Here is a 57014-nt window from a genome sequence, read left to right as displayed (position 1 = left end):
GTCTTGGCCTTCGACGACTCACTAGCAGCCAACGACGAAGCGTCTGCTAGCGCAGTCCTTTGCAGTCGTTCGCCTTCCAGTGCGGTCTTCCGTGCGGACGCCATACCTTCCAGAGTCTTGGCAAGTTCACTACCCTCTTGTTCGCGTGCCGATTTAAGGGCAGCGACGTCCGCTCGACAGGACCGGAATCGCGCTTCAGCCGCGCGATGGTCTCGGAGGTCGTCATCAAGCTCGGCGAAGCTAGGCGCCAGCTTGAACGCCTCAGTGCAGGCATCTCGATTGCGCAACCAGCGCTCAATGGGTGCTCTTCCCTGCTTGAAGGTTAGCTTGGCGCGCTCGGCGCCTTGGCCAAGGTCGTGTTGAACCAAACCAACGGCGACCTGAACAATGTCAGCAAAGTTGATGTGTTTCTTCACCATGGCCGCGACGATGCGGTCTAGGTTGTCCAACTGCTTTGGCCCGAACGACCACTCGACAGCGAAGCGTCGCAGCTTCTCCTTATCCTTCGAAGCCGCTGGCGTGCGCAAGATGACCGAGCGGTACTCCGACGTCGACAACTTGCTGGTCGTCTGGATACCGAGTTCGGTCGCCTTGAACTGCGTCTCGTCGTCACTCAGGAAGCGGCCTTCGTTGACGAAAAACTCCTTGCGGAACCTGCTTCGGTACAGGCGGTAGTACGGCACATCCGGGTCGTCCGTGCGCCGACGGATAACTGCCAAACGCATGTCGTCCTCTGCGTCTGAACCACGCTGGTACTCGAACGCGATGGCGCTGGCGTCGGTCGGAAGAACGAAGCGGATCATCGCCTCCTGCCCATGGCCCGCTGCGACAATTTGGCTGGGAAGATGGCCAAAAAACAGCGGGAGGATGCGCAGAGTGGTTGTCTTTCCGACCCCGTTGTCGCCCAAGACAGCCGCGCCCCCCCGCGGGTCAATCGCAGTGATTCGACCGCTCGGCACATGCATATTCGTGCCGGCATTTATGAGGACCATGCGGCATAGCTGGTATTTTGCAGTGTGCTCGTGCATATCGACCCTGGAGTGTTTTTTCATTTTAGTCGGCCCGAATGAACCGCCGGCCCCTTGGAAACCGAGGAACGGTGACAGTGCTCCGCACAGACGCAGTTCGTCCAAACCGGCCGTCGTCGTACTGAGCGGCCAGGATTGATGCTGAACTCTGGTCGGTCACGTTCACCGAAATACGCAGTCTGCCCTCTACGCTACGCCTGACCGTCGGCCGGGGCCTTCCTGAGGATCATTGCCAATCAGGAACGAGCTTGTAGTAATGGTCGTGACGGCCTCCGCTTTTGTACTGGTCTATGCGGGTTGACGACGTCGCAAGGCGGTCCAGGCATCGCGGCCGGTGGCCTGCGCCTATCCCGTGGGCGCAACCTGTTCGCCGATTGGTGGCCGCCAAGGTGAAACTGGCCACTCAGACTGACGCGAGTGCCTTGGCAACCCACGCACCGTCGTGCACCAAGACCGAACGATGAACATCGGCGCTATCGCGCGAGCGTCGGCAGACGAACAAGCCGTCCTGCACGACATCTTCAAGTTCGGCTGTGGAACCGACCTGCAACTTGCCAGCATCCTGCGGCACGACGCGCCCCACCTAGACGTCGCCCACCGTCTGAGGCTGTCATGGGCAATATGTGTGGCGGGCGTTCTTGAACCGTTTCCCGAACCATTCTTGTCAAACACCCCTCAATCTCATCATCAATCTCATCAAGAAGCCACTGATTGATGAGATTCTGATCTATTCTTGTCATCATGACGAGATTCCCTGCGCCATGATGTCCTCTAGCTTGCCGCCCCGTCACGAGGCGTTGCTCCGCCTGGTCCTGGCCGCCAGGGAGCCTGTACAGCCTGGCGCGCTGGAGCACGCCTTTCAGGCTTCTCGGCCCACCATCAACCGGGCCTTGCGAGACCTCCTGGTCTGCGGTTTCCTGGAAAAACTCGGAGCCGGTCGGTCCACTCGCTATGTGGCAACAGTTGCAGCCCAGACTGTCCTGGGCGCCGCGCCTTCAGCGACTCCTGCCTCAGCCGAAACCGGCCTGCTTCAGTGGTCGCCGGCCGCCCTGCCACTGGTGACTGCGCTTCGTGCGCCTTTGGGAACACGGACCCCAGTGGGCTACGAAAGCAGTTTTGTCGGCGACTACATTCCGAACCAGTCCAGCTTGCTGCCTCCGCAGCTGGCGACAGACTTGTTCACCGCGGGCCGCAGCCGCGACCAGCAACCCGCCGGAACCTATGCCCGCGAGGTCCTGGAGCAGCTGCTGATTGACCTGTCCTGGTCGTCATCGCGCCTGGAGGGTAACAACAAGAGCTTGCTGGACACCAAGGCGCTCTTCGAACTCGGGGAGCAAGCTGCCCCTGTCGATGAAGACACCCTGATGCTGCTCAACCACAAGAGTGCCATCGAGTTCATGGTCGAAGCCGTGCCGACGGAGGGCATCACGGTGCCAGTCATCGTCGACTTGCAGGCCAAGTTAATGAAGGACCTCTTGAAGGACTCGCGGGACATCGGGAGCATCCGCCGGCGAGTGGTGAACATCGACGGCTCCGTCTATTCCCCGAGCAACATCCCGATGCTCCTGGAAGAATCGTTGAAGTCCATCATCGACAAAGCCCGTCACATCCGAAACCCGGTGGAGGCGGCCTTCTTCCTTTGGGTCAACGTGGCGTATCTGCAGCCCTTTTCGGACGGCAACAAGCGCACGAGTCGCCTGAGCGCGAACATGCCGCTCATGCTTTACAACTGCGCACCCCTGTCCTTCCTGGATGTCAAGCGCTCGGACTATGCGACCGCCATGCTCGGCGTCTACGAACAGCGCAAGGTCGCTGCGGCAGTAGATCTGTTCGAGTTCATCTACCGTCGTTCGATTCAGAAGTACAGCGTGCTGCGAGCCGCCCTGGCGGTGCCCGACCCGATTCGAGTCCGCTACCGACAGTCCCTGAATGAACTCATGCAGTTCGTCGTCTTCTACGGCCGAACGCTGGAGAACGCCTGTTCGGAGGTGCCCGTCGACGCAGCGGATGTGGCGGCGTTGCGCGTCATCGCGAACATCGAGCTGGACCGCCTTGAACAATACAACTGCGCCCGCTACGACCTCGCACGGGGCATGACGCAACGATGGATTGACGCCGGGCGGCCTCGGTAACCTGTCTGTCGCTCGCAGTAGCTCGTTGCGCGCCGCCGCCCCAGGCCGTTTGGCCTTCCACGGCCGGGCGTTCTTGCGCATCGTCTTGTACTTCTGCTTGGCCGGCTTGCCAGCAGAATCGATCACGGGGATGGCATCAAACGTGCAGTCGGACACCGTCCTCTTGTCTAATACAGACTTCGGCTCCGGCTGCTTGGCTGCCTTCTTCGTAGTCACGGCCCTGGTGCTCCCATTGTTCCTGGCGAGGTTGCAGCGACGTTCAACGCTACGCCACCGCTACAAAAGCGCTGCAACCAGCACCCATTTGCAGCGGCCTCCTGCAACTCCTTGCAATGCTCATCAACGGTAAGCCCTTGTCAGATAAAGAAAAATCCCTAGAAAACAAGGACTTCGCCGGCCACACGCCGATGATGGCCCAGTACCTGGGCATCAAGGCCGACTTCCCCGACACCCTGGTCTTCTACCGGATGGGGGACTTCTACGAAGTCTTCTTCGACGACGCCCGCAAGGCGCACCGCCTGCTCGACATCACGCTCACCACCCGCGGCCAGAGCGCGGGCGAGCCGGTGGTGATGGCGGGTGTGCCGGTGCATGCGCTGGAGAGCTACCTCGCCAAGCTGATCCGGCTGGGCGAGGCGGTGGCGATCGCGGAGCAGGTCGGCGAAGTCGGGGCGACCAAGGGGCCGGTCGAGCGCAAGGTGGTGCGCGTGGTCACGCCGGGCACGATCACCGACACCGAACTGCTGAACGAGCGCGAGGACACCCGGCTGCTGGCGCTGGCCGTGCGCGGCAGTGGCGCGGCGCAGGTGTTCGGGTTGGCGTGGCTCGCGCTGGCCAGCGGGCAGCTCGGGCTGACCGAGTGCAGCGAGCGTGAACTCGGCGCGTGGCTGGCGCGGCTGGCGCCGGCGGAGGTGCTGGTGAGCGGCGAGCTGAACGCCGAGAAGCGCCCCGCCGCGCTGCGCCAGCTCACCGCGCCGGTGATCGGCCGGCCGCACTGGCAGTTCGACCCGGCACTCGGTGAGCGCAAGCTGCGCGAGCAGCTGAAGGTGGCGCATCTGGCCGGCTTCAATGCGCAGGATCTGCACGCCGCCCACGCCGCCGCCGCCGCGCTGCTGGGTTATGCCGAGCACACGCAGGGCCGCGCGCTGTCGCATGTCAACGCGCTGACGGTGGAGCGCGCCAGCGAGCTGCTGGAGCTGCCACCCGCCACGCACCGCAATCTGGAGCTGACGCAGACGCTTCGCGGCGAGCCGGCGCCGACGCTGCTGTCGCTGCTCGACACCTGCCGCACCGGCATGGGCAGCCGCGCGCTTCGGCAATGGCTGACGCACCCGATGCGCGACCGCGCCGTCGCCCGCAGCCGGCATGGCGCCATCACCTCGCTGATCGCCACGCGCGCTGCCGAGCCGCTGCGGGACGCGCTGCGCCACGTCAGCGACGTGCAGCGCATCACCGCCCGCACGGCGCTGCGGCAAGTGCGACCGCGTGAACTCGCCGGCCTGCGCGAGACGCTGGCCACCCTGCCCGACCTGCGACAGCGCGTGCCGGACGACGCGCCGCTGCTGCAGACGCTGCACGCCGCGCTGACGCCGGACGCCGCCATCGCCGCGCTGCTGAAGAGCGCGATCGCCGAGGAGCCGGCGGTGCTGCTGCGCGACGGCGGCGTGATCGCCAGCGGGTTCGATCCGCTGCTGGACGAGCTGCGCTCCATCGCCACCAACTGCGACACCTTCCTGCTCGACCTGGAAACCCGCGAGCGGGCGCGCACCGGCATCCACAACCTGCGCGTGCAGTACAACAAGGTCCACGGCTTCTACATCGAGGTCACCACCGGCCAGGTGGACAAGGTGCCGATGGACTACCAGCGCCGCCAGACGCTGAAGAACGCCGAGCGCTACATCACGCCCGAGCTGAAGGCCTTCGAGGACAAGGCACTGTCGGCACAGGAGCGCTCGCTGTCGCGCGAGAAGTGGCTGTACGAGCAGGTGCTGGATGCGCTGCAGCCGCACCTGAACCCGCTGTCCGAACTCGGCCGGGCGCTGGCCAGCCTCGACGCGCTCGCCGCGTTGGCCGAGCGCGCCGAGACGCTGAACTGGTGCGCGCCCGAGTTCGTCGCACACCCGTGTCTGGACATCGAACAAGGCCGCCACCCGGTCGTCGAAGCCCGCCTGGCCGAAACCGGCGGCGGCAACTTCATCGCCAACGACTGCCGGCTGGATTCGGCGCGGCGCATGGTCATCCTCACCGGCCCGAACATGGGCGGCAAGAGCACGTTCATGCGGCAGGTGGCGCTCACCGTGCTGCTGGCGGCGATCGGCTCGTATGTGCCGGCCGCGCGCTGCCGCCTCGGGCCGATCGACGCGATCCACACCCGCATCGGCGCGGCGGACGACCTGGCGAACGCGCAGTCCACCTTCATGCTGGAGATGACCGAAGGCGCCGCCATCCTGCACAGCGCGACCGAGCACTCGCTGGTGCTGATGGACGAGATCGGCCGCGGCACCTCGACCTTCGACGGCCTGGCGCTGGCCGGCTCGATCGCCACGCACCTGCACGACCGCAACCGCGCCTTCACGCTGTTCGCCACCCACTACTTCGAGCTGACCGAGTTCCCGGCGCGCCACCGCCACGCGGTGAACATGCACGTCTCGGCCGCGGAGTCGGGCGACGACATCGTCTTCCTGCACGCGATCGAGCCGGGGCCGGCCAGCCGCAGCTATGGCGTGCAGGTGGCGCGGCTGGCGGGGATGCCGTCGGCGGTGCTGCGGCAGGCCCGGCAGACGCTCGACACGCTCGAAGCGCAGCAGCACGCGGGGGAAGCACAGATCGACCTGTTCGCCCCGGCGCCGGAACCGGAGCCCGCCCCGCTGGCACCGCCGCCCGCTGTGGCGTCCGCGCCGACGGACCCGCTCGCCGACGAGGTGCTGCAAGCCTTGCGCGCACTCGACCCTGATACCCTCACCCCTCGCGCCGCGCTGGATGCGCTTTACCGGTTGAAGACGCTCGCGGTGGCCCCGAATTCCCCGAATCCCTCCCTCAGCTCCTGACCCTCCCCATGACTTACTGTGTCGGCATCCGGCTCAACGCCGGACTCGTGTTCCTCTCCGATTCACGCACCAATGCGGGGCTCGACGCGATCAGCACCTTCCGCAAGATGATGGTGTACGAGAAGGCCGGCGACCGCTGCATGGTGCTGCTGTCGGCCGGCAACCTGAGCATCTCGCAGTGCGTGCGCGAGATCCTGCAGACCGAGAAGATCCCCAACGGCGACGGCGAACCCATCACCATCTGGAACGCCAAGAGCATGTTCGACGCGACCCGCGTGCTCGGCTCGGCGGTGCGGCGCGTCTACGAGACCGATGGCAAGGCGCTCCAGAACGCCGGCATCGACTTCAACTGCTCGATGATCTTCGGCGGCCAGATCGGCGACGAGGCGATGCGGCTGTTCCTGGTCTACTCGGCCGGCAACTTCATCGAGGCCACGCGCGAGACCTGCTTCTTCCAGGTCGGCGAGTCCAAGTACGGCAAGCCCATCCTCGACCGCGTCCTCACGCCCGACACCCCGCTCGACGAGGCCGCCAAGTGCGCGCTGGTGTCGATGGACTCGACGCTGAAGTCCAACCTCTCGGTGGGGCTGCCGCTGGACCTGCTGGTCTACCGCAACGGCGAGCTGAAGGCCGAGCGCATCGTCTGCATCGACGACAAGAACCCCTACTTCAAGATGATCCACGACACCTGGGGCCAGCGCCTGCGCGAGGTGTTCGAGGGCATCGACGACCCGGCCTGGAACGGCGACGCGGCCGATTTCCCGCTGATGCAGGAGTCCGAGCGCTACGAATCGATGCGCAAGATCACCCACCCGGGCGAGCGCATCGTCTGACCCGGCCCATGACACCCGGCACCATCGTCTTCAGCCACGGCAACAGCTTCCCCGCAGGCACCTACGCGCAGCTCTTCGCGCACTGGCGCGCGGCGGGCTGGCGGGTCGAGGTGGTCGAGAAATACGGCCACGACCCGCGCTACCCGGTCACCAGCAACTGGCCGCGGCTGCGCGACCAGCTGATCGACTTCGTCGACGGGCTGGCGCTGGGCGAGCCGGTGGTGTTCGTCGGGCATTCGCTGGGCGGCTTCCTGAGCCTGAAGGCAGCGCTGAAGCGGCCGGATCTGGCGCGGGCGGTGGTGCTGCTGGACTCGCCCGTGCTGGCCGGCTGGAAGGCGCACAGCGTGCAGGTGGCCAAGGCGACGCGGCTGATCCAGCGCATCTCGCCCGGCAAGATCGCGGCGCGCCGGCGCCACCACTGGAACTCGGTGGACGAGGCGCGGGCGCATTTCGCGACCAAGCACGTCTTCGCCCGCTGGGACCCGCGCTGCCTGGAGGACTACCTGCTCGCCGGGCTGGAGCCGGCCCCGCAAGGCGGTGTGCAGCTCGCCTTCGACCGGCAGATCGAGGCGCACATCTACAACACGCTGGCGCACAACCTGGGCGATGTGCTGCACCGCCATCCGCCGCGGTTTCCGGTGGCGTTCATGGGTGGCACGCAGTCGCGCGAGGTGCGGCAAGTGGGCCTGGCCGCCACGCGGGCGCTGGTGCGCGAGCGCTTCGAGTGGATCGAAGGCACGCACCTGTTCGCGCTGGAACACCCGGCCGAGACGGCCGCGCGCGTGCTGGCGCTGATCGACGCTTGCCCGGCGCCATCCGGCGGCGGCTAGCTCCGCAGCCGTCGGCCCAGACCGCTCAGGACACGCGTTGCCAGGTCACGAAACGGTTGTTCGCGGGCATCGCCCGGTCCTCGACCAAGGCCAGCCCCGCGGCCCGCGCCAGCGCGTCGACCAGCTCGAACTCGCGCACGCCGCGCTGTGGATCGGAGGCGCGCAGCGAGGCATCGAAGGCGGCGTTGCTGGCGCTGGTGTCCAGACCCAGGTACTTGAACGGGCCGTAGACGATCACCAGACCACCGGGGTTCAGCACCGACACCACGCGCTCGAAGAAGGCCTGCACCTCCGGCCAGCCCATGATGTGCAGCGTGTTGGCGGTGTAGACGGCGTCGTATTGCGTCGTCGGCCAGACCCCGGCGACATCCAGCGCGATCGGTGCGGGCGTGTTCGGCAGCGCGGCGTCCGCCAGCCACAGGCAGATGCCGGGCAGGTGGGCGCGCACATCGGAGGTCTGCCAGCGCAGGTTCTGGAGCGTTGCAGCAAAATGCACGGCATGCTGTCCGGTGCCGCTGCCCACCTCCAGCACTGTGCGTCGATCGGCCAGCAGGGACCGCAACACCGCGAGGATGGGTTCGCGGTTGCGGTCGCAGGCGGGTGCAAAGGGCTTGTCGACGGTCATGGTGAGAACATCGGGCGATGGATGGTCAGTGAATGCCGTTCGGCACGGTCTTGAAGTATCACTGCTGCAGTGCAGCAATGCTGTCTAGAATGCCTCAGACCTCTGCAAAACGGGGGTCTGTACCTGAAAAAAATTCGCCTGGAGACCCAGATGAGCTCTCACGCACAGCCCACCTCGAACCCGAACAGCCGCAAACCCGCCACGCTGCACTCCCTGCGCGCCATGCACGCACGAGGGGAAAAGGTCACCATGCTGACCGCCTACGACGCCACCTTCGCCCGTCTGGCGGACGAAGCCGGCCTCGACACGCTGCTGGTCGGCGACTCGCTGGGCATGTTGCTGCAGGGCCACAGCAGTACCATTCCCGTTTCACTGGATGAAATGGCCTACCACACCCGCTGTGTGGCAAGGGGTCTGCAGGGCGGCGCCGCTTGGCTGGTGTCCGACCTGCCCTTCGGCAGCTACCAGCAGAGTCCGGCGCAGGCGATGGCCTCGGCCGCCGTGCTGATGCAGGCCGGCGCGCAGATGGTCAAGCTCGAAGGCGGCGGCTGGACGGCCGAGATAGTGCGCTTCCTGGTCGACCGCGGCGTGCCGGTGTGCGCCCACCTGGGCCTGACGCCGCAGAGCGTGCACGCGCTGGGCGGCTACCGCGTGCAGGGCCGCGACGCCGACAGCGCCGCGCTGCTGCGCCGCCATGCCAAGGAGCTGGCGGACGCCGGTGCCGCGATGATGGTGCTGGAGCTGATGCCCTCGTCGGTCGCGGCGGACGTGCAGGCCGACAACCCCGGCATGGTCACCATCGGCATCGGCGCCGGCCCGGACACCGCGGGACAGGTGCTGGTGATGCACGACATGCTCGGCGTCACCCGCGGCAAGCTGCCCCGGTTTGTCCGCAACTTCATGACCGAAGGCGGCAGCATCGAGGACGCGCTGCGCCGCTACGTCGCCGCCGTGAAGGACGGCAGCTTCCCCGACCCGGTCGCCCACGCCTACGCCGCGGCCTGAATCCCGGCCTGCGCCTGAACCACGGAACCCCTGCCCCATGCGTGTTCTCCACACCCTCGCCGAGCTGCGCGCTGCGCTGGCCGACACCGCCCGCCCGGCCTTCGTGCCGACGATGGGCAACCTCCACGACGGCCACCTGAGCCTGATCCGGCAGGCGCGCGCGCTGGTCGGACCCGGCGTGCCGGTCGTCGCCAGCATCTTCGTCAACCGGCTGCAGTTCGGCCCGAACGAGGACTTCGACCGCTACCCGCGCACGCTGGCGCGCGACTGCGAGCTGCTCGAAGGCTCCGGCTGCGACCTCGTGTTTGCACCGGACGAGCGCGAGCTGTATCCCGTGCCGCAGACCTTCAAGGTGGTGCCCGACCCGGCGCTGGCCGACCTGCTGGAAGGCCATTTCCGGCCCGGCTTCTTCACGGGCGTGTGCACCGTGGTGATGAAGCTGCTGCAGTGCGTGCAGCCGTCGGTGGCGGTGTTCGGCCGCAAGGACTACCAGCAGCTGATGGTGATCCGGCGCATGGTCGAGCAGTTCGCGATGCCGGTGCGCATCGTCGCAGGCGACACGGCGCGGGCGGACGATGGCCTGGCGCTGTCCTCGCGCAATGGCTACCTGAGCGAGGCGGAGCGCGCCGAGGCGGTGCAGCTCTCGCTCGCGCTGCAGGCGATGCAGGCGGCGATCCAGGCCGGCGAGCGTGACGTGACCGCCATCGAGGCCCGCGCCATGGCCACGATGGCCGCCCGCAACTGGAAACCCGACTACATGACGCTGCGCCGCCGCACCGACCTGCTGGCGCCGACCGACGCGGATCTGGTCGCCGGCACGCCGCTGGTGGCGCTGGCGGCGGCCAAGCTGGGGGCGACGCGCTTGATCGACAACCTCGAGATCTGATCTCCCCATGCGCGCCGACACCTCCGCCTTCACCCCTGCATCGAACAGCCCGGTCCGCACCGCGTGGACCCGCGTCCCCTCGCCCGAAGGCGACTTCGACGCCTGGCTCGCGCTGCCACCCGCAGGTCACGGCCCCGGCCTGCTGGGGCAAGCTTGACCTGGCCGGCAGCATCCAGTGCCCCGTGCAGTTCCACCACGCCGGACACGACGCCAGCATCCCGCCCGAGGCGGTCGCGTCGATCGAAGCAGCGATAGCCGCGGTGCCGGCGGGCGCGCAGGCCGAGTTCCACCAGTACGCCGACGCGCAGCACGGCTTCAACTGCTGGGCCCGCTCGGCGCACCACCCGGCGAGCGCGGCCAGGGCGCTGGGGCGCTCGCTGGACTTTCTGGCGCAGCTGTTTTGAGACGGTGCGCGCGTCAGAACGGCGCGCGCGTCACGCCGACCTTCATGGTCGGCGGGCTGGTCGTGGCGGGACTGGGGCGGCTCGGCCTCGGCTGAACAGGGTGCCCCTTGTCGGCTATCCGAGGACAGAGGCGAACGTCCAGCCACTCAGCCGGTCATCCACCTGCCCGGTCCCCGCATCAACCCAGGACAGGTTGAGCACGTCATAGACCGGTCGCCAGACGATCCGGTCTCCCTCCGCCTCGGCCCCTTCGGGCGCCCGCACACGCAGTTGCATCCGCGGACTGGGAAGGTAGTGACCATTGGTGGTGCGCACCCAGAGCTGGCGCGCCGGCCGGTAGCTGCTGTCGTGCTCGGCGCGGGCCAGCACGCTGCTGACGTAATCGCGCTTGCGCCGCTGGGCCGACCACAGGTGCAGCGGCAGTCGGTCGAGCGTCAGACGCAGGTGGTCGTTGAAGTACCCCCTTCGGTACATGTAGAGAGGTTCAGGCCGCGCCAGCACCCGGGCTCCGAGCGTCTTGAATCCGGCCAGCATCACCGACAGCACCCAGTATTCGGCCTGCTGCGGCACCAGCCGAACCAGCCGCTGCGCCGTCTGCACGTCCAGCGCCGCCGGCATGAGCCGCTCGGCCAGCCCGGCGAGGGCGCGCTCGGCAAACGCGGCGTCCTCGCCCGCTCGGTTCAAGACCATCCACCAGGCGGTGTGCCCGAACTCGTCGCGCTGCTCCAGGTCGGCACCGCGCGCCAGCAACGCATCGACGAGTTCAAGGTTGCCGGCCCGCGCCGCCATCATCAGCGGGGTGGCACCCTCGGGTACCCGGTGGTCAACGCCGTACTGGTCGCACTGGCGCAGCACATCCTTGAACTGGCGACTGGCCCATGGCTGCAGATGGCGTTGGCGCACGAGGTCCGGGCCACGCAGCGTCGGCGAAAACGTCGGGACGGTGGTGAGGATCGCCTCGACCGGGCGGTGCTGGCCGTGCCACAGGGCGTAGTCGTAGAGCGCGTTGCGCTGCTTGGACGACGGGTATTTCGGATCGACCACCTTGGGCAGCAACTCCCGCGCCCAGGCCTCGGACCAGGGTGTCCACGGCGGGGTTGGGCGCTTCAGGAAGGCCTCGCGGATCGCCTGCGCCTGCTCCTGCTTGCCCTGCAGCTCCAGGCGCCGCGCTTCCTGTGCCCATTCCTCCTTCGACGACGTGGCCACCGCGCCCGTCATGGCCGCCTCGCCCGGCTTCAGGTCGAGCAATTGCAGCAGCGGATGCCCGGTGTCCTGCTCGACCAGCGTCAGCGTCTCGACCGCCCGGGTCAGCGCGACGTAGAAGGCATTGACGTAGAACTTGTACAGCTCCAGCGACTTGTCGGCCTTGTCGCGGGCGCGGCGGTAGGCGAGGTCCTCGGTCAGCAGGTCGGCCGGGGTCACGCCGTCGCAGATGTCGGCGTAGGCGGCGCGCTGGTCGGAGACGAGGCGGTAGAGGATGACGTGCGGGTACTCCAGCCCCTTGGCCTCGTGGACGCTGAAGACCAGCGGCGTGTGCAGCACCTGCCGGGCGGCGGCCTTGTCCTCGTCGCGCAGCACGATGACGGCGTGGCGGGCGGAGGCGCGGGTGCGGGTGTCGAGGTCGCGCAGCAGGCTGTCCTTTGTCGGCAGGAGTCGCACCGATCCTTCTTCGCTCGTCGCCGGCCGGACCAGAAAATTGCTCTCGCGGTCGATCGAGCCGAAGCGGGCGTGCTTGACCTTGAGCACCGCGTTGGCGAGCTGCGTCACGGCGCGGGTGTTGCGGAAGTTGGCCTGCAGCACCGACAGATCCTGGCGCTGCGCGGCGGCTCCGGCCAGTCCATGCCAGAACAGCGAGCGCACGGCGGCCCACGAGAAAAAGTTCGGATGCACGATCTGGTTCGAGTCGCCGCACAGCAGGAACTGCCCCGGCGCCTTCAGCAGCGCCAGCACCAGCGCGAGCTGCACGGGGGTCAGGTCCTGCACCTCGTCGATGAGCACGAAGTCGTAGGTGGGGGTGGCCAGCGCGTGCCACGCGTGCGCGACGAGGTTGAGATCGAACTGGCCGGTCTCGCGCAGCCAGTCGCGGTACTTGCCGAACAGGCCATGCACGGCGTCGCGGGCGTCGGGGCCGAACAGCGACTGACGCGGGCCGAGCGCGCGGTAGGCGTCGAGCGTCAGCGGCCCGCCGACGGCGCTGCCGATGACGCCGCGGAATTCCTCGAACAGGGCATGGGCATCGGCGTCACCGAGCGTGGTGCGCAGGGCCTGGCGGTGGCGCTGCACCCAGGTGGCAAACGCCGGGTAGCTCACCTCGCGCCCATCCGGCACGCGCAGGGTTTCCAGCAACTCGCGGTAGCTGAGGAACTCCGGCTCCTGGTGCGGGTTCTCGTAGCCGTGGCTGGCGTAGAGGGCGCGGGCCGACTGGGCAAGGTAGGCCGAGTGCGTCACGTACAACACCGACCCGGTCGCCTCGCGCAGCTTCGACAGCGTCACCGCCGTCTTGCCCGATCCCGCCGAGCCGACCACCACGACCGGGCACGGCAGGCGCCGCACGGCCTCCTGGGTGTCGTCGAAGAAGATCGGCTTGTCGAGCAGCTCGAAGGTCGGGCCGGCCGCCGCCTTGGTCGCAGGCGTAGCCGCACCGGGCAGCCAGCGCAGCGGCACGACCTCGCCCGCGGGCAGCGTGGCGGGATCGGCGGGCGGCGGCTCGGCGTCGAGCTTGGCCTCATCGACCACGGCGCCGCGCAGGAAGCGCGATTTGTCGTAGGCGTGGTTCTCGATGACCTCCAGCGCCAGACAGACCGTCTCGTCCCCCCGCCGGGCGAACTGCAGCAGCAGGCGGTTGCTGTCGTCGAGCCGGGCGCGCCAGTACGGGGCCGGACCGGAACCCGCCGCGAGCTTGCGGATCTGGGCGGAGCGGAAATCGCCGGATTCGATCGCCTTGCGGAACTTGTCGAAGGCAGGCCGCACGCGGCGCAGGTTCAGGTCTTGGTAGGTCAGGACGCGCATGGGGCGGGATCGTAGCGGGATCGCGATGTGGGCTGACGGCCGAAGCCCCCTCCCAGCCTCCCCCGCTGGGGGAGGAGGAACACCTACTGCCGCACCAGCTTGGCCGGACGGCCGTTGGCGAAGATGCCTTCTAGGATGGTTTCGTCGATGCGCTTCAGGGTGAGCGAGAAGACCGGGCAGCCGGTGATGTGCCGGGCGCCGTCCACGCTGACGGCGTACTGGTCGCCGGGCTGCGGCCGGACCTCCAGCGGGAATGGGCGGCCGAAGCATGGCCCGGCGCGTTTGGCGTTGGCGGCCGGGGCGGTGTAGGTCCAGGTGCCGGCGAAGTCCTTGATCTCCACGTCGATCAGCAGCTCGGCGCCGGAGGTGGCGGAGGTGGTGGTGCCGGTCCAGCGGCCGTCCAGGGACGCAGGGGTTTGCGCGTGGACGGTGCAAGCGAGCAGGCTGAGGGCGACGGCGAGGGGGCGCGTGATCGTGAGCATGTGCAGGGCGGTGGTGGTGGTGCGGTGGGCTGATGGTTCATGGTCGGCTCTGTTGGCCACACAGCGCTAATCCTATGGCGTATCCGGCCTCGTCACCCCAGCGAACACATCCTCCAGCGCCACCTCGCACCCGATGCTCGCCAGCCGCAGCACCGCCCCATCGCTCATGTCATCAAGCAGCCACCCCGCCTCGGTGAGCCGGAACGCCTCGACCCGGCGCGTCTCGGGGTCGATCAGCACGTATTCCTTCAGGCTCGCCAGCCGGCGGTAGAGCGCGAATTTCAGGCCACGGTCGTAGTGCCCGGTGCTCGGCGACAGCACCTCGATGATGAGCGTCGGCGCGACAAACACCCGCTCGGTCGTCAGGTCACGCGGATCGCAGGTGACGAACACGTCCGGGTAGCAGAGGTTCTGCTCGATCTGGAGCTGCATCGACTCGGCGTACACCTCGCAGCGCGTGCCGTCCAGCGCATTGCCCAGATGGCGGCTCAGGTTCATCACGACCCGCCCGTGCGTGCGCAGGCTGCGTTCGTCAAGTGGCTGTTCCATGGCGTCCACCCAGTTGGCGAGGATTTGCATGCGGCGACGGCAAAGATTGTGGCACCCGCCCCCCGTCCCTCGCCGACCTATAATCTCGTTTTACCACCACGGCCCTCCTGAAAGTTGCTCGCCCGGCGCCCATTCGCCCGCAGCACCGTCAAGGGAGGGCCGCTCCACATGACCAAGTTCGTCTTCGTCACCGGCGGTGTCGTGTCCTCCCTGGGCAAAGGCATCGCCGCCGCTTCTCTGGCCGCCATTCTCGAATCGCGCGGCCTGAAGGTCACCCTCATCAAGCTGGATCCGTACCTCAACGTCGATCCGGGCACGATGTCGCCGTTCCAGCACGGTGAGGTCTTCGTCACCGACGATGGCGCGGAAACCGACCTCGACCTGGGCCACTACGAGCGCTTCATCACGACGCGCATGCGGAAGTCCAACAACTTCACCAGCGGCCAGATCTACACCTCGGTGCTGGAGAAGGAACGCCGCGGCGACTACCTCGGCAAGACGGTGCAGGTCATCCCGCACGTCACCAACGAGATCCAGGACTATGTGCGCCGCGGCGCCGGTGTCGGCACGCCCGACGCCGTGGACGTGGCGATCGTGGAAATCGGCGGCACGGTCGGTGACATCGAATCGCTGCCCTTCCTCGAAGCCGTCCGCCAGATGGCGCTGAAGCTCGGCCCGACGAACTCCGCGTTTGTCCACCTGACCTATGTGCCGTGGATCGCCGCCGCTGGCGAGCTGAAGACCAAGCCGACCCAGCACACGGTGCAGAAGATGCGCGAGATCGGCATCCAGCCCGACGCGCTGCTCTGCCGCGCCGACCGCCCGATCCCGGACGAAGAGCGCGAGAAGATCTCCCTGTTCACCAACGTCGCGCTGCACGGCGTGATCTCGGTCTGGGACGCGGACACGATCTACAAGGTGCCACGCATGCTCCACGAGCAGGGCCTGGACGAGATGATCTGCATGAAGTTCCAGCTCCTGACCAAGCCGGCCAACCTCTCGCGCTGGGACCGGCTGGTCAAGGAAGTCGCCAACCCGAAGGGCGAGGTCACGATCGCGATGGCCGGCAAGTACACCGAGCTGTCGGACTCGTACAAGTCGCTCAACGAGGCGCTGCGCCACGCTGGCATCCACCACCACGTCAAGGTCAACATCGAGTATGTCGACTCCGAGACGCTGACGCCCGCAGCCGCCGACCAGCTGGCGAAGTACGACGCGATCCTCGTGCCCGGCGGCTTCGGCAAGCGCGGCATCGAGGGCAAGATCGTCGCGGCGCAGTACGCCCGCGAGCACGGCATCCCCTACCTGGGCATCTGCCTGGGGATGCAGGTCGCCACCATCGAGTACGCGCGCCACATGGCCGGCCTGACCGATGCCAATTCGACCGAATTCGACCCCGACACCCGGCACCCGGTCATCGCCCTGATCGACGAATGGCAGGACGCCGACGGCTCGATCCAGAAGCGCGACGCCAACTCCGACCTCGGCGGCACGATGCGCCTGGGCGCGCAGAGTTCGGACGTCAAGCCCGGCACCATCGCGCACGGCATCTACGGCGACGTCGTGACAGAGCGCCACCGCCACCGCTATGAGGCCAACGAGAAGTACCTCGGCGCGTTGCAGAACGCCGGCCTCGTCATCTCCGCGATCACCCAGCGCGAGAAGCTCACCGAGATGGTCGAGCTGCCGCAGTCGGTGCACCCGTGGTACGTGGGTGTGCAGTTCCACCCCGAGTTCAAGTCCACCCCGTGGGACGGCCACCCGCTGTTCATCGGTTATATCGACGCAGCCCTCAAGCACAAGGCAGGTCAGTAAATGCAGCTCTGCGGCTTCGACGTCGGCCTGGACCGACCGTTTTTCCTGATCGCCGGCACCTGTTCGATCGAGGGGCTGGAGATGTCCATCGACGTGGCAGGCCAACTGCAGGAAGCCTGCACCGCGCTGGGCATCCCGCTGATCTACAAGGGCTCCTTCGACAAGGCCAACCGCTCGTCCGGCACCAGCCAGCGCGGCGTGGGCATGGACGCGGGTCTGAAGATCCTCGACGAAGTGCGCCGCCAGACGGGTCTGCCCGTGCTGACTGACGTGCACGACGCCGCGCAGATCGCCGAAGTCGCCAGCGTGGTGGACGTGCTGCAGACGCCGGCGTTTCTCTGCCGCCAGACCGATTTCATCCGCGCCGTCGCCCAGAGCGGCAAGCCGGTGAACATCAAGAAGGGCCAGTTCCTCGCGCCCTGGGACATGAAGAACGTCATCGACAAGGCCCGCGCTGCCGCGAAGGAAGCCGGCCTGTCGGAAGACCTGTTCCTGGCCTGCGAGCGCGGCGTCAGCTTCGGCTACAACAACCTCGTGGCCGACATGACCAGCCTGGCCGAGATGCGCAACACCGGCGCGCCGGTGGTGTTCGACGTGACCCACTCGGTGCAGAAACCGGGCGGGCTGGGCAACGTCAGTGGCGGCGCACGCGAGATGGTGCCGGTGCTGGCACGGGCGGGTGTCGGCGTGGGCGTGGCGGGGCTGTTCATGGAAACACATCCGAACCCGGCCAAGGCCTGGAGCGACGGCCCGAACGCGGTGCCGCTGCGCCACATGCGTGCGCTGCTGGAGCAACTGGTGGCCCTTGACCGGGTGGTCAAGTCGCAACCTTTGCTCGAAAACGATTTTTCGTGTTGAGCCCTGCTTCAGGCTGGGGATTTAGGATCACGGGTTGCGTCGGATTGTTCAGCGCGGGTAACGGCCGGAAGGCACCATCCGCACACCACCGACCAGGAATTTGAAACAGGAGTGAAGCAATGAGCGCCATCGTAGACATCGTCGGCCGAGAGATCCTCGATAGCCGCGGCAACCCCACCGTCGAATGCGACGTGCTGCTGGAAAGCGGCGTCATGGGCCGTGCGGCCGTGCCGAGCGGCGCGTCCACCGGTTCGCGTGAAGCCATCGAGCTGCGCGACGGCGACAAGAGCCGTTACCTGGGCAAGGGCGTGCTGAACGCGGTCCAGAACATCAACACCGAGATCTCGGAAGCCGTGCTGGGCCTCGACGCCGCAGAACAAGCCTTCCTCGACAAGACCCTGATCGACCTCGACGGCACCGACAACAAGTCGCGCCTGGGTGCCAACGCGATGCTGGCCGTGTCGATGGCCGTCGCCCGCGCTGCCGCGGAAGAGTCCGGTCTGCCCCTGTACCGCTACTTCGGCGGCATGGGTGGTGTGCAGCTGCCGGTGCCGATGATGAACGTCATCAACGGCGGCGCCCACGCCAACAACAACCTCGACCTGCAAGAGCTGATGATCATCCCGGTCGGTGCCCCCACCTTCCGCGAAGCCGTCCGCTGGGGCGCCGAGGTGTTCCACGCGCTGAAGAAGATCATCCACGACAAGGGCATGAGCACCGCCGTGGGCGACGAAGGTGGTTTCGCCCCGAGCGTGCCGAACCACGAAGCCGCCATCCAGATGATCCTGGACGCCATCGAGAAGGCCGGCTACCGCGCGGGCGACCAGATCGCGCTCGGCCTGGACTGCGCCGCCAGCGAGTTCTACAAGGACGGCAAGTACCACCTCGAAGGCGAAGGCCTGGTGCTGACGGCCGAAGCCTGGACCGACATCCTGGCCACCTGGTGCGACAAGTACCCGATCATCTCGATCGAGGACGGCATGGCCGAAGGCGACTGGGCCGGCTGGAAGGTGCTGACCGACCGCCTGGGCAAGAACGTGCAGATCGTCGGTGACGACCTGTTCGTGACCAACACCAAGATCCTGAAGGAAGGCATCGACAAGGGCATCGCCAACTCGATCCTGATCAAGATCAACCAGATCGGCACCCTGTCGGAAACCTTCGCCGCCATCGAGATGGCCAAGCGCGCGGGCTACACGGCGGTCATCTCGCACCGCTCGGGTGAAACCGAAGACTCGACGATCGCCGACATCGCCGTGGGTCTCAACGCCGGCCAGATCAAGACCGGTTCGATGAGCCGCAGCGACCGCATCGCCAAGTACAACCAGCTCCTGCGCATCGAAGAGGACCTGGGCGAGATCGCCGTCTACCCGGGCCGCGCCGCGTTCTACAACCTGCGCTGATCCACCGGGCTGGGCATGACGACCTCGCGCGTCATCACCGCGCTGCTGCTGGCCCTGCTGGGGCTGGTGCACGCCACCCTCTGGTTTGGCAGCAGCGGCACGCCGCGCGTGCGGGAGCTGTCGGCGCAGGTCGCCGATCAGCAGACCCGCAATGCCGCGGCGCGTGTGCGCAACGACCAGTTGCAGGCCGAGCTGAAGGACCTCAAGGAAGGTCTGGCCATCATCGAGGAAAGTGCCCGCCTCGAGCTGGGCATGGTCAAGCCGGACGAGATCCTCGTGCAGTACCCGCAAGCCCCGCGGGCGAACTGACCCCCGCGGCGCTCACCCTCTCCCGAGCGCCGCGTCCACCACCTCCACCCAGTGCCGCACCGGCGTCGCGCAGCCGCCTTGCAGGTGCGTGATGCAGCCGATGTTGGCCGAGACGATCGTGTCCGGCTGCAGTGCGCTCAGGTGCGCCAGCTTGCGTTCGCGCAGCTGCTGCGACAGCACGGGCTGCAGCACCGAGTAGGTGCCCGCCGAGCCGCAGCACAGGTGGCTCTCGTCGGGCAGCGCCACCGTGAAGCCCAGTTGCCGCAAACCCTCCTCCAGCCCGCCCTTGAGCTGCTGGCCGTGCTGCAGCGTGCACGGCGGGTGCAGCGCCAGTTGGCCGGCCTGCGCCGCAGCGGCGAGCTTCGGCTGGAGGACCGGCACCAGCATCGGCAGCAGCTCGCTCAGGTCGCGGGTCACGGCGCTGATGCGCGCGGCCTTTTCGGCATAGGCCGGATCGCCCGCGAGGTGGTGGCCGTACTCCTTCACCGTCACGCCGCAGCCGGACGCGTTCATCACGATCGCCTCGACCGCTCCGCCCTCGACCAGCGGCCACCACGCGTCGATGTTGCGCCGCATGTCCGCCAGCCCGCCGCCCTGGTCGCCCAGGTGCGCCCGGATCGCGCCGCAGCAGCCAGCGCCCGGCGCGACAACCGCCTCGATGCCCGCCGCGTCGAGCACACGCGCCGTCGCTGCGTTGATGTTCGGGCTCATCGCCGGCTGCACGCAACCCGCCAGCATCAGCATCCGCCTCGCGTGTGACCGCGTCGGCGTGCCGCGCGGATCGGCGACTACCCGCTCGGGCACCTTGGCTTTCAGCGCCGCCGGCAGCAGCGGGCGCAGCGCCTGCCCGAGCGCCATCGCCGGCGCGAACAGCGGCGAGGTCAGCCCCTCCTTGAGCAGCCAGCGGGTCGCCTGCTCCAGCGGCGGGCGCTCGACGCGCGCGTCCACCAGGCGCCGCCCGATGTCGACCAGCTCGCCGTACGGCACACCCGAGGGACAGGTCGATTCGCAGTTGCGGCAGGTCAGGCAGCGGTCCAGGTGGAGCTGGGTCTCGCGCGTGGCCGGCTCGCCTTCGAGGAACTCCTTCATCAGGTAGATGCGGCCGCGCGGGCCGTCCAGCTCGTCGCCGAGGAGCTGGTAGGTCGGGCAGGTCGCGGTGCAGAAGCCGCAGTGCACGCACTTGCGCAGGATGGCCTGCGCGGCCTCGCCATCGGCAGTGCCGGCGAATTCGGGGGAGAGTTCAGTGTGCATGGGGGTGGCCGTGACCTTGGGGGTCGAACAGTCCGTGGGGATCGAAGGCAGCGCGGACCTGCCGGTTCAGCCGGGCCAGCACCGGCGACAGCGGCGCGGTGCGCGGCTCGCCCGGTGCTGCGCCGACATGGCACTCGGCATGGCCACCCGCCTGCGCGGCCGTTGTGTGCACGGCGCCGGCCGGCTCGTCGCTCAGCAGCCAGCGCTGGCCGCCGTGCCACTCGATCAGCCACTGGCCGCGCAGCCGCAGCATCGGCGCGTGTGGCGCCACCGACAGGCGCCACAGCCGCTGCCCCGCCGGCAGGCCCTGCGCGGCAAACGCCCACAGCGCGTGCGTGCGGTCGCGCAGGCCGTCCCACAGCGGCTGGGCCTGCGCCTCGGCCACGGTCTCGCCGCCGAGGCTGCGCTGTGCCGCGTCCACCGCCGCCTGCGCGCCGCTCAGGCGCAGCAGCAGCACGCCCTCGTGCCACACGCTCGCGTTCAGCGGCAGCGGCTGGCGCGACCACGTGGTGAGCTTCGCCAGCGCTTCCGGCGCACTCAGCGCAAACCGCAGCGTCGCCACCGCGATCGGCCGCGGCAGCACCTTCAGCGAGACGTCGCACAGCACGCCCAGCGTCCCCCACGACCCGGCCAGCAGCCGCGACACGTCGTAGCCGGCGACGTTTTTCATCACCTGCCCGCCGAAGCTCAGCAGCTCGCCTTTGCCGTTGAGCATCGTCGCGCCCAGCACGAAGTCGCGCACGCTGCCCACCGACGCCCGCGCCGGCCCGGCCAGCCCAGCAGCCACCATGCCGCCCACCGTGCCGCGACCACCCAGCCGCGGCGGCTCGAAGGCCAGAAACTGGCCCTGCTCCGCCAGCGCCGCCTCCAGCGTGGCCAGCGGCGTGCCGGCGCGCACGGTCACGACCAGCTCGGTCGGCTCGTAGGCGCTGATGCCGGTCAGGGGTGTCACGTCCAGCGTCCGTGCATCGGCCCGCGCCGGATCGGGGCGCCAGGCGGCCTTGCTGCCGTGGCCACGGATGTCCAGCGGCGTGCGGGTGGCGGTCGCGTCGAGGATCTGCGCGCGCAGTGTCTGCAGTGCGTCGTCCATCAGAAACGCTCCAGTTCGGGGAACGGCAGCAGGCCGCGGCTGACGTGCATCTTTCCGTACTCGGCGCAGCGCTGCAGCGTCGGGATCACCTTGCCGGGGTTGAGCAGGCCGGCCGGGTCGAACGCGGCCTTCAGCGCCAGCATCTGCGCGCGCTCCTCGGGCGAGAACTGCACGCACATCGAGTTCAGCTTCTCCACGCCGACGCCGTGTTCGCCAGTGACCGTGCCGCCCAGACGCACGCTGGTCTCCAGGATGTCGGCGCCGAACAGCTCGCAGCGGTGGAGCTGGTCCGGGTCGTTGGCATCGAACAGGATCAGCGGGTGCAGGTTGCCATCACCCGCGTGGAAGACGTTGCAGCAGCCCAGGCCGTACTTCTGCTCCATCGCCTCGATGGCGCGCAGGATCTCGGCCAGGCGCTTGCGCGGGATGGTCGAGTCCATGCACATGTAATCCGGGCTGATGCGGCCCGACGCCGGGAAGGCGTTCTTGCGGCCCGACCAGAACTTCAGCCGCTGCGCCTCGTCCCGGCTCACCGCCAGCCGGCTCGCGCCACAGCGCTGCAGCACGCTGGTCATGCGGCCGATTTCCTCCTCGACCTCCTCGGGTGTGCCGTCGCTCTCGCAGAGCAGGATGGCCGCCGCCTCCAGGTCGTAGCCGGCGTGGACATAGTCCTCCACCGCCGCCGTCATGCGCTTGTCCATCATCTCCAGCCCGGCGGGGATGATGCCGGCGGCGATCACCGCGGCCACCGCGTCGCCCGCGGCTTCCACGGTGTCGAAGCTGGCCATGATGCAGCGGGCGAGCTTGGGCTTCGGCACCAGCTTGACCGTGACCTCGGTCGTCACCGCCAGCATCCCCTCGCTGCCGATGAGCACGCTCAGCAGGTCCAGCCCGGGTGCGTCGAACGCCTCGCCGCCGAAGGTCACCGGCTCGCCCTCGGCGGTGTAGCCCTTCACGGCCAGCACGTTGTGCAGCGTCAGGCCGTATTTGAGGCAATGCACGCCGCCCGAGTTCTCCGCCACGTTGCCGCCGATGGTGCAGGCGATCTGGCTCGACGGATCCGGCGCGTAGTAGAGGCCGAACTTCGCGGCGGCCTCGCTGATCGCCAGGTTGCGCACGCCGCATTGCACGACCGCGAGGCCTGCGTCCGCGTCCAGCCGCAGGATCTTGTTGAACTTGGCCAGCGACAGCGTGACACCTTCGCGGTGCGGCATGGCGCCACCCGACAGGCCGGTGCCAGCGCCGCGCGCGACCACCGGCACACCCATCGCGTGACAGATGCGCAGGATCTCGGCGACCTGCGCGTCGGTCTCGGGCAGCGCCACCAGCAGCGGGCGCTCGCGGTAGGCGGTCAGGCCGTCGCACTCGTAGGGCGTGACATCGGCGCGGCGCGACAGCAGCGCGTGCGCCGGCAGCACCGTGCGCAGGCGGGCCAGCACGGCGGCCTGGCGGGCGTCGCGGGCGGCCTCGTCCAGGCGGGGTTCGGGGGTCTGGGTCGACACGGCGGGGTCTCCTCACCCGGGGCGGGTGCACTGCCGTGGATCCTGGCGGAACGGACCGGTGTCCGCGTGAGAGTTGTTGTGCGGGGGCGTGAGCGATTTTCAATCGTTCAATAGCGCATCCGCACCCCCGTCGCCAGGGTCAGCCCGGTCGCCTGCCGGCGCACCTGGTCGCGCATCAGGACGGCGTAGACGTCGGTCTGCTTCGAGAGGTCGTAGTCGTAGCCCAGGCTGAACGTCTGGTGCTTGCGATCGATCGCCGGACCGTCGGCCAGGGTCTGCGCGAATTGCAGCATCACATTGCCCGCGCCCAGCGGCACCAGCGCGCCGACGCTGACGATGCGGCTCTTCACGTCGAAGCTGCGGTCGTCGGTGCGGGTGTACTGCGCCAGCAGCTTGCCCAGCCCGGCGTTGTAGACGCCGGCGATCTGCCAGATCCGCTCGTCGGTGCCCAGCGGCTGGCGCTCGTCGTGGCGGGTGCGCTGCAGGTTGAGCGCGACGGTGGCCAGGCCGCGGGCGTAGACCAGGCTCAGGCCGGTGTTGGCGTGGCGGCCGATGCGGTCCTCGCCCGCGTGCACGACCTTGACCGTCAGCCCGCCCCAGTTCGGCGAGGTCCAGCCGATGGCGCGGTCCCAGTACAGGTCGCCCTGCGCGCCGCCGAGCGGGCCGCTCAGGAAGGTGTGGCGCAGCGCGGGCGAGAAGCCGGGTGACGGGCCGAAAGCGTTGAAGCGGCCAGTGGCCTCGAACAGCGGCGTGCTGAAGCGGCCGAGCTTGAGCGTGCCGTAGCGGGCATTGGCGATCGAGAGGCTGGACTCGCGGGACCAGAACGGATCGAGGTCGTTGCGGCCCTGCTCGCCGGTGTTGACGCGCAGGAAGGATTCGAGCGTGAAGCCGACCGACCAGCCCTCGTCGAGCAGCTCGCGCCCGGTGATGCCGAAGCGGCTGGTCGCCATCTGGCCGCTGCGCACGGCGTTGTCCACCAGACCGCCGCTGGCCTGGAAGCGGCCGACCGAGGCGTCGAGGACGCCGTAGAGGTTCAGCGTGAACTGGGCCTGGGCGGGCGGTGCCACCGCCAGTCCGGCCACGAGCATCAGCCCTGCGAGCAGCACCCGCCACACCGCGCGAATCGGGGACACCATGGTCAGCCTCCTTGTCCTTGCCACCAGGGCAGCGCCAGCAGCCACGCCCCGTTCATCGCCGCATGCAGCGCGATGCAGGGACCGACCTGCCGCGTGCGGGCGTACACCACCCCGAGCAGCACACCGGGCAGCACGGTCGCCAGCGCCAGGCCCGCCGACCGCGTCGCCAGATGCGCCAGACCGAAGGCCAGCGCCGACAGCGCCACCGCCAGACCCGCGCGCCAGCCGCGCCGCAGCAGGCCTTCCAGCAGCCCGGCGCGGAACACCAGCTCCTCCGTCACCGGCGCCAGCACCAGCAGCAAGGCCCAGCGCGGCAGATCAGCGGCGAGCATCGCGCCCTCCCCGGCGGCGCCGACGCGCCACCAGCACCCCGAGTGCACCGACCGACAGCAGCGCCAGCAGCGGGTCGACGCCCCCTTCCGAGCGCACACCCGAGGCGATCGAGCAGCCACCGCCGGAGTCGGGCGGCGGGTCGGTGCCGCGGCCAGAGAGCGTGACCTGCAGCGGCTGGGCGAGGCCGGCGGCGGCGATGGACAGGGTGCCGGCCACTGCGGTGGCGCGGTCCGGGGCGAGTGCCAACCGCAGCGTGCAGGACTGGCCCGGCACCAGCGCGAACGACAACGGCAACGGCAACGGCGCCACCGGACAGGAGCCGCCCACCCGCACGAACGGCCCGTCGAGCGCCACCGCGGTGACCTGCAGCGCGCCACTGCCGCTGCTGGACAGCAGCACTTCCTGCGGCGCCGACTGCGCGCCCACTGCCGTGTCGGCAAAGGCGAGCGCCGTGGTGGACAGCGTCGCAGCGGGCGCCGGACCGGCCAGCCCGGTGCCCGTCAGCACCAGACGCGGCGGCAGGGTGCCGGTCGAGGCGAGCTGCACCTCGGCAGACTGCAAGCCGGCCAGCGTGGGCATGAAACGGACGTCGACCTGGCAGGTCACCCCTTCCAGCAGCACCAGCCCCGGCGTGCAGGTGCCGCCGACCGAAAACGCGGCCGGCTGGGCGCCGATCGCATTGAGGATCTGCAGCATGACACCCCCCGGCCCCTGGTTGCGCACCGTGGCCGACTGCACTGGCGACACCGTGCCCGCCGACACGTCTCCGAAGGCCAGCGTCGTCGCCACCGGCGACCAGACCAGCACCGGCAGCGCCGCGGCCACACCCCGCCCGGTCAGCGAGACGGTGTGCGGCGAGCCGGCCGCGTCGCTGTTCAGGGTCAGCGCGCCGGTGGAGGTGGCACCGGCGGCGGTCGGCGCGAAGGCGACATCGACGGTGCAGTCGGCGCCAGCGGCCAGCGCGGCGCCGCAGGTGGTCGCCGCGCGGCTGAAGCCGGCGCCGGACACGGTCAGCCCGGCAATCGCCATCGCTGCGGTGCCGCTGTTGCGCAAACTCACGCTGCGCGGCGCGTACAGGCCACCGACGCTCTGGGGGCCGAAGTCGACCAGGGCGCTGGAGAAGGTCACCGCGGGGGCCGGCACGGGAACCCCCGTGCCCGCGAGCGTGACGACCGCGTTGCCGTTGCTGGCGTTGGAGTTGATCGCCAGTGCCGCACTGCGTGCACCGAGTGCTGCGGGCTGGAAGGTGACGGACACAGTGCACGGGGCCCCGACGGCCAGCGGCGTGCCGACCACACAGGTGCCGCCAAGGCTGAAGTCGCCAAGGGCTGTGCCGGAGACGGACAGCGCCGACAGCGTCAGCGGCGCCGTGCCGCTGTTGGTCAGCTGGAGTGACTGGGCTGTGCTGGCCGTGCCCAGCGTCTGGCTGGCAAACGTCAGCGCGGTTGCATTGAGCTGGATCGCTGGGGCCGGGGCTGGTGTCGCCGTGCCGACGAGCGCGATCGACCCGGGGCTGCCGCTGGCGTTGTGGGTGACGGGCAGCGTGGCGTTGCGGCTGCCCGCCGCCGCCGGGGCGAAGCGCACCAGCAGCGTGCAGCTGGTGGAAGGCAGGACCGGCCCGCCGCTGCAGGTGCTGGCCGCATCGACACTGAACTCGGCCGCCTGGGCACCGGTCGGCGCGCCGAAGGACAGGGTCAGGTTGGCGTTGCCGGTGTTCGTGAGGCTCGTGCTGGTGGTGAACGGCGTGCCAACGACTGCCGTGGCCGAGAGGCTGGCCGGCAGGCTGAGCTGCGGCGCCAGCACGATGGCGGTGCCCTGCAGCGCGACCGTGCGCGCGGGCGGCACCGGATCGGCCGCGGCGCCGGACAGGCTGAGGTGAAAGGTGGCAGTGCGCGTGCCCGCCGCGGTCGGCGCGTAGCGGATGGACAGCGTCGTCGAGCCTTGCGCCGGCACCGTGCCGGGACAGCCGCCGCCGACCTGGAAGTCGCCCGGGTTCGTGCCGCTCAGGCTGCAGGTGTAGCCCAGCGCCTTGCCGCGCTCATTGCTGATGACGATGTCCTGCAAGCCGGGGGCGACGGCACCGACCGCCGTCAGCGGGAAGGCCGGCATCGAGGAGGTCACCGTGGCATCACGAACGCGGACGAGGTATGCGCGCACGGCGTTCAGATCGGCCACCGAGTAGGCCCCGGCAATGCCCGCCCCCATCGACACATTCGCGGTGATGGCCGAACGCAGCGCCGATTCCGACACCAGCGCCGCCGCGTTCTGGACAATCTTGCCGTAGGTCGCGCTGTCGGAGGGCAGGTCGGGCGGCGTGCCGTGGCAGGCCGCGCACGAGGTGCCCGGCGTCGTCGTCGTGGACCAGGCTGCTGGTGCGGCAGCCGTGGCCATCGCAGGCAGTGCCGCCAGCACCAGCCCCGCCGCCCACCCTCTCCAGCCCGTCGTCCTGTCCATGTCCGCTCCCTGAACCAGATCGCCCTGCCTGCCCTGCCCGCCCTGCCCGCTCAGCCGCACTCCACCACCTTGAACTCCACCCGCCGATCCAGCGCATCCCGCTGGTCATCGGTCCCGATGCCGATCAGCGCCTCGCGCGAGCCCACGCCGTCCGAGCTGAGCCGCGCCGCGAGCCGCCGGTTCTTCTGCACGAGCAGCTTTTCCACCGCCTGTGCCCGCTGGCGTGACAGCACCTCGTTGGCGCTGGCCAGCCCGGTGCGGCTGCTGTGGCCGACGATGCGGACGCAGGCATTGGCCGCGCCGACCTGCGTGGCCAGCGCCTCCATCCAGACGGTGTACTGGTTGGCCAGATCCGCGGCGGTCAGGAAGCTGGTGCGCCCCGGCTGGAACAGGATCTTCATCGGCAGGCGCTTGGCGTCGAGCCCGACATCGACGATCTGGCGGAACGCCGTCTCCGCCCGGTCGCGCTGGCCCAGGCGCCAGCTCGTCAGGTACAGCCCGTTGAGCACGCGCAGATCCCCCGGATCGGCGAGCCCCGCCGCCTCGCCATACAGCCGGTTCGCCTCCGGCACCTTGCCGGCCCCATAGGCCAGCACCGCCTCGTTGAGCACCGCCTCGGCCGGCAGCCGCGCGAGGTAGTCGGGGTCGGCCGGATCGCCGAGGCGGGTGTTGACCTGGCAGGAGTTGATGTAGGCGGCCACGGTCTTGTCACGGTGCCAGGTCGGGCTGTCGCGGTAGAAGGGCAGCGGCTCGGCGTTGACGCTGTCGGGCGTGGCGCGGTCGAGCTTCTTGGCCACGACCCGGCCACTGCGCAGGTCGATCAGCGTGAGCCAGATGCGGTAGGCATCGGGCGCGGTGTCCACGGCCGGCTTCGTGTTGACGGGCGTGAGCGTGCCGATGAGCAGCAGCGGTTTGCGCGCCAGCGTCTCGCGGGTGAGCGGGCGCAGGGTCCAGCCCGGCTGCTGGCGGCGCAGGCTGGCGGCGAGGTCGGCGCCCATCTGCTCCGTGCCGGTGGTGCGCGCGCCGGTCCCGGCGTCGATCAGCGGGTCGATGACGATCTCGCGGGCCTCGGCGCCAAGCGAGGCGCTGGCCTGCGTGAACAGCCCGCCACCGGCCCGGTCGACCGCCGCCGTGAAGGGGATCGGCTCGGGCGGCGTCTCGTTGGCGCGGACACGGTCACTGGCGGCCGGGCTGACCGGGGGCGCACCCACCGGCGTGGCAGCTCCGCGGACCGGCTCGACCTGACCGCACGCAGCCAGCGCGCACGCCGCAGCCAGCACCGCGACACGAAGGACATCCAGGGCAAGGCGACGGGACAGGCAGGTCATCGGGGAACTCCAGGTTCCAGGCATTGATCGAGGCCGTTCAGCGGCGCGGGTAGACCGGGTCATCCGCAGCGCCGACACAGCCCAGGAAACGCTGCATCAGGGCCGCCAGCGTTGGATCCGCCTGGGCGCGGCGCATCAGGTTGTCGTGGGTGATGAGCGCATTGGCCATCGAGCTGCTGCGCTCCAGATTCGGGCCGCCCCCGCAGACATGGCTGCGGCCGAGCAGCGCCGCCGGCTGGCTGTCCCAGTCGAAGCTGTCGCGCATCGCGGCGTGGCAGGTGCGGCAGGAGGTGCCGATGACGCGGCGGTAGAACTCCGCCGCCTCGGGCGGCTGACCGGCGGCGACCGTCCAGGCAGGAGGCACATAGGCCTTGTCGAGCTGCGTGCCACCGGACGCATACCAGCCCTGCACCAGCGCGGCCGTGGCCTTCGCCGGCTGGGTGGCGACCACCAGTTCGTTGAGGCGCTTGAGCGCGGCGCCCTGCACCGGCTCGGTCAGGTCGAGCACGCTGGAGAACAGGTAGTTGCCGGTGTCGAAAGGCAGGAAGTTCGACCCCAGGTTCGGCGACGGGTTGCCGAGCGCCGGGAACCGCCCGGCGTACTGCGCGCCGCCGTGGCAGGCCACGCAGGCGCCGGGCATGAACTTCTCGCCGCGGCCGTCGAGGTTGACCGACAGCAGCAGGCGCCCGTCCGGCCCGAAGGTGAGGAACTTCGTGTAGGGCCGGTCGCCGTTGGTGCCCGGCGTGACCGACCAGTCCATCGCGACGCAGGCGATCTGGCGCTCGTCGGCCAGCGCGGTGGCGATGACCTCGTCCACCTCGGACCCCGTGGGCGCCGCCGCACTCGGGCCGGGGTGATTGCAGACGTAGAAGGCGACATCGTTGGCCGCCGACTGCGTGGCGACCATGCGTCGCACGAGGTTGAGGTCGATGCGGTTGATGTAGGTGGCACGCACCTCGGCATTGCCGGCGGTGTAGGGGGCCAGGTGGCGGGCGCGCTTCCAGTCGTCGAAGGAAATCGCGTCGGTCGGCTGGCCCTGCGCGTCGCAGTCGGCTGCAGCGCCGATGGCGCGGTAGTAGCGGCAGGCGCTCTGGCGCGTGTCCAGGCCCTTGTAGGTCAGGAAGCGGTCCGGGCCGGGCAGCGCGTTCGACGCGGCATCGGTTTCCGGGACGACCATCTGGCCGCGCACATTGCCGTCCGGGCCGGTGGCGATGACGCGGGTGATGGCCGGTGCGTGGTTGGCCAGCGTGTACGAGCGCTCGACCGGTCGCCCGGCGGCGTAGCCTGCGGCGTCGGCCGGCACTGGCAGCCGCGCCTCGTCCCGGCCGCAGCGCACTTGCAGCGTCAGCGCCTCGTGCACGCCCACGGGGGCATCCAGCGCGTAGTCCCCGTAGGCGTTGACCCGCAGCGGCCGGGTCACCGCCGAGCCATCGGCGCGCAGCAGCTGCACGGTCGCCGCGTCCTCGATGCCCGCGAAGCCGTCGCGCCAGCCGCAGACCCGGCCGTCCGCCAGCGCGATGTGGCCGTGCAGCCGCAGGTTCTGCGCCGCGCTGAGGTCGAGGGCATGGGTGTTGACCATCGGGGATTCAACACCGACCGGCAGCGTGCCGCAGGCCCGCTTCACGAGATCGTGGGCTGCCGTGCAGCTCAGATCGTAGGTGCCTGCAGCGAGTTTTGGCAGCGCCGCCTGACCGCGCCAGTCGGTGGTGGCGCTGGCGCGCACGGCCGGATCCGCCTGTTGCACGGCCTCGACCAGCACGTCGGGCCGGTAGACGGTGCGGGTGGCTGCGGGCGCGGCGCTGCCGACGGGTGGCTGGAACTCCGGGGATCCGGCATCGACCGTGACGCGGGCCGTGGCGCCGGTGGTGTCGGGCACGGCGGGTGCCGTGAACTGGCGGGCAGCGGGTGTCGGGGCCGGGATCTGCAGCGCGTCGGTGGCCACGGCGTACTGCTGCACCGTGTGGCCGCCGCGGCCATCGGTGACGGTGACGTAGGCGAAATGCACGCCGGGGCCGTCGGGCATGGTCCAGACGACCTGCGGCGCATCGGCGTTCTGGATGGTGCCGGCGGTGACGCGCCACTGGTAGTGCAGGGTGTCGCCATCCGGGTCGGCCGCCGCTGCGCTCAGGTAGGTGCGGGTCGGGCCGCCGGGCGAGCCGCTGCCGCCATCACCTCCCCCGCAGGACGCCAGCACCAGCACGAGCGTACTGAGCAGCGCCAGTGCCACCACACCCCCCATGCCCCAAGCTGGCCGGTCCATGCTGCTGACCTCCCCGTCCGCTGCGTTGCCTGAAATCAGACTAACGAGCCAGGTCGATCAGATCAACCGCCCCTCGGGGCGCATGTGACTTTCGGCCACGCACTCAACTGCCCAGGGCCTGCCGCAGCCAGTCCGCGAACGCCGCGCACTCCCAGCGCTCCATCGCCCCCGGCTGCCAGCACAAGTGGTGGTGTTGCGGCGAAGCCACCGCCCGCGGCGACAGGCGCACCAGCCGCCCGCTGTCCAGCCAGGCCGCGCCCAGCCGCCGCCGCAACAGCGTCACGCCGAAACCGCAGGCCGCGGCGTCCAGCATCAGCCCGACGTCGTTGAACTGCGCCCCTTGTCGCGGCTCCGGCAGGTCCAGCCCGCAGGCGCGGAACCAGGTGCTCCACGGCTCCAGCGGGCTGCGGATCAGGCGCACGCGGCCGATGTCGCCGGCAGTGTCGAAGGTGCCGAGCGGGCCGACCTCGTGCAGGTACTGCGGGCTGCAGGCCGGAAAAACCTCGTCGCTCAGCAGGCGCACCTGCTCGACATCCGCGTAGGGGCCGGGGCCGTAGCGGATCTCCAGGTCGGCCTCCTCGGAGGTGACGTTGGTGAAGGGAATCACCACCTGCAGCACCAGCTCGATCTCCGGCCACGCCTGGCGGAACAGCGCCAGCCGCGGCAGCAGGATCTCGCGCGAGAAGGTCGGCGTCACCGCCACGCGCAAGGGCGTGCTGCGCCGCTCGACCACCGCGCCGGGCACCTGCTGCAGCGCCAGCAGCCCTTCGCGCACCCGGGCCAGGTAGGTCGCGCCTTCCGGCGTCAGGCTGAAATCCGCGCGGGCGAAGAGCTTCACGCCGAGCTGGGATTCGAGCTGGCGCAGGCGGTGGCTGACGGCGCTGGGCGTGACGCTGAGTTCGTCCGCGGTGCGCGTGACACTGCGCAGCCGGGCCAGCGATTCGAAGGCGGCGAGGCAGTGGATCGGCGGGATTCGGCGGATGGCATCGGGGTGCATGGCGTGCCATGATCGTCGATTGGTCACACTCTGACACCCCCGGCCCGTCCGGACTGCCGCGAAAGACTCCGCCGATGGACGCCATCACCGCCGCCCTGCAACCCATCCTCATTCCCGCGTTCACGCTGTGGGACGCGCCCTTCACCTGGCTGGAGCTGATCGCCTTCGTGCTGTCGATCGCGATGGTCTTCGCCAACATGCGCGTGCGGCCGGTCGCATGGCCGCTGGCGATCGTGGCCTCGCTGCTCTACTTCGGGCTGTTCTGGAGTGGCAAGCTCTACGGCGACGCCTCGCTGCAGATCTTCTTCGCCGTCGTTGGCGCCTGGGGCTGGTGGCAATGGCTGCGCGGCAGCGACGACGGCGCCCCGCTGGTGGTGCGCCACCTGAGCGCGGCGCAGCGGCTGCCGGTGGTGGCCGCGGGCTTCGTGCTGTGGCCGGCGATCGGCTGGTTCCTGGACCACTACACCGACACCGACGTGCCCTACTGGGACGCCTTCCCCACCGCCTTCAGCCTCGTCGGCCAGTGGCTGCTGGGCCGCAAGTACGTCGAGAACTGGCCGACGTGGATCGTGGTCAACGTCGTCAGCGTCACGCTGTTCGCCTACAAGGGCTACTACCTGACCGTGCTGCTGTACGCGATCTTCATCGTGCTGTCGGTGGTGGGTTGGAAGGCCTGGCGGACGCAGGTGAGCCACCCCTGATGGCGGCGCGGATCATCGCGCTGGTCGGGGCCGAAAGCACGGGCAAGTCCACCCTGGCCCGGCAACTGGCCGACGCGCTGCGCGCCGACGGGCTGGTCGTGGCGGAGATCGACGAGACCCTGCGCACATTCTGCGACGCGCGTGGCCGCACGCCCCGGCAGGACGAGCAGGCCGCCATCGCCGCCGAGCAGACCCGCCGCATCGCCGCCGCGCGCGACGCCCGGCTGCTGCCGGTCGACGTGGTGGTGGCCGACACGACGGCGATCATGACCGCGGTCTACAGCGAACTCGTGTTCGGCGACACCACGCTCTACCCGCAGGCGCTGGCCGACCACCGCCAGGCCGACCTCACGCTGCTGATGGCGCTCGACCTGCCCTGGGTTGCCGACGGCCTGCAGCGCGACGGGCCGCAGGTGCAGCAACCGGTCGATGCGCTGCTGCGCGGGGCGCTGCTGGGGGCGGGCATCGGCTTCTCGGTGGTCAGCGGACAGGGGCCGCAGCGGCTGGCCAATGCCCGTGCGGCGTGGGCCGCCGCACAGCGCCAGACCTCCGCACAGCCCCGCGCATCCGGCGGCTGGCGGCACCACTGCGGACGCTGCGGCGACCCGTTCTGCGAACAGCATCTTTTTTCACGCTGACCCGGCAGGCGTGCCCGACCTACGGGAACGGCCCGCAGATCCCCATGGCAGCATCGCCGCCGTGACTGCGCGCACCCCCTCTCCTGCGGCCTCGGGCCACCTCGCCCACCTGCCCTCGCTCGACGGCCTGCGCGGCATCGCCGTCCTGCTGGTGCTGCTGCACAACTTCGACGTGCTCGACCTGGGCGGCGCGCATGCGCTCGGGCCGTTGCTGGTCAAGGAGTTCTTCTACATCGGCTGGATCGGCGTGCAGCTGTTCTTCGTGCTCAGCGGCTACCTGATCACGCGCGGACTGCTGGTCACGCAGGGCCAGCCGGACTACTTCGAGCGCTTCTTCCTCAAGCGGGTGCTGCGGATCTTCCCGCTGTACTACCTGGCGCTGCTGGTGTTCCTGGTGCTGCTGCCAGCCACCGGATGGGTGGAGCAGCGGTCGATGCAGTACAGCCCGCTGTGGCTGTGGGCCTACCTGTCGAACTGGACCACGCCGTTCGAGCCCACGGGCGGCCCGCTGCCGCACTTCTGGTCGCTGGCGGTGGAAGAGCAGTTCTACCTCGTCTGGCCGCTGCTGCTGTGGAAGCTGCGGCTGCGCCACGTCTGGTGGCTGTGCCTGGGACTGACGGCGCTGAGCCCGCTGCTGCGCCTGCTGCTGGTCCGGCAGGGGTTTCCGGACGAGGCGCTCTACGAATTCACCTTCAGCCGCATGGACGCGCTGACCGCCGGCGCCGCGCTGGCCGCGTGGGACCACGGCCGCGCGCTGCATGGCGCCACCCGCTGGCGGGCCTGGCATCTGCAGCTGCTCGGCCTGCTGCTGCTCGTGGCGGCGGCGGTGGCCTCGCATGGCTTCCGGCGCATCGGTGCCCTGCCGCAGGTGCTGGGCTACAGCCTGCTGGCACTCAGCTTCGCGGCCCTCACCGGCTGGGCCGTGCTGACCGACCAGGCGCGCAGCCGCGGCGCCAGTGTCAGCCGCTGGAGCGCCGTGCTGCGCTGGCCGGTGCTGCGGCGCTTCGGGCAGTACAGCTACGCGATCTACGTCTTCCACAAACCGCTGCAGGACCTCGTCGGCGAGCCACTGCTGGTGCGCTGGACCGGCCAGGTGCACACGGCGGATCTCGGTGTCGCGCTGGGCTATTTCGCGGGCGCGACCACGGTCACCTTCGGCGTGGCCTGGCTGTCGTGGCACCTGTTCGAGCGCCACTTCCTGGCGCTGAAAGACCGGCTGTCGGCACCCCCTGCCCGGCCGACCCAGCACGGCATCCGCGGCACGGTGACGGCCGCGCAGCGCCGCCGCTTCAGGGAGCCGAAGGCAGCGGTGCGGGTTGCCCTTCTAGGTAGGCGAGTTCCTCCTCGCTGAAGCCGGCCTGCAGGCGCGCCGCGCGGTTGAACGGTGGACGCAGCCGCGGCGCCTCGTACTGCGCCACCAGCACGCGGTAATGCGCCACCGGATCGAGCCCCGCGCGTTCGCAGGCCCAGCGGTACCAGTGGTTGCCGATCGCCACATGCCCGACCTCGTCGCGCAGGATGACGTCAAGGATCTCCACCGCGCGCAGGTCGCCCGCCCGGCGCAGCTTGGTCTGGATCAGCGGCGTGGCGTCCAGCCCGCGCGCCTCCAGCGTGCGCGGCACCAGCGCCATGCGGGCCACGAAGTCCCCGCTGGTCTTGCGCGTCATGGTCCACAGGCCGTCGTGGGCCTCGAAATCGCCGTAGACGTGGCCGAGCGTGGCCAGGTGCTCCGCCACCAGCAGGTGGTGGGTGGATTCCTCGGCGGCCACGCGCAGCCAGTCGAGGTAATACGCTGGCGGCAGGCCAGGGAAACGCCAACAAGCATCCAGGGCCAGGTTGATCGCGTTGAATTCGATGTGCGCGATCGCGTGCATCAGCGCGGCCCGTCCCTCCAGCGTGAACGGCGAGCGCGGCGGCACCCCGTCCGCCCGCACCAGCACCGGCCGCGCAGGGCGGCCGGGCAGATCGGCGGGCTCGGCCAGCACGGCGGCGGGGTCGAGCGGCAAGGTCTCCGCCTGCGCCCAGAGGGCCTGCACGGCGTATGCTTTGCGCACCGGATCGGCGATGCACAAGGCCTCAAGGGCCAGTTGTCGTAAGTCCATCCCTGGAATTTTCCCCCTAATTTCTCCCTTTTCCCGCAAGGCAAGGAGTGGCAATGGCCATCTTTCAGCTCGGCGAACATGCGCCGCAGATCCACCCGACGGCGTTTGTCGCCGACAACGCACAGCTCATCGGCCGCGTCCACATGGCCGAGGACAGCAGCGTCTGGTTCGGCGTGGTCGTGCGCGGCGACACCGACGACATCCGCATCGGCCGCGGCAGCAATGTGCAGGACAACACCGTGCTGCACACGGACGACGGCATCGAACTGGTGATCGGTGAGAACGTCACCGTCGGCCACCAGTGCATGCTGCACGGCTGCACCATCGGCGACCACTCGCTGATCGGCATCGGCGCCATCGTGCTCAACGGCGCGAAGATCGGCGCCCACAGCATCGTCGGCGCGGGCGCCCTCGTCACCGAAGGCAAGGAATTCCCGGACTACTCGATGATCCTGGGCAGCCCCGCCAAGGTGGTGAAGACGCTCACGCCCGAACAGGCGGCGCAGTTCGCCCAGGGCGCCGCCCACTACGTGGCCAACGCCCAGCGCTACCAGCGCGACCTGAAGCAGGTGACCCGATGAGCAGCAGCGATCTCCAGAACGGCGAACTCCACAAGTTCATCTTCGAGGGCCTGCCGGTGCGCGGCGTGCTGGTGCGGCTGACCGGCGCGTGGACCGACATCCTGGCCCGGCGGGCCCAGTCCGGTGGGTATCCGGCCCCGGTGCGGCAGCTGCTGGGCGAGATGACCGCGGCCGCCGCGCTGATGCAGGCGGGCATCAAGTTCAACGGCTCGCTGATCCTGCAGATGCAGGGCGACGGGCCGGTGGCGCTGGCGGTGGCCGAAGCGCAATCGGACCTCTCGCTGCGCGCGACGGCACAGATCACGGGCGAGATCCCGGAAAATGCCCGGCTCGAAGCGCTGCTGAACGTGCACGGCCGCGGCCGCTGCGCCATCACGCTCGACCCCAAGGACCGCCAGCCCGGCCAGCAGTCCTACCAGGGCGTGGTGCCGCTGCACGGCGACCGGGGCGAGCCGCTGCAGAACCTCTCCGAGGTGCTGGAGCACTACATGCTGCAGTCCGAGCAGCTCGACACCCGGCTGGTGCTGGCCGCCGACGACCACGTCGCGGCCGGTCTGCTGATCCAGCGCCTGCCGATCGAGGGCGAAGGCAACCTCGGCGGCCGCAGCAACGAGGACGAGATCGGACTGAACGAAGCCTTCAACCGCATCGCCCATTTCGCCGCCACGCTGACGCAGGAAGAGCTGCTGACGCTGGACACGCCCACCATCCTGCACCGCCTGTTCTGGGAAGAGGAGCTGCGCCTGTTCGAGCCGATGACGCCGCGCTTCGCCTGCACCTGCTCGCGCGAGCGGGTCGGGCGGATGCTGGTCAGCCTGGGCCGCGAGGAAATCGAGAGCGTGCTGGCCGAGCAGGGGCAGGTGGAGGTGACCTGCGAGTTCTGCGGCCAGCGCCAGACCTTCGACCCGGTCGATGCGGCGGAGCTGTTCCTGTCCGCCGCTGCGCACGTGCCGGGGTCGCCGACGGTCCAGTGAAACCGGAAGGTCAGGCCGTCAGGGCACGGCGCAGGACCCCGGCGCAGAGGTCCACCGCCGTGTTCGCCTCGTCGAGCACCCGGCCCATGGTGATGAAGCCGTGGATCTGGCGCTCGAAGCAGAGGTACTGCACCCGGTTGCCGGCCGCACTCAGGCGGTCGGCGTACTGGCGGCCCTCGTCGCGCAGCGGGTCGAAGCCGGCGGTGAGGACCAGCGCTGGCGGCAGGTTCTGCAGGTCCTCGCGCAGCAGCGGCGAGGCGCGCCAGTCGCTCCACTGCCCGGGATCCGGCATGTAGTGGCCGCGGTAGTAGGCGATCGAGTCGGCGGTCAGCATGTAGCCCTGGGCACAGGCCGTGTGCGAGGGTGCCACGGCGCGCATGTCGGTCGCCGGGTAGACCAGCAGCTGGAAGGCGATCGGCAGATCGCCCGCATCGCGCGCCGCCAGCGCCACCACCGCCGCCAAGTTGCCGCCCGCGCTGTCGCCACCGATGGCCAGCCGGGTCACGTCGAGTGCCAGTTCGCCCGCGTGCGCATGCACCCAGCGGGTGGCGGCCAGCGTGTCGTCGACCGCGGCCGGAAACCGGTGCTCCGGCCCCATGCGGTAATCGACCGACACCACCGCGCAGCCCGCCCCATTGGCCAGCTGGCGGCACAGCGTGTCGTGCGTGTCGCGGTCGCCGATGGTCCAGCCACCGCCGTGGTAGTAGACCAGCACCGGCAGCACGGCCTGCGGCGCTGCACCGGCCGGGCGGATCAGCCGCAGCGGAATGTCGCCATGCGGCCCGCTGGCCACCAGCTCCTGCACCAGCGACACCGCGGGTGGATCGGGCTGCGTGAAGAAGCGACGCTCGCGGAAGAAGCGGCGCGCCTCCTCGGGCGTCAGCAGGTGGGTGGGTGGCACGCCGCGCGCGGCGACGAGGTCCATCAGGGCACGGGCTTGGGGATCGAGCAACATCGTCACCTCGGCGACAGGGTGGAACAGACAGCGGTACTGCGGCGGATCAAGTCGCGCAGCAACTCGGGCAAACCGCCGGAATCAGGGTGCAAAGGCCCCTTAAACTGACAAGTCTGCGCCTGTTGAAGGCATTCGCTGATTCTCCGACTTCCAAGTTCATCAGGATACCCATGACGCATTCCCGGACCACCCGCCGCTTCCTGAAAACCTCCAGCCTGCTGATCGCCGGTCTGGTGCTGGCCGCCTGTGGCAAGCAGGAAGCCCCCGCCCCGGCCGCGCCGGCCGCATCGACTGCCGCAGCGCCCCCGCCAGCCGCCAAGGTCTACGTCGTCGGCACGGACGCCGCCTACGCCCCGTTCGAGTCGCAGAACGAGAAGGGCGAGATCGTCGGCTTCGACATCGACGTCGTCTCGGCCGTGGCGAAGAAGGCCGGCATCGAGGTCAAGTTCGTCAACACGCCGTGGGAAGGCATCTTCAACAACCTCACCCAAGGCGACCGCGACCTGCTGGTCTCGGCGATCACGATCACCGACGAGCGCAAGCAGACGATGGACTTCTCGGCGCCCTACTTCGACGCGCAGCAGCTCATCGCGGTCAAGGCCACCTCGAAGATCACCAGGTTCGACGACCTGAAGAAGCTCAAGGTCGGCGTGCAGACCGGCACCACCGGCGACGAGGTCGTCAGCAAGCTGCTCGGCAAGACCAGCACGTCCATCAAGCGTTTCGAATCGACGCCGCTGGCGCTGAAGGAACTCGAAGCCAGCGGCGTGGACGCGGTCGTGGCCGACAACGGGGTCGTGATCCACTACGTGACGAACAATGCCGGCGCGACGTTCAAGACCGTCAGCGACACCGCGTTCACCCCCGAGCAGTACGGCCTGGCCGTCAACAAGGGCAACGTCGAGCTGCTGGAGAAGGTCAACAAGGGCCTGGCCGACATCAAGGCCGACGGCACCTACGCCAAGATCTACGCCCAGTACTTCGGCGCGGCACCGGCCGCCGCCGTCGTCAAGTAAGCAGCGGCACGCCCCAGGACTGCCGCCACAGCTCGAACTCGGCGGCAGGCATCGGGCGGGCAAACAGGAAGCCCTGCCCCTGGTCGCAACCGAGGTCCGCCAGCAAGCCGCACTGGCCCTCGGTTTCCACCCCCTCGGCGACCACCTTCAGCCCGAGGCCGTGGGCCAGCGCGATGATGGTGCCGGCGATGCTCAGGTCGCGGCCGTCACGCTCGATGCTGTTGACGAAGCTGCGGTCGATCTTGAGCACGTCCACCGGCAGGTGCTTGAGGTAGGACAGGCTGGAATAGCCCGTGCCGAAGTCGTCGATCGACAGCGTCACCCCCGTGCGCCGCAGTTCGCCGAGCAGCGCCCCCGGCTCGCCACCGGCGTCCATCAGGGTCGACTCGGTGATCTCCAGCTCCAGCACGTTCGGCGGCAGCGCATGCTCCGCGCGCAAGTGGCGCAGCAGCGCCGGCAGGCCCGGATCGCTGAAATGCCGCGCGCCCAGGTTCACCGCCACCGGCAGCCAGCCCAGTCCCTGTGCGTGCCAGCGCGCGATCTGCGCCGCCACCTCGTGCAGCATCCACTCGCCGATCACCACGATCAGGTCGCTCTGCTCGGCCACCGGGATGAAACGCGCCGGCTGGATCCAGCCCTGGTCCGGGTGTTTCCAGCGCACCAGCGCCTCGGCGCCGATCACCGTGCGCGTCGGCAGGTCGAGCTTGGGCTGGTACCAGGCCCGCAGCTCGCCGGCCGCCACACCGCGCCGCAGCGCCGACACCAGGATCAGCCGTTCCAGCGAGGCCTGGTTCATCTGCGGATCGTAGAAGCGCCAGGTGTTGCGGCCGTCGTCCTTGGCACCGTTGAGCGCACTCTCGGCGTTGCGCAGCAGCACGTCGCTGGCCTGGCCGTCGCCCGGAAACAGGCTGATGCCGGCCGACACGGTCACCGTCAGCTCGTGGCCCTGGATCGACAGCGGCGCCGACAGCGTGGCCAGCAGGTCCCGCACCCGCTCCACGCACTGGTCCCGCCCGATGCGCTCCAGCAGCACGACGAACTCGTCGCCCCCCAGGCGCCCGACGAACAGGCCCTGGCGAATCAGCGGCCGCAGACGGGCCGCCGTCTCGACCAGCACGGCATCCCCGGCCGCGTGGCCCATCGAGTCGTTGATGGACTTGAACCCGTCCAGCCCGAGCACCAGCACCGCCGCCTGGACGTTGGGCGCCTGGGGCGACGGTCGGGCCGAGATCGCCTGCTGCAGCCGCACGCCGATGGCCTGCCGGTTCGGCAGATCGGTCAGCTCGTCGTGGCGGCTGAGGTAGTCGGTGCGCTCCTCGGCCTGGCGCAGCCGCGACAGGTCGGCGCCGATGCCGACGTAGTGGGTGATGTCGCCGTCGGCATCGCGCAGCGCCGTGACGGTCTGCAGCAGCGGATAGATGCGTCCGTCCTTGGCGCGGTTCCAGAACTCGCCCTGGAAGGTGTCGGCCTCGCGCAGGTCGCTCCACATGCGCGCATAGAAGGCGGGGTTCAGTCGCCCGGCGTCCAGCAGGCCCGGGTTGCGGCCCATCACCTCGTGGGCCTCGTAGCCGCTGGTGCGGGTGTAGGCGGCGTTGATGGCGACGATGCGGTTCTGCGCGTCGGTGACGACGATGGACTCGCTCGCCGAATCGAAGATGCGGGCGGACAGGCGCATGCGCTCTTCCTCGCGCTTGCGCTCGCTGATGTCGCGCACGATGCCGTTGATCTCGACCGTGCGTCCGCGTTCGTCGCGGACCATCTCCGCATTGAGCTGCAACCAGCGCTCGGGCGGACCGCAGTCCAGCCGGACCTCGATGTCCAGCGCCCCGCTGCCGAGCGCGGACTGCCAGTGCCGGCGCAGACGGGCCTGGTCACGCGGCGCAAACAGCGTCATCGCGCGCTCGAAATCCAGCGCCGAGCCCGGCGCGATGCCGAACATCTCGCAGGCCTTCTCGCAGGGCAGCATGCAGTCCATGGCCGCGTCCGCCCACCAGCTGCCGAGGCCGGCGGCACGTTGCGCGCTGCGCAGACGCGCCTCGCTGCGGCTCAGCAACTCGGCCGCCGTGCGGCGTTCGAACCAGCGCGCCAGCTCCCGCGCCAGCGCCAGCAGCAGCTCCGGATCGGGAAGCGGGTCGCAGGGCAGCCCGGTGTCCGGGTCGATGCAGGCCAGATCGATGCGGCCGAGGCTGGTGCCGCCCATCCTGATCCGTTCCGACAGGCGCCAGCCGGTGGCCGGGGCCTCGTCCCCCGCCCGGCAGCCACTCAGCGTCACGCAGGTCTGCACCGTTTCCGGCCGCGCGAACGCCAGCGGCAGGCAGAGCACCACCACCTGCGCGGCCTGGGTATAGCTCAGCGAGAAGTCGCCCAGCGACGCGCTCACCTCGAACAGGCAACGGGTCTCGCGCAGGCGGGCATCCAGCTGGCGGGAGCGTTCTTCCAGCGCTGCGGCCAGCGCATCCCGGTCGGCCGCATCTTCCAGTCCGTTGGTGGTCGCTCCTGCTTGCATCGGTACCTGATCTCCTGGGTGGTCGTACAACCCATTCTGCAGCGCCCCGGCGCTTTTCAGCGGCTGTACCCGGAAACTCCCCGGAGCCCCCGCGTAAACTCGCACAGCACGAAGCAGGAATCCCTGGATTCGACACCGTCAACCAACTCGACCGACTAGACCAACACCATGATGGACTTGCGCTGGGACATTCTGGCTGGTTACGGGCCGCTATTCGCCGAAGGCGTGATCACCACCATCGAGCTGACGCTGGTGGCCATCGTCGCGGGCCTCGCACTCGGCATCACGTTCGGGCTGATCAGCAGTTCGGTCAATGCGCCGCCGCCGCGTTCGCTCGCCTGGTCCTGGACGCTGAAGGGCTTGCGGGCTATCACCACGGCCTATGTGACCTTCTTCCGCGGCACGCCGCTGTTCGTGCAGATCCTGCTGGTGCACTTCGCGCTGATGCCCGCGCTGATCCACCCCGACAGCGGCTGGCTGCTCAGCGGCGACGCCGCGCGCACCTTCCGCCAGGAGCATGGCGCCTTCTTCTCGGGCTGCCTCGCGCTGAGCCTGAACGCCGGCGCCTACATCTCCGAGATCTTCCGCGCCGGCATCCAGAGCATCCACCTCGGCCAGACACAGGCCGGCTACTCGCTGGGCCTGACCCACGCGCAGAGCATGCGCTTCGTCATCCTGCCGCAGGCCTTCCGCCGCATGGTGCCGGCGCTGGTCAACGAGGGCATCACGCTGATCAAGGACTCCTCGCTGGTCTCGGCCATCGGACTGGCCGAACTGGCGCTCGCCGCCCGCACGGTGGCCGGGGCGTACTCCCGCTACTGGGAGCCCTATCTGGCCATTTCTGCCATTTACCTGGTGCTGACGCTGGTACTTTCGACACTCGCCAAACGGCTGGAGACACCGGCCTACCAGCGGGGTCGCTGACCTGTGTGGTGCATCACGCACAGACCCGAGGCACGGGCTGCACAGCGCTTGTGCCGTGTTGTTTGAAACCAACATTTCAGCCGTTGCGCACTGACCGCAGCAGGGTCGAACCAGGGTTATCGCTGAAATTAGCTCCTAGAATGAAACGGAACCGGCGCCATTCGTGACAAGCCGTGGATCCCGAAATTCAAACTTCTAGGACGTTACACATGATCAAGCGCACCATCGCACTCGCCGTGCTGGCAACCCTGGCCTCCGGCGCAGCATTCGCTCAAAGCACCGTGACGCTGTACGGCCGTCTGAACGTGACCGCCGAGCGCCAGAAGATCGGCTCCGCCAAGGCGGTCTACGACCTTTCGAACAACAGCTCGCGTCTCGGCCTGAAGGGCGAAGAAGACCTGGGTGGCGGTCTCAAGGCCGGCTTCATCCTCGAGCACGGCTTCGACCCGACGACCGGCGCTGGCGCTGCCACTTTCTGGGGCCGCCAGTCCGAAGCCTATCTGTCGAGCAACTTCGGCATGGTCCGCATCGGCAACTTCAGCAGCGAAGCCCAACTCGCCACCGGCGACTGGGTCAGCATGCACAACCATGACACCGGCACCTCCGCCGACCGTCTGTATGCCTACTTCGGCAGCGACGTGAACAAGGTGGCCTACCGCGCCCCGACGTTCGTCAAGAACCTGACCCTCGAAGCTTCGGCAGCCGAAGGTTCGTCGACGACCAAGCGCACCTATGACCTGGCCGCCAACTACGAGCTGGGCGCGCTGAAGCTGGGCGCCGGCTACAACAAGCAAGGCGACCAGAAGCAGGTCGCCCTGCGTGCCATGTATGACATCGGCGCCTTCACGCTGGGCACCTACGTGCAGCGCGACACCAACGGCATCGCCGCTGGCAGCCGCAACAACCTGCGTCTGGCTGGCATGTACACGATGGGTGCGTCGGAGTTCCACGCCAACGTCGGCGTCGCTGGCAAGATCGGCTCGATCGCCAACAGCAAGGCCACCCAGGCCACCATCGGCTACAACTACAACCTGAGCAAGCGCACCAAGGTCTACACCTACTACACGCGCTTCAACGACGGCGCCGCTGCCGTGTACGGCGGCGACTTCAGCTCGCTGGCCGTCGGTCTGCGCCACAACTTCTGATCGACTCCGGTCGATGCCCCCTCCCCGGGGGCGCATGAAAAAGCCGGTCCCAGCGACCGGCTTTTTTTCGTCTGGCGCCCGATGATCAGTCCAGACGCAGCTTCTGCACCTCGACCACCTTCTTGTAGACCTCGAACTCGGCCTTGATCTGCGCGGTGAACTGCTCGGGCGTGTTCGCCACGATCACCGAACCGGTCTCCTCGATGCGCTTCTTCACGACCGGATCCTCCAGCGTCTTGCGCACGGCCGCGCCGATCTTGTCCACGACGTCGCGCGGCGTGCCCTTGGGCGCGACGAAGCCATAGAAGGCCATGCGGTTCACCGGCTCCAGCCCGACTTCCTTGAAGGTCGGCACCTCCGGCAGCACGGCCAGCCGCTGCGGCGCGGCCACGACGATGGGAATCAGCCGGCCGTCCTTGATGAAGGGCAGCGCCGAGGGCATGTTGTCGAAGATCATCGGCACCTGGCCGGCCACCGTGTCGTTGAGTGCCGGGCCAGCGCCACGGTAGGGGATGTGGGTGATGAAGACCCCCGACAGATTCTTGTACAGCTCCATCTGCAGGTGGCCGATGCCGCCGGTGCCCGAGGTGGCGTAGCTGTAGCGGCCCGGGCTCTTCTTCAGCACTTCGACAAAGGTCTTGTAGTCGCGCGCCAGAAAGCTCGGGTGCACGGCGATCACGTTCGGCGTGGCCGCGATGTTGATGATCGGCGTGAAGTCGGTGAGCGGGTTGTACGGGGTCTTCGGGTTGATGGCCGGGTTGGCCGCCACCGTCGACACCGTGGCCATGCCCAGCGTGTAGCCGTCGGGCGCGGCCTTGGCCAGTTCGTTGGCGCCGATGATGCCGCCGCCACCGGCCTTGTTCTCGACGATCAGCGACTGGCCCAGCGCCGGGCCGATCTTCTCGGCAATGATGCGGGCGATGATGTCCGTGGTACCGCCGGGTGCGAATGGCACGATCACCTTGACGGGCCTGGCAGGAAAGCCCTGCGCCTGCACCGCGAGTGGGGCAGTCAGGGCCGCGACGGCGGCAGTGGCGAGGATCTGGCGTCGGTTCATCATCCGGAAAACTCCTTGAAAATCGTGGGCCGCCGATGGCGGGCAACGGCTCGGATTCTGAAGCCACAGCCCGGGGCGCGGTTGTGGTTGGTGCGTAGGGGAAAACCAGACGGCTGCGCTAGGCTGTTGCCATGCTGAACATCGCCCTGCTGCTGCTCCCCGACTTCCTGCTGATCGTCGCCGGCTTTGCCCTGTGCCGCTGGACAGCGCTCGACCGGGTCGTGTGGGGCGGCGTCGAGCGGCTGGTGTACTGGCTGCTCTTCCCGGTGCTGCTGTTCACCTCGATCGTGCGCAGCCCGCTGCAGCCCGCGGCCACCCTCGGGCTGGCGACCGGCGGCCTGCTCACGGTCGGCACCGGCATCGTGCTGGCGTCGCTGCTGCGCTCGGTGCGGGGGGTGGATGCGCACCTGCAGGCCTCGGGCGCGCAGGTGGCGTTCCGCTTCAACTCGTATGTTGCGCTGGCGCTGGCGGAGCGGCTGGGCGGCAGTGCGTCCGTCGCCTGGGTGGCGCTGCTGATCGCGCTGTGCGTGCCGCTGTGCAACATCGGCGCGGTGTGGAGCCTGGCGCGCCACGGCGGCCACAGCACCGGGCGCGAGCTGCTGCGCAACCCGCTGATCCTGGCGACCGTGGCCGGGCTGGTCGCCAATCTGGCGGGGCTGAAGCTGCCGCAGGTGGTCGACATCACCTTCGGGCGCATCGGTGGCGCCGCGCTGCCGCTCGGATTGATGGCGGTCGGCGCGGGGCTGCAGTTCGGCGGGCTGCGCAAGGCGCCGGGGCTGGCGGTCACGCTGCTGGGGATCCGGCACGCGGTGCTGCCCGCGGTCGGGCTGCTGCTCGGCGTGCTGCTGGTGCTGCCGACCGGACAAGCGCAGATCCTCGTCGCCTTCGCCGCGATGCCGACCGCGTCCAGCTGCTACGTGCTGGCCGCGCGCATGGGCGGCGACGGGGTCTACGTCGCCGGGCTGGTGACGGCGTCCACGCTGCTGGGCATGGTCAGCGTGCCGGTGGCGCTGACGCTGTTCTCGCGGCTGCACGGCGGCTGAGCCAGCGCCCAGTCGATGTGCTCGGCCAGCAAAGGGCTGGCGCCGGGCCGTTGCGCCGCCAGCGCCTCGGCGATCGCCGGATCACCCGTCTCGCGCCACGCATTGCCCAGCGCCACCGCCACATTGCGCTGCCAGCGGGCGTGGCCGATGCGGCGGATCGGGCTGCCCTCGGTGCGCTGCAGGAAGGTTGCCTCGTCCCAGGCCCACAGCGCCAGCAGCGTCGGCGCCTGCAGGGGCGCACGCGCGTCGAAATCCGGCAGCGTGCTGCGCTGGGCGAACTTGTTCCACGGGCACACGCGCTGGCAGTCGTCGCAGCCATAGACCCGGTTGCCGATCGCGGCGCGGAACTCGACCGGGATCGGCCCGTCGTGCTCGATCGTCAGGTAGCTGATGCAGCGCCGCGCGTCCACCCGGTAGGGGGCGACGATGGCTGCGGTCGGGCAGGCGTCGATGCAGGCGCTGCACTGGCCGCAGTGCGCCTCGGCCGGCGGCGTCACGGGCAGCGGCAGGTCGATGAACAGCTCGCCCAGGAAAAACATCGAGCCGGCCGAGCGGTCCAGCAGCAGCGTGTGCTTGCCGCGCCAGCCCAGGCCGCTGCGGCCGGCGAGTTCGACCTCCAGCACCGGCGCCGAATCGCAGAAGACTCGGTGGCCGAAGGGGCCGATCTCGGCGGCGATGCGGTCCGCCAGCCGCTGCAGGCGCGCGCGCAGCACCTTGTGGTAGTCGCGGCCCCTCGCATAGACCGACACCACCGCCTCGCCGGGCTGCGCGGCGCGGGCGGCTTCCTGCGCCCGCCAGTCGGCCGGGGTGTCGCGCGGCAGGTAATCCATGCGCGCCGTGATGACCCGCACGGTGCCCGGGACCAGCTCGGCCGGCCGCGCCCGCTTGAGCCCGTGCGCGGCCATGTAGCCCATGCTGCCGTGGAAACCAGCCGACAGCCAGGCCACAAGACCCGGCTCGGCTGTTGCCAGATGTACATCGGCCACGCCGATCTGTGAGAATCCCAGCTCGACAGCCCAGGTCCGTACCAGCCCGGCGAGCCGTTCAGGATCGGGCGCCACCGGCACGGGAACGGGCGAACCCGACGCATTACTGAGGTCGTTCATCCGGTGATTCTAGAAACCCGCCAGCAGCACTGGTCCGACGAAGCCGCCTGCGAGGCCACCGCCCGCGCCCTGGCCCGCCATCCGGCGCTGCGCCGCGCCTGCATCGAACTGCACGGCCCCCTCGGCGCCGGCAAGACCACCTTTGCCCGCCACCTGCTGCGCGCGCTCGGCGTGAGCGGCCGCATCAAGAGCCCGAGCTACGCCATCGTCGAGCCGCACGAGGTGCCCGCGACCGCCGAAGCCGACAAACTGGACATCTGGCACTTCGATTTCTACCGATTCGGCGATCCCCGGGAGTGGGAGGATGCCGGCTTTCGCGACCTGTTCGCCAGTCCCGGCCTGAAACTGGTCGAGTGGCCTGAAAAGGCCAGCGGCTTGCTGCCGGTGCCGGACCTCTCGCTGTCGCTGCTGCCGCAAGGCGAGGACAGCCGGACGGCGCAGTGGCAAGCCTGCACGCCGCTGGGCGCGGCGCTGTTGAACGAGACCCTGCCATGAACCACGCCAATCCAGACCTTGCCCACGCCACAGATGTTCCGCACGCAGTGAGCCGCCGTGGCTGGTTCCGCCAGGCGGGCGCGCTCGTGCTCGTGCTCGGTGCCGGCGACCTGGTGCACGGCGCCACGCTGGTGGCCGTGCGGGTCTGGCCCGCGGCCGACTACACGCGGGTGACGCTCGAATCCGACACCGCGCTCGAAGCCCGCCACTTCGTCACCGCCGGTCCGGCGCGGCTGGTGATCGACATCGACGGCCTCGAACTCAGTCCGCAGCTGCGTGAGCTGGTCGCCAAGATCGGCACCAACGACCCGCACATCGCCGGTGTGCGTCTTGGCCAGAGCCAGCCCAGGCAGGTCCGCATGGTGTTCGACCTCAAGCAGGCGAGCACGCCCCAAGTCTTCACGCTCTCGCCGATCGCGCCCTACCGCTACCGGCTGGTGTTCGACCTCTACCCCGCGCAGGCGCCCGACCCGCTGCTGGCGCTGGTGAAGGAGCGCGAAGCCTCCCCGACGCCACTGCCGGTCCAGCCCCCACCGGCGACCACCACGGCCGAAGCCTCGGCCCGCGCCGCATCCGATGTGGACGACGCACTCGGCGAGTTCATCGGCCGGGTCGACCGCCCGGTGCGCCCGCCGCTGCCCATGCCTCCGGCACCCCCCGCTGTCGCGCTGAAGCCGGAGCCGGTGAACCCGGCCGGCAGCGTCAGCGCGCCGACCGCTCCGACGGCACCACCGCCGCCACCGCGGGTCGCCACCGCGCCGGCCTCCGCGGAAGGTGCACCCGCCGTCCCTCCAGGCCGCGGCGGCATCAACCGGCTGGTCATCGTCGCCATCGATCCGGGCCACGGCGGCGAGGATCCCGGCGCCATCGGCCCGACCGGCCTGCGCGAGAAGGACGTCGTGCTGCAGATCGCCAAGCAGTTGCAGGAGCGCATCAACGCCCGCCCCGGGATGCGTGCCATGCTGACCCGCGACGCCGACTTCTTCGTGCCGCTGCACGAGCGTGTCAACAAGGCCCGCCGCGTGCAGGCCGACCTGTTCCTCTCCATCCACGCCGACGCCTTCATCACGCCGGAGGCCCGCGGCGCCTCGGTGTTCGCGCTGTCGGACTCGGGCGCGACCAGCACGGCCGCCCGCTGGATGGCCAAGCGCGAAAACGCCTCGGACGCCATCGGCGGCATCAACGTCACCAGCAAGGACACGCACGTGCTGCGCGCCCTGCTCGACATGAGCACGACGGCGCAGATCAAGGACAGCCTGCGCGTCGGCCGCGAGGTGCTGGGCAACATCGGGCAGGTCGGCAAGCTGCACAAGGGGCAGGTCGAACAGGCCGGCTTCGCCGTGCTCAAGGCACCGGACATCCCGTCCATCCTGGTCGAGACCGCCTTCATCTCCAATCCCCAGGAAGAAGCCAAGCTGCGCGACGAGGACTACCAGGCGCAACTCGTCAAGGCCGTCTACACCGGCATCGTGCGCTACTTCTCCCGCAACCCGCCCCTGGCCCGCGAGCGTCTGCTATGAAGCTGAACCCTGTCCTGGCAGCACTGCTGCTGAGCACCGCGGTGTTCTCTGCCGCGGCACAGTCGGCGCCATCGGGCACCACGCTACCTGCCGCCGCCACCTGTCCGACCGGCCTGCCCGAGGGCGCACGCTGCCTGAACGGCCGCGACTACCTCGGCGCCTGGTACTGGATCGCGGTGCCGAAGGACTGGAAGCCGGAGACGGGCGTGCTGGTGGTCCACGCCCACGGCGGCCCCGCGCTTGGCGAGCCGACACTCGCCCGCGCCACCGCCGATCTGCAGCGCTGGAACGTGATGCTGCGCGCCGGCCACGCCTGGGCGGGATCGAGCTTCCGGCAGGGTGGCGTCGAGGTGCTGGCGGCAGGCGAAGATACCGAGCGGCTGCGCCAGCTCACCGTCGCCGCCATCGGCCAGCCGCGCCGCACCCTGCTGCACGGCCAGAGCTGGGGCGCCGGTGTCGCCGCCCGCATGGCCGAGCGCTACGTCACCCCCGACATCGACCCGCGCCGCACCACACCCGGCGCCCTGCCCTACGACGCCGTGCTGCTCACCAGCGGCGTGCTGGCGGGCGGCACCCGCGCCTACGATGTGCGAATCGACCTGCGCGTGCTCTACCAGGCGCTGTGCAGCAACCACCCGAAGCCCGACGAGACCGCCTATCCGCTGTGGATGGGTCTGCCGCCGGAAGCGAAACTGTCCCGCGTGGAACTGGCCGAGCGGGTCGATGCCTGCCTGGGCGTGCAGCGCAAGCCTGCCGAGCGCAGCGCCGCCCAGCAGCAGCGCCTGAACACGCTCACCCGCGTGGTGAAGCTGCCCGAGCAGGAGATCCTGCCGCACCTGAACTGGGCGACCTGGCATTTCCAGGACATCGCGATGCGCAAGCTGAAAGGCCGCAACCCGTTCGGCAACGAAGGGGTGCAGTACGCCGGCGCGCCCGATGACACGGCGCTGAACCGCGACGTGCTGCGCTACAGGGCCGACCCGGCCGCACTGGCCGAACTCGCCCGCGACACCGACCCGACCGGCCGCCTGCTACTACCAACACTGACGCTGCACGGCATCGACGACATGACCGCCTTCGTCGAGATGGAGTCCTACTTCCGCGACAACGTGACCGAGTCGGGCGCGGCGGACCGGCTGGTGCAGGTCTACACCGCCGACCACGAGCACAGCTACTCCAGTGACGCGCAGTACGTGAGCGCCGTCGGCGCACTGCTGGACTGGGTGGACAAGGGGAACAAGCCGGACGCGGCCGGACTGGCCCAGCGCTGCAAGGCCTTGCCGTCGCAGTGGCAACCGGCCAGCGGCTGCCGCATCCGTGTCGATTACCAGCCGGCCTCGCTCGACAGCCGCGTCCCGGCGCGTCGCCGCGCCGAGACCGCGACCCCGGGCGTCAAACGGCCCTGACCTTGGCGGCCTGGGCCTTGGCTTCGTTGCGGCGCGCTTTCCAGGCGCCGAACAGCACCAGCAGCCCGGGAATCCCGATCATCGACCAGATGATCTTGTCCAGGTGCTGCTTCACCCACGGCACATTGCCGAAGAAGTAGCCGACCGTCACGATGCCGCCCACCCACAGCGCGCCGCCGGTCACGTCATAGAACGTGAACTTGCTGCGCGTCATCTGCGCGACGCCGGCCACGAAGGGCGCGAAGGTCCGCACGAAGGGCATGAAGCGGGCAATGATGATCGTCACGCCGCCGCGGCGCTCGTAGAACTCGTGCGCCTGCTGGAAGGCCCGCTTGTTGAACCAGCGGCTGTCTTCCCACTGGAACACCTTGGGCCCGATGGTGCGACCGATGGTGTAGTTGCACTGGTTGCCCAGCACGGCGGCCGCGAACAGCAGGCCGACCGACAGCGTGTAGTCCATCAGGCCCACACCGCACATCGCGCCGACCACGAAGAGCAGCGAATCGCCCGGCAGGAAGGGCATCACGACCACCCCCGTCTCGACGAAGATGATCAGGAACAGCAGCGCATAGACCCAGGCTCCGTAGGTGGTGACGAAGGTGGCCAGGTGCTTGTCCACATGGAGGATGAAATCGAAGAGGAAGGGCAGAAGATCCATGGCGCGGGAGATTAACACCGCCACATGGCAGCAGATTGCGCAATTCCACACGTCCCCGCCCGGCGCAGCCCGTGGAAGGACATGACAAGTGAATATCCGCTAGGCACACTCGGCGCCGTCCATTCCGGGGATTGACAGTCGGTCCCCGCCTCCGCGTCTCTTCTTCCCGCCCCCTTTCCTGTATCCATGCAACGGAGAAGCTTCGTCCTGACGAGCGCCGGCGCTGCGCTGGCGTGGTCCGCCGGTCCGGTCCGGGCCGCTTCCGACCTCGTGTTCGGACAGTCGGCACCGCTCACGGGCCCGCTGTCGCCGCCGGTCCTGGCCTTCAACGCCGGGGCCCAACTGGCCTTCGACACGCTCAACGCCCGCGGCGGTGTTGCCGGCCGGCGCCTGCGCTGGATCACCGCCGACGACCGGGGTGACCCCGCGCTGGCCCAGGCCATCTGCGACAAGCTGATCAACGAGCAGAACGCCACCGCCCTCTTCGGCTGCGCCGGCAGCATGAGCATGGCCGCCATCGAGCCGCTGCTGCGCCAGCACGGCGTCCCCGCACTGGGCGGACTCTGGGTGGCCGACTCGGTGCGGGCGCAGTGCCAGGGTGCCGCCTACTTCGTGCGCGCCAGCTACACCCAGGAAGCCGCGGCCCTGGCGCTGCACCTGGCCACCGTCGGCCTGCAGCGCATCGGCGTGGTGCACCTGGCCAGCCCGTTCGGCGAGGAAGGCCTGAAGCTGATCGCCGACGCCCTCACCGCGCAGGGCCTGACGCTGGCCGGCACCGCCGCCGTCACCCCCGACGGCGCCACCGCGCAGGAAGCCGCCCGCAAGCTGCTCGCGCTGGCCCCGCAGGCCATCGTGATGTTCATCAACGGCTCGCAGGCCGCCACCGTGATGGCCACCGCCGCCGAGCTGCGCCGCCACCCGGCGTTCTACGGCCTGTCGATCGTCTCCGACGAGGACGCCATCCGCCGCATCGGCGCACAGGCGCGCGGGCTGGCGATTTCCCAGGTCGTCCCCTACCCCTGGAGCGAGAGCGACCGGCAGATCGCCGACTACCGCGCCCTGGCCACCGCCGCCAAGGTGCCCATCGGCTATGCGAGTCTGGAGGGCTGGCTCAACGCGCAGGTGCTGATCGAGGCGCTGCAGCGCTGCCGCGGCGAGTTCAGCCGCGCCCGGCTGCACGCCACGCTGAAGGTGCTGCAGTGGTACGTCGCCGGCATGACCGTGAACTTCAGCCGCCAGGAGCTGAGCGGCTCGCGCTTCGTCGAGCTGGTGCAGCTGACCGAGACCGGCCGCTACCTGCACTGAAGCCTGCATTTCACCGCACTGCACCGCGCCCGGGCCGGGTTCCTACAATCCGCCCCATGTCGATCCTCCCTCCCCCGCGCCGCCCCATCCGTGAACTGCCCGACGAGCTGATCAGCCAGATCGCCGCGGGCGAGGTGGTCGAGCGCCCCGCCTCGGTCGTGCGCGAACTGCTGGACAACGCGCTGGACGCCGGCGCCGCGCAGATCACCGTGCGCCTGAGCGCCGGCGGCGTGCGCGCCATCGTGGTCGAGGACGACGGCGCGGGCATCCCCGACAACGAGCTGCCGCTGGCCCTGCGCCGCCACGCCACCAGCAAGATCGGCTCGCTCAGCGACCTGGAGCAGGTCGGCACGATGGGCTTTCGTGGCGAGGCGCTGGCCGCCATCGGCTCGGTGGCCGAGCTGTCGATCACCAGCCGCACCGCCGACGGCCCGCACGCCCAGCGCATCGACGCCCGCACCGGCGAGATGGCCCCGGCGGCCCGCGCCACCGGCACCACGGTCGAGGTGCGCGAGCTGTTCTTCTCCACCCCGGCACGGCGCAAGTTCCTCAAGACCGACGCGACCGAGCTGGGCCACTGCCTCGAAGCCGTGCGGCGCCACGCGCTGGTGCATCCGGACGTCGGATTCGCGGTCTGGCACGAGGGCAAGCTGGTCGAGCAGCTCCGCGCCGCCTCGGCCGAGCAGCGCCTGCGCGACGTGCTGGGGGCGGACTTCATCGCCGCGAGCCGGCCCGTCGCGGTGCAGGTGGGTCCGCTGGCGATCAGTGGCCGGGTCGGACTGCCCGAAGCAGCGCGGGCGCGGGCGGATCTGCAGTACGCCTACGTCAACGGCCGCCACGTGCGCGACCGGCTGATCGGGCACGGCGTGCGCGCGGCCTACGAGGACGTGCTGCATGGTTCGCGGCAGCCGAGCTATGTGCTGCGCATCGACATCGCGCCGGACAGGGTCGACGTGAACGTGCACCCGACCAAGATCGAGGTGCGCTTTCGCGATTCGCGCGAGGTGCACCAGGCGGTGCGGCGGGCGGTGGAACAGGCGCTGGCGCCGTCGCGCACGGCGGATGCGCCCGGCGACGAGACAGGCGATCCGCTCGCCGAACCCATGCGCCCCTCGTCGCAGACCGTGGACGCGCCACCCTCCCCGATGCCTGCGTGGCGCCCGCCGCCGCAGATCCAGGGCACGCTGGTGCTGCAACACGCAGCCGCCCTGCACGCCCGCGAGATGCCGCCCGACTGGCCCAGAAGCCCGAGCGCCGCGCCGGTGGTGAACGCCACGCCAGTGCCAGCATCAGCATCAGCATCAGCATCCACATCCGCACCCACCGAGGAATGGCCGCTCGGCCGCGCGCTGGCGCAACTCGGCGGCCTCTACGTGCTGGCCGAGAACCGCCACGGCCTGGTGATCGTCGACATGCACGCCGCGCACGAGCGCATCGTCTACGAACAGCTCAAGGCACGGCTCGGCGATGGTTCGGGCGAGCGCACGATCGACAGCCAGCCGCTGCTGATCCCGGCCACCTTCTCGGCCACGCCGAACGAAGTCGCCGCTGCCGAGTCGCACACCGCCACGCTGGCGCGGCTCGGGCTGGATGTGGCGCCGCTGTCGCCGGGCGTGCTGGCCGTGCGCGCCGTGCCCGCGGCGCTGCGGGATGCGGATGCGGTGGCGCTGGCGCGGTCGGTGCTCGCCGAGTTGTCGGAGCACGAGGCCAGCGCGCTGGTGCAGCGGGCGCACGACGAGATCCTGTCCACCATGGCCTGCCACGGCGCCGTGCGCGCCAACCGCCGGCTGACGCTGGAGGAGATGAACGCCCTGCTGCGCGACATGGAACGCACCGAGCGCGCCGACCTGTGCAACCACGGCCGCCCGACCTGGCGCCAGGTGACGATCCGGGAACTCGACACGCTGTTCCTGCGCGGGCGCTGAACCGCGTTGCCCAGGTTCAGAGATCGGCGACGGAGCGCACCTCGTCCATGCTGGTCAGCCCCGCCAGCATCTTCTCCACGGCGTCCTGCCGCAGCGTGCGCATGCCGTCCACCAGTCCCTGGCGCTGGATGTTCCAGGCCGGCGCGCCCGCGCGGATCAGCCGGCGCAGCTCCCGGTTGATCACCAGCAGCTCGTGCACCGCCACCCGGCCGCGGTACCCCGAGTCGCGGCAGCGCTCGCAACCCGCACTCTGGTAGCGGCGCAGGCGGCCGTCGCGGCCATAACGCTCCAGCCAGCTCGCGCGCAGTTGCTCGCGCTCGACGTCGGCGGCTTCCACTGCGGCGCCGTGGAAGTAACCTTCGATCCACTCGTCGATTTCCGGATCCTTCGCCGAGCGGCTCATGCGGCAGGCGCTGCACAAGCGGCGCAGCAGGCGCTGGGCATGCACCCCAAGCAGCGCGTCGCCGAGGTTCCATGGCTCCACGCCCATGTCCAGCAGGCGCTGGATCGCCTCGGAGGCCGTGCGCCCCGGCATCGACGCCAGCACCAGCCGGCCCGACACCGCCGCTTCGGTCGCCAGCCGCGCGGTGGCGGCGTCGCGGATCGTGTCGATCAGGATGATGTCGGCGTCCGCGGATAGCACCGCCCGCAGCGCCTGCTCGTGCGTGTGGCCGTTGCGCGGGTTCACCTCGATCTGGCGCACACCGGGCAGGCTCATCTCGATGCGCTCCTCGATGGAGACGATCTTGCGGTCCGGCTGGTTCACCAGCGCCAGCTCGGCGAACAGGGTCGTGGTGCGCCCGGAGCGGGCCGGGCCGACCGTGAGCAGCATCCCCGACGGGCGCTGGAGCATGGCGCCGATGCGCTCCTGGTCCTGCGTCGTCAGGCCCAGACCGTCGAACTTCAAGGTCTTCAGCCGCGTCGGCAGCCCGAGCACGACGTCCTCGAAACCGCCGTGTGTCGGCAGCGTCGTCACGCGCAGCTCGATCTTGTGCGCCTGCATCAGCCGCGAGAACGCCAGCCGGCCTTCCTGCGGGCGACGGGTGTCGCTGACGTCCAGTTCGGCGAGCGTCTTGATGCGCGGAATCAGGCTGTTGCGGTAGCTGCCGGGCAACTCGCTGTGCGGCTCCATGCGGCCGTCGCGGCGCAGGCGCACCCAGAGCTTGTCCTCGCTGGGGTGGTTTTCCAGATGGATGCTGCTGGCGCCGCGGCCCATGGCGTCGGCCACCAGCGTGATCAGCAGCTGCACGACCGGGCCGCTCGCGCGCTCGGCCTTGTCGGTCTTGGACGACTTGCCCGCGCGCCGGCCAGTGCTCGCCTCGGTCGCGTCGCCCGCATCGGCAGCGGCCCCTGGCGCGGCGGATCCACCCTCCAGATCCGGCATCGGCAGGCGTTCGTAGCCGCGCTCGATCGCCGCCTTCAGATCGCCCGTGCCGGCCAGCGCGGGCGCGATCGCGCAGTGGGTCAGCGTCTGCAGCTGCTCCAGCACGGCCTGGCGGGTCACGTCCTGCATCGCCACCACCAGCCGGCCGGCGCGGTGCACCAGCGGCAGCACCTCCAGCGTGCGCGCCAGATCGACCGGCAGCCGGGCCAGCGCCTCGATCTGCGGCTTGAAAGTGCTCAGGTTGACGACCGGATAGCCCAGCTTGCGCGCCAGCGCCACGCGCAGCTGCTGCTGCGTGACCCACTCGCGGCTCAGCAGCACCTCGCCCAGCGGCTGCATGCGCTCGGTGACCTGCTGGCCCAGCACTTCGCCGATCTGCTCGTCGGTGACATAGCCCAGCGCCACCAGCGCCTCGCCCAGCCGCACCATGGGCATGCGTGCCTGCTTGTCCAGCGCCGAGAGCAGCTGTTCGGGCGTGACGATCTGGCGCGCGACCAGCAGCTCGCCGAGCTTCTGGCCGCGGTTCTTCTTCTGGATCTGCACCGCCTGCTCGACCTGCTCCGGCGTGATCGCCGCCTCTTCCACCAGCAGCTTGCCCAGCCGCTCGCCGACCAGCACGCGGTCGTAGGCCGAACGCGGCATGAAGGAGGTCTGCACCGTGCCGCGGTCGTCCAGCGGTGCGAACAGGAACAGGCCGACCTCGTTCTCGACATGGCCGACCGTGACGCCGCCCACCGAGCCGCCGCCGTTGAGGTGGACGGTGTAGGGCTGGGCGGCGTGGTGTTCGAGCACCTGGGTGTGTTCTTCGGAGGCCAGCTCGGCCGGCGTCGCGGGGGGCGTCGCCTCGGCGGGAGCGGGAGCCGCCGCCTGGCGGGCCAGCGGCACGGTGGGCGTGCGCAGCGTGATGCGCCGGATCTGGTCGAAGCGCATCGGCAGCGAGATGCGCTCCGGCGGCACCTGCACCCGCGCGATGCCTGCCGACACCTCCATCGCCATCAGCTCGCCGGTCATCAGGTTGCCGGTGCGCCCCTCGATCTCGCAGGCCAGCGGCTCGCGCTGCGGCTCGGGCAGCGCGTAGGCCGCGAACGGTGGCGTCGGCCAGGCGAACGGCGCGTCACCGCCCTTGCGCGGGCGCGCCGACAGCGGCAGCGGCGCTTCGGCCAGCGTGGCGGACTTCAGATGCGACTGGGACAGATCGGACATGGGCGGTTCCTGGAGGCGGGCAAACAAGCCGTCGTGTCGGCGCGCCGCGCGCACCGGGACGGATGGATGCTAGGGAAGCCACGGAACCGGAAACGACCGAATAGATGCGTTTTGCCGGGGCGTCTCACCCCAGGCGCTGCACCAGCCAGCGCACCTTGTCCAGCGCCGCCATCGCCTGCGCGACCGCCTCGGCACGCCCCTTTGGCGACCGGGCTGCATCCACCACCGTGCGGGCGCTGGCACACAGGCGCAGCGCACTGACCGGCTGACCGTCACGCTGGCCACAGGCGACCGGCTGGCCGAGCTGGAAGCGCATTGCGGCCAGCGGCGGATCACCGACGCCCGCATCGCCCTGCGCCAGCGCGCGGTGCAGATCCACCATCTCGCTCAGGCTCAGTGGCGTGCGGCGGCCGTCCGCGCCGCGGCGGTAGACGAGGAAAGGGAAGATGGTCTGGTGCCGGTCCCAGCGTCCGCCGGACCAGCGGCCACCCCGCGCCCCATCGAGCGGTGCGACCGGCAGCATGCCGAAGGTCGCGTCCGAGCGCAGCCGCTCGCCCACGGCCTGCCCCCAGCCTTGCAGGAAGCGGTCGACGAGCGGCTCCGGCACCGCGCGAAAGCGCTGCAGCTCCACCAGCGCGGCCTGCCAGCGCAGCAGCAGGCCGGGGTTGGGTTCGTCGTCCAGCACCTCGGCGGCCGGCCAGTGGTCCGGCCAGAGGCTGCGGGCGGTGTAGATGCGCAGGGCCTGCAACGGGCGCCGGCGCGCGCGGCGGGCCAGCGCTGGCGGCAGCAGCAGCGCGCCGCAGA

The 57014-nt window shown here is 69.7% G+C and carries 48 protein-coding genes (2 of these 48 only partly in view); 26 read left to right on the top strand and 22 right to left on the bottom strand.

Annotation, left to right across the window (positions count from 1 at the left end; genetic code table 11):
• Nucleotides 1-1133, bottom strand: partial view of an ATP-binding protein gene (locus AABN02_RS04665; protein WP_338413752.1) — the beginning only. The gene continues 2671 nt to the left of window position 1, outside the view; the window shows 1133 of its 3804 coding nt (coding positions 1-1133); the start codon lies at nucleotides 1131-1133; its stop codon lies beyond the left edge, outside the window.
• A 533-nt stretch (nucleotides 1134-1666) separates the two neighbouring features.
• Here AABN02_RS04665 and AABN02_RS04660 point away from each other — a divergent pair.
• The 4 genes from AABN02_RS04660 (at nucleotide 1667) to AABN02_RS04645 (ending at nucleotide 7870) form a co-directional block, all read left to right on the top strand.
• On the top strand, nucleotides 1667-3160 hold the full coding sequence (locus AABN02_RS04660) for a Fic family protein (protein ID WP_338413751.1): 1494 nt from the start codon (nucleotides 1667-1669) through the stop codon (nucleotides 3158-3160).
• Between the two features lie 407 nt (nucleotides 3161-3567).
• Entirely contained in the window at nucleotides 3568-6207 is a 2640-nt protein-coding gene (mutS, locus tag AABN02_RS04655) for a DNA mismatch repair protein MutS (protein WP_338413846.1), read from the top strand.
• An 8-nt stretch (nucleotides 6208-6215) separates the two neighbouring features.
• Complete coding sequence (locus AABN02_RS04650) at nucleotides 6216-7040, top strand: proteasome-type protease (RefSeq protein ID WP_338413750.1); 825 nt, start codon at nucleotides 6216-6218, stop codon at nucleotides 7038-7040.
• Between the two features lie 8 nt (nucleotides 7041-7048).
• The gene (locus tag AABN02_RS04645; RefSeq protein WP_338413749.1) at nucleotides 7049-7870 is read left to right on the top strand and encodes an alpha/beta hydrolase; all 822 of its coding nucleotides are present in this window, start codon (nucleotides 7049-7051) and stop codon (nucleotides 7868-7870) included.
• Between the two features lie 25 nt (nucleotides 7871-7895).
• On the opposite strand, the gene AABN02_RS04640 is transcribed toward AABN02_RS04645, so the two are convergent.
• Complete coding sequence (locus AABN02_RS04640; protein WP_338413748.1) at nucleotides 7896-8495, bottom strand: DUF938 domain-containing protein; 600 nt, start codon at nucleotides 8493-8495, stop codon at nucleotides 7896-7898.
• A gap of 150 nt (nucleotides 8496-8645) precedes the next feature.
• On the opposite strand from AABN02_RS04640, the gene panB reads away from it, so the two are divergent.
• The 4 genes from panB to AABN02_RS04620 are packed head-to-tail and all read left to right on the top strand — an operon-like array spanning nucleotide 8646 to nucleotide 10790.
• Nucleotides 8646-9500: a 3-methyl-2-oxobutanoate hydroxymethyltransferase gene (panB, locus tag AABN02_RS04635; RefSeq protein WP_338413747.1), complete on the top strand. Its 855-nt coding sequence runs from the start codon at nucleotides 8646-8648 to the stop codon at nucleotides 9498-9500.
• Between the two features lie 37 nt (nucleotides 9501-9537).
• Entirely contained in the window at nucleotides 9538-10386 is an 849-nt protein-coding gene (panC, locus tag AABN02_RS04630) for a pantoate--beta-alanine ligase (protein WP_338413746.1), read from the top strand.
• A gap of 7 nt (nucleotides 10387-10393) precedes the next feature.
• Nucleotides 10394-10543: a hypothetical protein gene (locus tag AABN02_RS04625; protein WP_338413745.1), complete on the top strand. Its 150-nt coding sequence runs from the start codon at nucleotides 10394-10396 to the stop codon at nucleotides 10541-10543.
• Between the two features lie 25 nt (nucleotides 10544-10568).
• Nucleotides 10569-10790 (top strand): dienelactone hydrolase family protein, encoded by a 222-nt coding sequence (locus tag AABN02_RS04620; protein ID WP_338413744.1) that lies wholly within the window; start codon nucleotides 10569-10571, stop codon nucleotides 10788-10790.
• A gap of 114 nt (nucleotides 10791-10904) precedes the next feature.
• Here AABN02_RS04620 and AABN02_RS04615 read toward each other — a convergent pair whose 3' ends face one another.
• From AABN02_RS04615 to AABN02_RS04605, 3 genes are all read right to left on the bottom strand, one after another.
• The gene (locus tag AABN02_RS04615; protein ID WP_338413743.1) at nucleotides 10905-13799 is read right to left on the bottom strand and encodes a UvrD-helicase domain-containing protein; all 2895 of its coding nucleotides are present in this window, start codon (nucleotides 13797-13799) and stop codon (nucleotides 10905-10907) included.
• Nucleotides 13800-13882: 83 nt separating this feature from the next.
• Complete coding sequence (locus tag AABN02_RS04610) at nucleotides 13883-14341, bottom strand: hypothetical protein (protein WP_338413742.1); 459 nt, start codon at nucleotides 14339-14341, stop codon at nucleotides 13883-13885.
• Nucleotides 14342-14353: 12 nt separating this feature from the next.
• Nucleotides 14354-14860 carry a Uma2 family endonuclease gene (locus AABN02_RS04605; protein WP_338413741.1) on the bottom strand — a complete coding sequence of 169 codons (507 nt, stop codon included), beginning with the start codon at nucleotides 14858-14860 and terminating at the stop codon, nucleotides 14354-14356.
• 138 nt (nucleotides 14861-14998) lie between these two features.
• Here AABN02_RS04605 and AABN02_RS04600 point away from each other — a divergent pair, with 138 nt between their 5' ends.
• From AABN02_RS04600 to AABN02_RS04585, 4 genes are all read left to right on the top strand, one after another.
• Nucleotides 14999-16645, top strand: coding sequence for a CTP synthase (locus AABN02_RS04600; protein WP_338413740.1), 1647 nt, complete (start codon nucleotides 14999-15001; stop codon nucleotides 16643-16645).
• Nucleotides 16646-17503, top strand: coding sequence for a 3-deoxy-8-phosphooctulonate synthase (gene kdsA, locus AABN02_RS04595; protein WP_338413739.1), 858 nt, complete (start codon nucleotides 16646-16648; stop codon nucleotides 17501-17503).
• Between the two features lie 119 nt (nucleotides 17504-17622).
• Complete coding sequence (gene eno, locus AABN02_RS04590) at nucleotides 17623-18906, top strand: phosphopyruvate hydratase (protein WP_338413738.1); 1284 nt, start codon at nucleotides 17623-17625, stop codon at nucleotides 18904-18906.
• A gap of 15 nt (nucleotides 18907-18921) precedes the next feature.
• Nucleotides 18922-19215 carry a septum formation initiator family protein gene (locus AABN02_RS04585; RefSeq protein ID WP_338413737.1) on the top strand — a complete coding sequence of 98 codons (294 nt, stop codon included), beginning with the start codon at nucleotides 18922-18924 and terminating at the stop codon, nucleotides 19213-19215.
• Nucleotides 19216-19227: 12 nt separating this feature from the next.
• Here the strand turns inward: AABN02_RS04585 and glcF are convergent, their stop codons facing one another.
• The 9 genes from glcF to AABN02_RS04540 form a co-directional block, all read right to left on the bottom strand.
• On the bottom strand, nucleotides 19228-20466 hold the full coding sequence (gene glcF / locus AABN02_RS04580; RefSeq protein ID WP_338413736.1) for a glycolate oxidase subunit GlcF: 1239 nt from the start codon (nucleotides 20464-20466) through the stop codon (nucleotides 19228-19230).
• A complete protein-coding gene (glcE, locus tag AABN02_RS04575; protein ID WP_338413735.1) occupies nucleotides 20456-21556 on the bottom strand; it encodes a glycolate oxidase subunit GlcE in 1101 nt (366 codons plus the stop codon). The genes glcF and glcE overlap by 11 nt, the downstream gene beginning before the upstream one ends.
• A complete protein-coding gene (locus AABN02_RS04570) occupies nucleotides 21556-23058 on the bottom strand; it encodes an FAD-linked oxidase C-terminal domain-containing protein (RefSeq protein WP_338413734.1) in 1503 nt (500 codons plus the stop codon). Before AABN02_RS04570 ends, glcE begins: the two co-directional genes overlap by 1 nt.
• 107 nt (nucleotides 23059-23165) lie before the next feature.
• The gene (locus tag AABN02_RS04565; RefSeq protein WP_338413733.1) at nucleotides 23166-24194 is read right to left on the bottom strand and encodes a porin; all 1029 of its coding nucleotides are present in this window, start codon (nucleotides 24192-24194) and stop codon (nucleotides 23166-23168) included.
• Nucleotides 24195-24196: 2 nt separating this feature from the next.
• Nucleotides 24197-24526, bottom strand: coding sequence for a JDVT-CTERM system glutamic-type intramembrane protease (mrtJ, locus tag AABN02_RS04560; protein ID WP_338413732.1), 330 nt, complete (start codon nucleotides 24524-24526; stop codon nucleotides 24197-24199).
• Entirely contained in the window at nucleotides 24513-26981 is a 2469-nt protein-coding gene (locus AABN02_RS04555) for a choice-of-anchor D domain-containing protein (protein WP_338413731.1), read from the bottom strand. Before AABN02_RS04555 ends, mrtJ begins: the two co-directional genes overlap by 14 nt.
• A gap of 50 nt (nucleotides 26982-27031) precedes the next feature.
• Nucleotides 27032-28309 carry an OmpA family protein gene (locus tag AABN02_RS04550; protein WP_338413730.1) on the bottom strand — a complete coding sequence of 426 codons (1278 nt, stop codon included), beginning with the start codon at nucleotides 28307-28309 and terminating at the stop codon, nucleotides 27032-27034.
• A gap of 37 nt (nucleotides 28310-28346) precedes the next feature.
• Nucleotides 28347-30569 (bottom strand): hypothetical protein, encoded by a 2223-nt coding sequence (locus tag AABN02_RS04545; RefSeq protein ID WP_338413729.1) that lies wholly within the window; start codon nucleotides 30567-30569, stop codon nucleotides 28347-28349.
• 103 nt (nucleotides 30570-30672) lie between these two features.
• A complete protein-coding gene (locus AABN02_RS04540; protein ID WP_338413728.1) occupies nucleotides 30673-31566 on the bottom strand; it encodes a LysR substrate-binding domain-containing protein in 894 nt (297 codons plus the stop codon).
• 74 nt (nucleotides 31567-31640) lie between these two features.
• Between AABN02_RS04540 and pnuC the strand changes: the two genes are divergently transcribed.
• The 3 genes from pnuC to AABN02_RS04525 all read left to right on the top strand — a co-directional run bounded on the left by pnuC (nucleotide 31641) and on the right by AABN02_RS04525 (nucleotide 34256).
• A complete protein-coding gene (pnuC, locus tag AABN02_RS04535) occupies nucleotides 31641-32267 on the top strand; it encodes a nicotinamide riboside transporter PnuC (RefSeq protein ID WP_338413727.1) in 627 nt (208 codons plus the stop codon).
• Nucleotides 32267-32905, top strand: coding sequence for an AAA family ATPase (locus AABN02_RS04530; protein WP_338413726.1), 639 nt, complete (start codon nucleotides 32267-32269; stop codon nucleotides 32903-32905). The genes pnuC and AABN02_RS04530 overlap by 1 nt, the downstream gene beginning before the upstream one ends.
• Nucleotides 32906-32966: 61 nt before the next feature.
• Nucleotides 32967-34256: an acyltransferase gene (locus tag AABN02_RS04525; protein WP_338413725.1), complete on the top strand. Its 1290-nt coding sequence runs from the start codon at nucleotides 32967-32969 to the stop codon at nucleotides 34254-34256.
• Here the strand turns inward: AABN02_RS04525 and AABN02_RS04520 are convergent.
• Complete coding sequence (locus tag AABN02_RS04520) at nucleotides 34195-35007, bottom strand: ferritin-like domain-containing protein (protein ID WP_338413724.1); 813 nt, start codon at nucleotides 35005-35007, stop codon at nucleotides 34195-34197. The two genes, AABN02_RS04525 and AABN02_RS04520, sit on opposite strands and share 62 nt — an antisense overlap.
• A gap of 53 nt (nucleotides 35008-35060) precedes the next feature.
• On the opposite strand from AABN02_RS04520, the gene AABN02_RS04515 reads away from it, so the two are divergent.
• Nucleotides 35061-35588, top strand: a complete 528-nt coding sequence (locus tag AABN02_RS04515) for a gamma carbonic anhydrase family protein (RefSeq protein WP_338413723.1) — start codon at nucleotides 35061-35063, stop codon at nucleotides 35586-35588.
• The gene (locus AABN02_RS04510; protein WP_338413722.1) at nucleotides 35585-36562 is read left to right on the top strand and encodes an Hsp33 family molecular chaperone HslO; all 978 of its coding nucleotides are present in this window, start codon (nucleotides 35585-35587) and stop codon (nucleotides 36560-36562) included. The genes AABN02_RS04515 and AABN02_RS04510 overlap by 4 nt, the downstream gene beginning before the upstream one ends.
• A 10-nt stretch (nucleotides 36563-36572) precedes the next feature.
• Here the strand turns inward: AABN02_RS04510 and AABN02_RS04505 are convergent, their stop codons facing one another.
• Nucleotides 36573-37514 (bottom strand): alpha/beta hydrolase, encoded by a 942-nt coding sequence (locus AABN02_RS04505; protein ID WP_338413721.1) that lies wholly within the window; start codon nucleotides 37512-37514, stop codon nucleotides 36573-36575.
• A 173-nt stretch (nucleotides 37515-37687) separates the two neighbouring features.
• Between AABN02_RS04505 and AABN02_RS04500 the strand changes: the two genes are divergently transcribed.
• A complete protein-coding gene (locus tag AABN02_RS04500; protein ID WP_338413720.1) occupies nucleotides 37688-38533 on the top strand; it encodes a basic amino acid ABC transporter substrate-binding protein in 846 nt (281 codons plus the stop codon).
• Here the strand turns inward: AABN02_RS04500 and AABN02_RS04495 are convergent.
• Nucleotides 38526-41039, bottom strand: a complete 2514-nt coding sequence (locus tag AABN02_RS04495; RefSeq protein ID WP_338413719.1) for an EAL domain-containing protein — start codon at nucleotides 41037-41039, stop codon at nucleotides 38526-38528. The two genes, AABN02_RS04500 and AABN02_RS04495, sit on opposite strands and share 8 nt — an antisense overlap.
• A 171-nt stretch (nucleotides 41040-41210) precedes the next feature.
• On the opposite strand from AABN02_RS04495, the gene AABN02_RS04490 reads away from it, so the two are divergent.
• Together AABN02_RS04490 and AABN02_RS04485 are read left to right on the top strand one after the other, a co-directional pair.
• Nucleotides 41211-41963 (top strand): amino acid ABC transporter permease, encoded by a 753-nt coding sequence (locus AABN02_RS04490; protein WP_338413845.1) that lies wholly within the window; start codon nucleotides 41211-41213, stop codon nucleotides 41961-41963.
• A gap of 209 nt (nucleotides 41964-42172) precedes the next feature.
• Nucleotides 42173-43108 (top strand): porin, encoded by a 936-nt coding sequence (locus AABN02_RS04485; protein ID WP_338413718.1) that lies wholly within the window; start codon nucleotides 42173-42175, stop codon nucleotides 43106-43108.
• 85 nt (nucleotides 43109-43193) lie between these two features.
• Here the strand turns inward: AABN02_RS04485 and AABN02_RS04480 are convergent, their stop codons facing one another.
• A complete protein-coding gene (locus tag AABN02_RS04480) occupies nucleotides 43194-44165 on the bottom strand; it encodes a tripartite tricarboxylate transporter substrate binding protein BugE (protein ID WP_338413717.1) in 972 nt (323 codons plus the stop codon).
• A 134-nt stretch (nucleotides 44166-44299) separates the two neighbouring features.
• Here AABN02_RS04480 and AABN02_RS04475 point away from each other — a divergent pair, with 134 nt between their 5' ends.
• Complete coding sequence (locus AABN02_RS04475; RefSeq protein ID WP_338413844.1) at nucleotides 44300-45208, top strand: AEC family transporter; 909 nt, start codon at nucleotides 44300-44302, stop codon at nucleotides 45206-45208.
• On the opposite strand, the gene queG is transcribed toward AABN02_RS04475, so the two are convergent.
• Nucleotides 45115-46314 (bottom strand): tRNA epoxyqueuosine(34) reductase QueG, encoded by a 1200-nt coding sequence (gene queG, locus AABN02_RS04470; RefSeq protein WP_338413716.1) that lies wholly within the window; start codon nucleotides 46312-46314, stop codon nucleotides 45115-45117. The genes AABN02_RS04475 and queG overlap by 94 nt on opposite strands.
• 3 nt (nucleotides 46315-46317) lie before the next feature.
• Here queG and tsaE point away from each other — a divergent pair, with 3 nt between their 5' ends.
• Genes tsaE through AABN02_RS04455 form a run of 3 tightly spaced genes read left to right on the top strand, consistent with a single transcriptional unit; the run spans nucleotide 46318 to nucleotide 49735 of the window.
• On the top strand, nucleotides 46318-46809 hold the full coding sequence (gene tsaE / locus AABN02_RS04465) for a tRNA (adenosine(37)-N6)-threonylcarbamoyltransferase complex ATPase subunit type 1 TsaE (RefSeq protein ID WP_338413715.1): 492 nt from the start codon (nucleotides 46318-46320) through the stop codon (nucleotides 46807-46809).
• Nucleotides 46806-48329 (top strand): N-acetylmuramoyl-L-alanine amidase, encoded by a 1524-nt coding sequence (locus AABN02_RS04460; RefSeq protein ID WP_338413714.1) that lies wholly within the window; start codon nucleotides 46806-46808, stop codon nucleotides 48327-48329. The genes tsaE and AABN02_RS04460 overlap by 4 nt, the downstream gene beginning before the upstream one ends.
• A complete protein-coding gene (locus AABN02_RS04455) occupies nucleotides 48326-49735 on the top strand; it encodes a hypothetical protein (RefSeq protein ID WP_338413713.1) in 1410 nt (469 codons plus the stop codon). Before AABN02_RS04460 ends, AABN02_RS04455 begins: the two co-directional genes overlap by 4 nt.
• On the opposite strand, the gene AABN02_RS04450 is transcribed toward AABN02_RS04455, so the two are convergent.
• A complete protein-coding gene (locus AABN02_RS04450) occupies nucleotides 49722-50393 on the bottom strand; it encodes a VTT domain-containing protein (protein ID WP_338413712.1) in 672 nt (223 codons plus the stop codon). The two genes, AABN02_RS04455 and AABN02_RS04450, sit on opposite strands and share 14 nt — an antisense overlap.
• A gap of 186 nt (nucleotides 50394-50579) precedes the next feature.
• Here AABN02_RS04450 and AABN02_RS04445 point away from each other — a divergent pair, with 186 nt between their 5' ends.
• Nucleotides 50580-51698 (top strand): ABC transporter substrate-binding protein, encoded by a 1119-nt coding sequence (locus AABN02_RS04445; protein WP_338413711.1) that lies wholly within the window; start codon nucleotides 50580-50582, stop codon nucleotides 51696-51698.
• Nucleotides 51699-51754: 56 nt separating this feature from the next.
• Complete coding sequence (gene mutL, locus AABN02_RS04440) at nucleotides 51755-53623, top strand: DNA mismatch repair endonuclease MutL (RefSeq protein ID WP_338413710.1); 1869 nt, start codon at nucleotides 51755-51757, stop codon at nucleotides 53621-53623.
• Between the two features lie 16 nt (nucleotides 53624-53639).
• Here the strand turns inward: mutL and AABN02_RS04435 are convergent, their stop codons facing one another.
• Complete coding sequence (locus AABN02_RS04435) at nucleotides 53640-56210, bottom strand: ATPase, T2SS/T4P/T4SS family (protein WP_338413709.1); 2571 nt, start codon at nucleotides 56208-56210, stop codon at nucleotides 53640-53642.
• A 124-nt stretch (nucleotides 56211-56334) separates the two neighbouring features.
• Nucleotides 56335-57014: the 3' portion of a hypothetical protein gene (locus AABN02_RS04430; RefSeq protein ID WP_338413708.1), read on the bottom strand. The gene runs 817 nt beyond the window's last position; the window shows 680 of its 1497 coding nt (coding positions 818-1497); the start codon falls outside the window, past its right edge; it ends in the stop codon at nucleotides 56335-56337.

Origin of the sequence: uncultured Sphaerotilus sp. (genome assembly GCF_963924895.1) — a bacterium.
GTDB lineage: Bacteria > Pseudomonadota > Gammaproteobacteria > Burkholderiales > Burkholderiaceae_C > Sphaerotilus.
Note: the sequence above shows the minus strand (reverse complement) of the source record. Positions and strands in the feature narration are given on the sequence as shown.

Bases quoted from the DNA above. Each gene is read 5' to 3' on its own strand.
- mutS (WP_338413846.1), top strand. From the start codon at position 3,568: ATGATGGCCCAGTACCTGGGCATCAAGGCCGACTTCCCCGACACCCTG.
- AABN02_RS04650 (WP_338413750.1), top strand. From the start codon at position 6,216: ATGACTTACTGTGTCGGCATCCGGCTCAACGCCGGACTCGTGTTCCTC.
- AABN02_RS04645 (WP_338413749.1), top strand. From the start codon at position 7,049: ATGACACCCGGCACCATCGTCTTCAGCCACGGCAACAGCTTCCCCGCA.
- AABN02_RS04640 (WP_338413748.1), bottom strand. From the start codon at position 8,495: ATGACCGTCGACAAGCCCTTTGCACCCGCCTGCGACCGCAACCGCGAA.
- panB (WP_338413747.1), top strand. From the start codon at position 8,646: ATGAGCTCTCACGCACAGCCCACCTCGAACCCGAACAGCCGCAAACCC.
- panC (WP_338413746.1), top strand. From the start codon at position 9,538: ATGCGTGTTCTCCACACCCTCGCCGAGCTGCGCGCTGCGCTGGCCGAC.
- AABN02_RS04625 (WP_338413745.1), top strand. From the start codon at position 10,394: ATGCGCGCCGACACCTCCGCCTTCACCCCTGCATCGAACAGCCCGGTC.
- AABN02_RS04615 (WP_338413743.1), bottom strand. From the start codon at position 13,799: ATGCGCGTCCTGACCTACCAAGACCTGAACCTGCGCCGCGTGCGGCCT.
- AABN02_RS04605 (WP_338413741.1), bottom strand. From the start codon at position 14,860: ATGCAAATCCTCGCCAACTGGGTGGACGCCATGGAACAGCCACTTGAC.
- AABN02_RS04600 (WP_338413740.1), top strand. From the start codon at position 14,999: ATGACCAAGTTCGTCTTCGTCACCGGCGGTGTCGTGTCCTCCCTGGGC.
- kdsA (WP_338413739.1), top strand. From the start codon at position 16,646: ATGCAGCTCTGCGGCTTCGACGTCGGCCTGGACCGACCGTTTTTCCTG.
- eno (WP_338413738.1), top strand. From the start codon at position 17,623: ATGAGCGCCATCGTAGACATCGTCGGCCGAGAGATCCTCGATAGCCGC.
- AABN02_RS04585 (WP_338413737.1), top strand. From the start codon at position 18,922: ATGACGACCTCGCGCGTCATCACCGCGCTGCTGCTGGCCCTGCTGGGG.
- glcF (WP_338413736.1), bottom strand. From the start codon at position 20,466: ATGCACACTGAACTCTCCCCCGAATTCGCCGGCACTGCCGATGGCGAG.
- glcE (WP_338413735.1), bottom strand. From the start codon at position 21,556: ATGGACGACGCACTGCAGACACTGCGCGCGCAGATCCTCGACGCGACC.
- AABN02_RS04565 (WP_338413733.1), bottom strand. From the start codon at position 24,194: ATGGTGTCCCCGATTCGCGCGGTGTGGCGGGTGCTGCTCGCAGGGCTG.
- mrtJ (WP_338413732.1), bottom strand. From the start codon at position 24,526: ATGCTCGCCGCTGATCTGCCGCGCTGGGCCTTGCTGCTGGTGCTGGCG.
- AABN02_RS04555 (WP_338413731.1), bottom strand. From the start codon at position 26,981: ATGGACAGGACGACGGGCTGGAGAGGGTGGGCGGCGGGGCTGGTGCTG.
- AABN02_RS04550 (WP_338413730.1), bottom strand. From the start codon at position 28,309: ATGACCTGCCTGTCCCGTCGCCTTGCCCTGGATGTCCTTCGTGTCGCG.
- AABN02_RS04545 (WP_338413729.1), bottom strand. From the start codon at position 30,569: ATGGACCGGCCAGCTTGGGGCATGGGGGGTGTGGTGGCACTGGCGCTG.
- AABN02_RS04540 (WP_338413728.1), bottom strand. From the start codon at position 31,566: ATGCACCCCGATGCCATCCGCCGAATCCCGCCGATCCACTGCCTCGCC.
- pnuC (WP_338413727.1), top strand. From the start codon at position 31,641: ATGGACGCCATCACCGCCGCCCTGCAACCCATCCTCATTCCCGCGTTC.
- AABN02_RS04530 (WP_338413726.1), top strand. From the start codon at position 32,267: ATGGCGGCGCGGATCATCGCGCTGGTCGGGGCCGAAAGCACGGGCAAG.
- AABN02_RS04520 (WP_338413724.1), bottom strand. From the start codon at position 35,007: ATGGACTTACGACAACTGGCCCTTGAGGCCTTGTGCATCGCCGATCCG.
- AABN02_RS04515 (WP_338413723.1), top strand. From the start codon at position 35,061: ATGGCCATCTTTCAGCTCGGCGAACATGCGCCGCAGATCCACCCGACG.
- AABN02_RS04510 (WP_338413722.1), top strand. From the start codon at position 35,585: ATGAGCAGCAGCGATCTCCAGAACGGCGAACTCCACAAGTTCATCTTC.
- AABN02_RS04500 (WP_338413720.1), top strand. From the start codon at position 37,688: ATGACGCATTCCCGGACCACCCGCCGCTTCCTGAAAACCTCCAGCCTG.
- AABN02_RS04495 (WP_338413719.1), bottom strand. From the start codon at position 41,039: ATGCAAGCAGGAGCGACCACCAACGGACTGGAAGATGCGGCCGACCGG.
- AABN02_RS04490 (WP_338413845.1), top strand. From the start codon at position 41,211: ATGGACTTGCGCTGGGACATTCTGGCTGGTTACGGGCCGCTATTCGCC.
- AABN02_RS04485 (WP_338413718.1), top strand. From the start codon at position 42,173: ATGATCAAGCGCACCATCGCACTCGCCGTGCTGGCAACCCTGGCCTCC.
- AABN02_RS04480 (WP_338413717.1), bottom strand. From the start codon at position 44,165: ATGAACCGACGCCAGATCCTCGCCACTGCCGCCGTCGCGGCCCTGACT.
- queG (WP_338413716.1), bottom strand. From the start codon at position 46,314: ATGAACGACCTCAGTAATGCGTCGGGTTCGCCCGTTCCCGTGCCGGTG.
- AABN02_RS04460 (WP_338413714.1), top strand. From the start codon at position 46,806: ATGAACCACGCCAATCCAGACCTTGCCCACGCCACAGATGTTCCGCAC.
- AABN02_RS04455 (WP_338413713.1), top strand. From the start codon at position 48,326: ATGAAGCTGAACCCTGTCCTGGCAGCACTGCTGCTGAGCACCGCGGTG.
- AABN02_RS04450 (WP_338413712.1), bottom strand. From the start codon at position 50,393: ATGGATCTTCTGCCCTTCCTCTTCGATTTCATCCTCCATGTGGACAAG.
- AABN02_RS04445 (WP_338413711.1), top strand. From the start codon at position 50,580: ATGCAACGGAGAAGCTTCGTCCTGACGAGCGCCGGCGCTGCGCTGGCG.
- mutL (WP_338413710.1), top strand. From the start codon at position 51,755: ATGTCGATCCTCCCTCCCCCGCGCCGCCCCATCCGTGAACTGCCCGAC.
- AABN02_RS04435 (WP_338413709.1), bottom strand. From the start codon at position 56,210: ATGTCCGATCTGTCCCAGTCGCATCTGAAGTCCGCCACGCTGGCCGAA.